Genomic DNA, 56,715 nt, shown 5'->3' on the forward strand with positions numbered 1-56,715 from the left:
GCCGGCCCCGGCCCCCGCGCCCTCCCCCGCCCCGATCCCCTCGCCCTCCCCGGCCCCGTTGCCCGCTCCCGCTCCCGAGCGGCGCCCGCTGCCGCCGCGCAGCGTGGAGGACGGCGCGAACCGCCCGACCCTGCAGGACCTGCAGACCTCGACCGCGAAGCGGACGCGGGTCAAGGCCACCAAGGGCTTCCCGGGCTTCGTGACCAAGCTGACCGGCGGGGCGATCTCGCCGCGCCCCGGCCGCGCCGAGCGCCGGGAGAACGAGCGGATGGACCGGATCCGTCGGCCGCTCGACGGGCCGCGGAACATCGCCGTCGTGAACCTCAAGGGCGGCGCCCACAAGACCACAGCCTCGCTGATGATCGCCGCCTCCCTCGGCGTGACCCGCGGCGGCAACGTGCTGGCCTGGGACAACAACGAGACCCGCGGCACCCTGGGCTGGCGCGGTCTGCCTACCGATCATCACCGCACCGTGGTGGACCTGCTGCGGGGCATCGACCGCCTGCAGGCGCCGACGGCCACCAACGCGGACCTCGACCCGTACGTGCGCCCCCAGGGCGAGATGCGCTTCGACATCCTCGCCTCGGACGAGGACCCGGGCTCGATGGCCTCGATCGACGAGCGCGCCTTCGCCGAGCTCGACGAGACCCTCTCACGCTTCTACCGCATCAAGGTCATCGACACCGGCAACAACGTGCGCGCCTCGAACTGGCTCGCGGCCGTGCGCAGCGCCGACCAGCTGGTCATCATCTCGACCGTGCGCGAGGACACCTTCAACGCCGCCGCCTGGATGATCGACGAGCTGCGGGCCACGGGCCTCGCGAGCCAGGTCGACAACGCGGTGACGATCCTGTCCCACTCGGCCAAGGGCAAGTTCGACCCGTCCCTGCGCAGCCGCCTGCTCGCGCACTTCGGGGCGCATACCCGCGCCGTCACCGAGGTGCCCTACGAGAAGCAGTTCGTGGACGGCACCCACCTCGACTGGGGCCGGATCCACCCGCGCACCAAGGACGCGTGGCTCGACGCGACCGCGCTCATCATCGACGGGCTCTGAGCCCCGCGAGCATGCCGCTGCGCCGCCTGCACCTGGTGCTGGACCCGGATCTCGGGCCCGCCCTGTGGGTGCGCGAGCAGACCGGTCCGGGCCGTTCGCGCGCGCTCGAGGACCTCTCCGCCCTGCGCGAGGGGCCGCTCGCGGGCGTCCTCGAGCACGCCCCCGATCGGCTCCGGCACCGGGTGCGGACCGGCGAGCGCCGCGTGCCCGCCCTGCCGCTCGAACCCGCCGCCCTGCTGGCCCTCGTCGGCGCCGTCGCCCACGCGCTGCGGGAGCGGCTCGGCGAGGGGTTCGCGGACCGGCTCCCCGATCTCGTCGCAGACCACACCGCCGCCCGGCTCGGCGAGGAGCTCGTGGCCATGCCCGAGCTGCTCGGCGCCGTGCTGCTGGACGACCGCGCCCGGGAAGCGGTCGCGGCCCGCGCGCTGCGGGTCCGCACCGAGGAGCGCTTCGGCCGGCCCGTGCTGCGCTGGCGGGCGCTCGACCCGGACGCCTCCGAGCTCGAGCACGCCCTGGTCGACGCCCGGGCCCGCACCGCCTTCCTCGAGCACCTGCGGGCCGCCCCCGCCCCGGCGGAGGATCGGCACGGCGTGCTGTGGGCCCTCGCCGAGGACGCCGAGCTGCAGGGCGCCGACGTCCCTGCCCAGCGCCGCATCACCGCCGCCTTCGACGCCTTCGTCGATTCCGCCCGGCCCGGGGTACGCCTCGGCTCCTCGGAGTCGGAGCTGGTGGTGCGCCTGTTCCAGCCGCCGCTCGGGGCGGCCTGGCCGCTGCAGACCTGCCTGCGGGAGCCCGACGGGACGGTGCATCCCGTCGCCGATCTCCGCGCCGTCGGCGACCTGAGCGCGGCGGGCGCGGCGGAGGCCTCCGCCGAAGTGCTGCGCCTCGCCCCGACGGTGCGGGACGCCGCCGTCGACGAGACCGGCGTGGACTGGCTGCTGACCACCGCGCAGGCCGGGGCCTTCCTCGCCGCGGACACCCCCGCCCTCGAGCAGGCCGGGGTCACGGTGCTGCTGCCGCGGGACTGGACCCGCCAGCGCACGGTGGTGCGGGCCACCGCCGAGGAGGGCGACCAGCAGCAGAAGGCGTCGGGCTCCGGGGTCGGGCTCTCCTCGATGGCGACCTTCCGCTGGCGGGTCGCGGTGGGCGACATGGAGCTCACCGAGGAGGAGATGCAGCAGATCCGCGAGGCGCAGTCCGAGCTGGTCGCCCTGCGCGGCCAGTGGGTGCGCCTGGATCCGACCACGCTGCGCGCCGCCGAGCGCTTCCTCGAGGCCTTCGCGCGCCGGGGCACGGCGCCGCCGCCGCAGTTCGTGCGCGCGGCGCCGACAGGTGAGGCATCGGCGGAGACGCCCTTCGAGGTGGTGGGCGAAGCGCGCTGGACCGACCTCTTCGCGCAGCTGCTCTCCCCCGAGGCGGCCGAGCTCGACGCCGGCATCGATCGACTCCTCCGCTCCCCCGGCGCCGGGCTGCTGGATCTGCTGCCCGGCGGCCCCGGCGCCCCGAGCCTCCCGCCGCCCACCACCCTCGACGCGACCCTGCGCCCCTACCAGCAGGACGGCCTCGACTGGCTGTGGGCCCTGGACCGGCTCGGCCTCGGCGGGATCCTCGCCGACGACATGGGCCTCGGCAAGACGATGCAGGTCCTGTCGCTGCTGTGCCGGGAACGGGAGGAGGGTTTCGGAACCGCGCAGGTCGGCCCCACTCTGCTGGTGTGCCCCATGTCGGTGGTCGGGGCGTGGCAGCGGGAGGCCGCGCGCTTCGCCCCGCACCTCGCGGTCCACGTTCACCACGGCGGGGACCGGGTGCGGGACGAGTCCTTCATCGCCGGCGCCGCGGACCTCGACGTCGTGATCACCACCTACTCGCTGCTGGCCCGCGACCTGCCGGTGCTCTCCGCGGTGCCCTGGCACCGGATCGTGCTCGACGAGGCGCAGCACGTGAAGACCCCCGGCACCCAGGTCACCCGGGCGGCCCGGTCGCTGCGGGCGACGCACCGGCTCGCCCTGACCGGCACCCCGGTCGAGAACCGCCTCGGCGACCTGCACTCGCTCATGGAGGTCGTGAACCCGGGGCTGCTGGGCCCCGCCGTCGCCTTCCGCGAGCTGATCGCGACCCCCATCGAGGAGGAGGGCGACGAGAGCGCGCTCGCCCGGCTCAAGCTCGTCACCGGCCCCTTCGTGCTGCGCCGCGTCAAGACCGACCGCGCGATCATCCAGGACCTGCCCGAGAAGGTCGAGCTGACCCAGGTGGTCAACCTGACCCCGGAGCAGGCCGGCCTCTATCAGGCCCTGGTCGACGAGCTGATGACGGAGATCCGCAGTGCGGCGGCGCAGGGGTCCTCCGGCTCCTCCGGGTCCTCCGGGTCCTCGGACGCCGCGCGCCGGGCGAAGGTGGTCTCGACGATCACCCGCCTCAAGCAGGTGTGCAACCACCCCGCCCACTACCTCGACGACGGCTCGGCGCTGCTGCGCGAGGGCGAGCACCGCTCGGGAAAGCTCGAGCTGGTCGACGACGTGCTCGGCGCGGCCCTCGCCGAGGGCGAGAAGGTGCTCGTGTTCACCCAGTTCACGAGCTTCGGACGGCTCCTCGTGCCCTACTGGGAGGAGCGCTTCGCCGAGCACTCCCTGAGCGTCCCCTTCCTGCACGGCGGGGTGAGCAAACGGGACCGCGACGCGATGGTCGCCGAGTTCCAGGCGCAGCGGGACCGGCCCGGGGTGATGCTGCTGAGCCTGCGCGCGGGCGGCACGGGGCTCACCCTCACCGCCGCGAACCACGTGATCCACCTCGACCGCTGGTGGAACCCCGCGGTCGAGAACCAGGCCACCGACCGGGCCTTCCGCATCGGCCAGCGTCGCGACGTGACCGTGCACAAGCTGGTCAGCGCCGGCACCGTCGAGGAGCGCATCGACGCCGTCCTCGCCGACAAGCAGGCCCTCGCCGACCGGTCGGTGTCCACGAGCGGCGAGGACTGGCTCGCGGACCTCGACCCCCGCTCCCTCGAGCGCCTGCTGTCCCTGTCCGAGGAGGAGCGCCCATGAGCATCCGCCTGATCTCCCGCCGCGGCGCGATCGGCACCGCCTGGCAGGCCGTCGCCCTGCGGGAGGCGGCCGAGGCGCTGCTGGGCCTCGGCCGGGCCGGCGCCGGGAAGGCCGACGCCCGCGCCGGGAAGGTGCAGTGGCTGGACGTCTCCCCCGGCGCGGTCCGCGGGAACGTGCTGGACGCCGACGGCGCGCTCTACCAGGCGCGGCTCGACGTGCCGGTGCTGCCGGGCCCGGACCGCGAGGCGCTGCTGGCCGTGGCGCGCGCCCACCCGGAGCTGCCCGCCCGGCTCGCCGCGGGCGAGTACCCGCAGCAGATCGAGAAGGAGCTCGCGGAGCACGAGGTGTCCCTGCTCCCCCGCGGCGCCTCCGAGCTGAGCCACGACTGCTCCTGCCTCGACTGGCCCGGACCGTGCCGCCATGTCGCCGCCCTGCTCTACGTGCTCGTGGAGGCGGTCGACGCCCGGCCCGCGGAGCTGCTGACCCTGCGCGGCCTCGCGCTCGAGGAGCTCGTGGCCCCCGCCCCGTCGGCCGAGCCCGCCCCGGAGCGCCCGCTGGACCCCGCGCGCGCGGACCCGGCCGTGCTCGCCGCGGCGATCGGGGAGGGTCCGGCCGCGGTGATCGCCGCCTTCTACCGGGCATAGGCTCGGAACATGCTCGAGAACGCCGTCGCCGCCCTGTCCGCCCTCGTCGAGGAGGCCGTCGCCGAGTCACGCACCGCGGGGGTGAGCTGGGCGCTGATCGGCGGCCATGCCCACGAGGAGGCGGTGCTGGCCCACGGCGCCGCCGGGCATCGCGAGCTGCGCGGGGGCGCGCCCGCCCCGGGCTCGGCCCCCATGGACCGCGGCACGGTCTCCCGCATCGCCTCGATGACGAAGTCCTTCACCGCCGCGACCGTCCTCGCCCTGCGCGACGAGGGTTCCCTGCGGCTCGACGATCCCGTCGCCCTGCACGTGCCCGAGGCCGCCGGCGCCTTCGAGCAGGTCCCCGGGGATCCGGAGATCACGCTGCGGCTGCTGCTCACCATGAGCGCGGGCCTGGTCACCGACAACCCCTGGGGCGATCGCCAGGAGTCCCTCACCCGCGAGCAGTTCGCGGCCGCGCTCGCCGGCGGGCTCGGCGCCGCCCACCGCCCCGGCACCGCCTTCGAGTACTCCAACACCGGCTACGCCCTGCTGGGCCGGGTGATCGACGAGGTCACCGGCTCGGACTACACCGCGGAGATCCGTCGTCGCTTCCTGGACCCGCTGGGGCTCACCGACACGGGGTGGTCCGCCGCGGAGATCGACGGCTCGCGCCTCGCGACGGGGCACCGCGTCGCCGATCGCGCCGACGCGAGCCGCTTCGAGCCCGTGCCGCTGGACTCCCCCGGCGTGTACGGGGCGATGGCCGGGCTGTTCTCGACCGTCGACGACGTGGCCGCCTGGGTGCGCTTCCTCGCCGCCGCGGAGGAGGGCGGTCCGCTGTCCCTCGCCTCCCGCCGCGAGATGCAGCAGATCCACCGCCACCAGTCGCTGCCCGCGCGGGACGGCGGCTTCGACCGGGTCCGCGGCTACGGCTTCGGGCTGGTCATCGAGCAGTTCCCGGACCTGGGCACGGTGATCTCCCATTCGGGCGGCTACCCCGGCTACGGATCGTTCATGGTGTGGCACCGCGACTCCGGAGTGGGCGTGACCATGCTCGCGAACTCGAAGTACGCCCCCGCCACCGCGCTGTCGATGCAGGCCCTGCGCCTGCTGCACGCCGAGGTCCCGCAGCTGCTCGCCCCGCGGGTCCCCGTGCCCGCGCCGCGCACGGCGCAGGCGGCCACGGCGATGCTCGATTGGCTCGCGGGCGGCCCCGAGGAGCAGGCCGAGCGCTGGTTCGCCGACACCATGGATCTCGACGCCCCGCGGGACGAGCGGCGCCGCCGAGCCGCCGCCGCTCTCGAACGGACCGGCCTGAGCGCCGCGGACCTGCGCTCGCTGCAGGTCGGGGACGCCGAGGTGCTGACGCCCGCGCAGCTGCGCTGGAGCGTGCCAGGCGCGGTCGAGGGGACCGCGCTGCGCATCGATCTGCTCATGGACCCGCGCCGCGAGGCGCTCGTGCAGCAGCTCGAGACCACCGCGGTCGCGGCGCCGACGCCCGGGGCTCAGCCGAAGGCGTAGCCGCCGTCGGTGGCGGTCTCGCTGGCCTCACACGAGAGGTACTCGCCCTCGGCGGTCAGGCCGATCACCCCGAGGTCCTCCGCCGTGCACGGCTGCCCCGCCTCGACCTGGGCGAAGGCGGAGTCGATGTCGCTGGTCGCTCCGCCCCCAGGGCCTGCGGCGGAGCCGGGCGGGAAGATCACCAGCAGGGAGACCGCCACGATGATGCCGAGCACCACGGCCGCGACGACGCCGAGGCCGACGGCCATGTAGGTCGAGCGGCGGCCGGGTGCGCCCGGACCCGTGACCGTGCCGGGTCCCGACTGGGTATAGGACTGGGTGTAGGTGGGGGCGAAGTGCTGCGGCCCGGGCTGCCCGGGCTGCACGGGCTGTGCCCACTGCGGCCCCGTCTGCGGGGAGGCGGATCCCGAGGAGAAGCCCTGCTGCACCTGGCCCGCACGGATCGCCTCGAGGGAGGCGGGGTGGACGGTCGGGGCGGGACGCTCGGGGCGGCGGGCGCCTGGGGCGTCCGCAGGCAGGGGGTCGAGGGTGTCGGTGAGTTCCAGCGGCGCGCCGTCCGCATGGGTGAGCGGATAGGTCGGGGGCACGCGCGGCAGGTCCCGGCGCACGGCGTTCGCGTCCTGGTAGCGGTCCTCCGGCTGCGGGGCGAGCAGGCGCCGGATCACGGCCGACAGCTTCGGGGTCACCCCGCGCAGGTACTGGTTCAGCTCATCGGGCCGGAAGGCGCCGTCATGCAGCTTGATCGGACCGTTGAGGGCGACCAGCGCGACCACGCCCGCCGCGTACAGATCGTGCGAGGGCGCGGGCTCCGCCATGGAGAACAGCTCGGGAGCCATGTAGCCGGGCGTGCCGTTGACCATGCCGACGTGGGTGAAGCGCACATCGCTCTCGTGCACGGCGATCCCGAAGTCCGCCAGGCGGGAGACCGGGCGGGCGCGCCCGCGGGCCTCGAACATGATGTTCGCGGGCTTCACGTCGCGGTGGATCCAGCCCTCGGCGTGCACATGGGCAAGGCCGTCGAGGAGCTGGTCGAGGATGACCACGGTCGCGGGCTCGCCGAGCTTCCCGCGCCGCTTGACCACGGACTCGAGGGTGCCGCCGGAGACCAGCGGCATGGCGATCACGACGTGCTCGTCCTCCGCGCCCCAGCCGTAGGGGGTCAGGAGGTGGGGATGGTCGAAGCTGACGCCCTTCTCGCGCACGAAGCGCATGAGGTCCGCCGAGTCCCGCTGCCGCAGCACCTTCGCGGCGCAGATCTCCTGGGTCTTCTGATCCCAGGCTCGCCAGACGGACCCGGATCCCCCCTTGGCGATCAGGTCCACCAGCGCGAAGCGCCCGACAATAACGTCAGCCATAGCGTGATCAGCATAACCGGAGCGGACGCCCTCGTTATGCTGGTGTGGATCGTGCAGGGGCACGGCACGGGCCGACGGAGCGAGAGGGGACCCGATGGCACCGCTCGAGGGCGACGCGTTCTGGGACCCCGTCCCCGGCTCCTGGGTGGTGATGGGCATCCTGCTGGCGGTGCTGGTCGTCCTCACGATCGGCTTCCTGGTGTGGACGGCTATCCAGCGGGACTCCCCCGACCATTCGACGAAGGACCTGGTGGATCGGGCGGTGCGCCGGGACCGCGAGCGGGCCACCTCGATCCGTCGGCGCCTCGACGCGGACTCCGGCCGAGCCGACACCACCGAGCCCGACCTGCGATGACCGCGGCCCGCGGCCCGCGGCGGCGGGACCTGGGCGCCCTCCTCGCGCTGGGCGCCCTCGGCCCCGGCCTGCTGGCGGGCTGCTCCCCCGGGCGCGTCGCGACCTCCCCCGAGGTGCCCCGTGACCCTCTCGCCGAGCTCGAGGTGGAGCTGTGGGACTCGCGCTCGGCCGCCGATCTCCTGGCGCAGGACGTCGAGGGCGCCGACGATCTCGATCTGACGGCCGCGCGCGAGGAGCTGGTGCGCTTCGTCGAGGCGGCTTACCTCTCCCCCGAGACCCTGCGCACCCTCCCGGACGCCGAGGCCTACGAGCACATCCGCGCCGCGACCCCCTCGTACTGGGAGGACAACCTGCAGGTCGCCTGGGACGCGTCCGAGCGGTTGTACTACGCCCACAGTCCCGCCGAGGGGTTCCGCACCGTCGGCAGCCCCGCGATCAGCTCCTCCTGGTTCCGTCGCGAGGCCGAGGGCATCCCGCTGCTGCTCCTCGGGGCGACGATCGCCTGGACGGCGGTCGAGACCGCGAGCCGTCGGGTCGGGGTCTGCGCTTTCCGGGTGGGGATCCGCGCGGAGCTGGACGCCGACGGCGCCATCCCCACCGCGTCCCTCCGGGTCACGCTGCACGGGATGGACCTGTGCGCCATGCAGGAAAGCCACGGGCTGACGATCACCGCCCTGGGGGACGACGAGGCGCACGTCTCCGCCCGTGAGGAGACGGAACGGCTGGTGCTCACCTCCCCCCGCCTCGGCGCGGAGGACCTCGCCGACGAGGAGTCCGCGGCGCTCGAGGGCGACGAGTCCACGAACGTCCTCTGCGGCTGAGCACGCGCTGTTCACCTCGACGTGGCCGCGCGCTCACTTTCGCCACGCCCTGCGGACAGCCGTCCTGCCTAGTGTGCGATGACCACGCACGACGACGAGGGGAGGCACCATGCGACCGGGCCGTACCCTGCTGCTCGCCATCGACGGCGCGAGCGGCGCGGAGCTCTCCCCTCTCCTGGACGGCGCCACCCCCCTGGAGCTGCGCCCCGGCGGCCCGTCGGAGCCCGCACCCGCGCTGACCAGCCTGATCACGGGGGCCTCGGTGGCCCGCACCGGGATCGCCACCGAGCACCCCTTCCGGCCCGACCGCCCCGCCGAGCGCCCCACCTGGTACGCCCGCTCCCTCACCGCCCCCACCCTCTTCGACGCGGTCGCCGCCGCGGGGGGATCCGCCGCCGCGCTGCAATGGCCCGCGACCGCAGGCGCCGAGATCGCCCTCTGCCTCCCGCTCGTCGAGGACCTGCGCCACTTCCGCAACCGCTGGGAGATGACCGAGCGCACGAGCAGCGAGCGGATGGTGCACGACCACCTCGCGCCGCGCCGCGCGGCCGGGGTGCACCTCTCCCAGGTCCCGCACGACGCCCTGGTCGTCGAGATCACCGAGGAGACCTGCGCCCGGGAGCAGGTCGACCTGCTCGCGGTGCGCCTGACCGGTCTCGGGACGCAGCGGCGCGAGGACGGCCCCGAGTCCCGCGCGGCCGTCCGGGCCCTCGGCGACACCCTCGAGAGCGCGCAGCGGGTGCTCGCGGCCTTCGCCCCCGCCGCCGAGGACCGCGTGCTGCTGCTCCCCGGTCGCCCCCTGGTGCCACCGTGCCTGCTGGTCCACCCCAACGCGGTCCTCGCCGCGAAGGGACTGGTGCGCACCGAGGGAACGCACCTGGAGACCTTCCGGGCGCTGGTCTGGCCCGACGGTCCGCGCGGCGTGGTCCACGTGCCGCGGGAGGAGGGCTCCGCCGTGCGGATCGCCGCTCTCGAGGAGCTGTCGGGCCTGGTCGAGTCGGCCGCGCGGGACGGCCGCTCCCGGATCACGCTGCGCACCGTCGAGGACGGTGTCGGCGCGACCGCGCGCACCGATGTGATCGCGGTGCTCGAGGGATCACCGGGCACCGTGTTCGGCCTCTCGGCGACCCATCGGCCGCTGGTCGACGGGGACGACCCGTACTACGCGGGCCCGCGGGCCGTGAGCGACCCGTCGGCCGCCACCACCGCCCTCGCCGGCGGGCCCGGGCTCGCGGGCGCCCCGGCCACCGGGTCATGGGCCGATCTCGGGGTCACCCTCGCCCGGGCGATGGGCCTGGTGCTCGACGGGGCGAGCGCCGCCGGGATGGTTGCCGCGAGTTCGGGGTAGAAGCAGGGCGCGCAGGGAGCGCCGTGCGCTCAGCCGCGGCCCAGCCGCTCCCGGACCGTGTCGACCAGGCGGGCCAGCACTCCCTGCCGCGGGGCGGCGAGCCGGTCGCGGAGGTCCTCCAGGCCGGGGGCGTCCTGCGCGATGTGGTAGGCCCCGCCGTGCAGGGCGGGATGGCGCGGATCCGCCTCGATCTCCGCAGGCGTCACCTCGCACTCGAGCACCACCAGCACGCGGACCTCACCATCGGCGTCCACCACCAGCTCGAGGCTGTCGGGCTCCGTCCCGAGATCCGCGGTGACGTCGGCCCGCAGCACGTCGAGCATCGCGTCGAGCCCGGCCGGGCCCGCGGTGCCCTCGCGCAGCATGTCGCGGACGTGGAGGGCCACCAGGTTCCCGCCGACGTCGAGGACCAGGTCAATCAGCTCGTGACGGCCGACCTCCGACCCCTGCTCCTGCAGGCGCAGCTGCTGGATGACGAGGCGCAGCGCCCCGTCGACCGGAGCGTGGGACAGCAACCGACGGGCTTCGGCGCGGGCCGCGGAACGCCCGTCCCACAGCACGGGACGCGCGCTCATGCCACGGCGGGCGCGGTCAGCGCGCGGCGCACCGCCTCGATCTGGGACCGGCGGGCCTCCTGGGAGGCCGGCCCGCGCCCGGAGATCGCAGGGAGGTGTCCCTCGCCGGGCAGCACCGTCTCCTCGAGCGGGACCCCCGCGCCGCGCAGCCGGGCCGCGAGCTCGCGCGACTCCCCGCCCAGCTCGCGATCCTGCCCGCCGGTGACCAGGTGCACGGGCGGGAGCCCCGCGAGCTCGCCCTGCAGGGGGCTGAGCCGCGGGGAGTCGACGGGGACGGCACCCGCGTAGAGACGGACCGCCGTGCCGAGGTCGGTCTCGTCGTCCAGATGCGCGGCGAGGTCGACCCAGGGCGATTCGAGCAGCAGCAGGGCGGGCTCGTCGCCGCCCTGAGCGGCGAGGGACTGGGCGACCGCGAGTGCGAGGCCGCCGCCGGAGCTGTCGCCCGAGAGGACCCAGCGACCGGGACGGAGGCGCGCGGCCGCGCCTAGCCCGTCGAGCGCGTGCAGCACGTCGTCGATCGCGGCGGGATACGGGAACCGGGGGGCGAGGCGGTAGTGGACCATCGCGACCGCGGCGCCCGCACGGCGCCCCACCTCCTCGAGCCACTCCCAGTGCTCGCGGGACTCCCCGAGCACGAAGGCTCCGCCGTGCAGGTGCACGAGGACCCCGCGCTCCGCGAGGTGCTCGTTGATCCAGGTGACCGGCACCGACTCGTACCGGTGCCGGGTCACGCGATCCGGGGAGGCCACGGCCCGCGGCGGACGGGTCGGGCGCTGGGAGGCCAGGACGCTCAGCGCGCGCAGGAAACTCATGGGCGCATCATCCCACGGAGGTCGTGGAGGCGGCCGGGACGATCTCGTCGTCGACCATCCGGGGCAGCGCCGCGCGGAAACCGGCCACGGCCAGCCCGAGCCCGGTCAGCGCGAGGAACCCGAGCACGACCGGGACCGAGTCGGTCATGTCCAGCAGGGCCCCGGCCAGGATCGGGCCGATCGCGGCGAGGATGTAGCCGAGCGGCTGGACCATGCCCGAGAGCCGGGCGGTGACGAGGGCGGAGCGGGAGCGCGCGGGGATCAGCGCGATCGCCGTGGGGAAGGCGAAGCCGCCGACGCCCAGCACGCAGGCCCACACCAGCGGGGAGACCCCGGGCAGGAGCCACAGTCCCAGGTAGCCGGCCGCCGTGAGCACCCCGAAGGCGCCGACGATCCAGGGCAGCCCCGGGGCGCGGGCGATGACGGCGGGCATGATCAGACCGGCCAGGATCCCCCAGGCGGAGATCAGGGCGACCGTGAGGCCGGCGTGGGCAGGGCTCACCCCGCTCTCGGTGAGGATCTGCGGGAGCATCCCGAACTGGGTGTAGGCGTTGGTGGCCTGCAGGGCGAACATGACCGCGAGGGAGATCGCGGTGGGCGAGCGGAGCAGGGAGCCGCGCAGCGCCCCCTCGGGAGGGGCGGGCGGGAAGTCGTGCCCGGTGCGGCGCAGCACGAGCGCCCACACCACCACCGGTACGGCGACGAGCATCCCCCACAGCTGCATGGACACCCGCCAGCCGTCCGCCCCGTCCCCCGCGAGCGGGACGGCCAGGCCGGCTCCGGCCGTGCCGCCGACGGCGAGCACCACCGAGTAGAGGGTCATCAGCAGAACGACGCGGCGGCCGCCGTGGAGCTTGATCCAGGCGGGGACCAGCACGTTGCCGAGGGCGGGGCCCAGCAGGGCGAGCATCGACAGGGCGAGGAAGAGCGCGAAGGAGCCGACCGTCGGACGCAGCAGCAGCCCGATCCCGACCAGCACGAAGGAGGCGAGCACGGTGCCGGTGAGGCCCACGCGGCGCGAGATCGGGACCGCGGCGATGCCGAGCACGCCGAAGGCGAGGCAGGGCAGCGCGGTGAGCAGGCCCGCCGCGGCCGCGCCCTGACCGTAGGCGCCGACGACCTGCTCCATGAGCGGTCCCACGGAGGTCGCCCCGGGGCGCAGGTTCACGGCCAGCACCAGCACCGCGAGGATCGCCAGTCCTCCGCCGACGGCGGCCGCGCGGGCGGGAGCGGTCGGGGAGGCGGCGGGCTCGGGCGCCGCGACGGGGGCGTCGGGCCGGGAGGGAGGAGTGCTCACCCGTCCCTTCTACGCCTCCGCGCCGCGGACGGCCAGCCCGTCCCGCCCGCTGACGCCGATCTCACCCCGGCCTCAGCCGCTGAAGCCGCCCGCCCCGGCCATGTCGCGGAAGCGTGAGTACTGGCCCTCGAAGGAGACGGAGACCGTGGCGGTCGCGCCGTTGCGGTGCTTGGCGACGATGAGATCCGCCTCGCCCGCGCGGGCGGACTCCTTCTCGTAGTAGTCCTCGCGGTGGATCAGCACGATGAGGTCGGCGTCCTGCTCGATCGAGCCCGATTCGCGCAGGTCGGACATCATCGGGGTCTTGTCCTGGCGCTGCTCGCTGCCACGGTTCAGCTGGGAGATCGCGATCACCGGCACCTCGATCTCCTTGGCGAGGAGCTTCAGGGCGCGGGAGAACTCGGAGACCTCCTGCTGGCGGGACTCGACCTTCTTGCCCGAGCTCATCAGCTGCAGGTAGTCGATGACCACGAGCTTGAGGTCGTGCTTCTGCTTGAGCCGGCGGCACTTCGCGCGGATCTCCATGAGCGACATGTTCGCGGAGTCGTCCATGAACAGCGGGGCGTCGGCGATGCGGCCCATCGCGCGCGCCATCGCCTGCCAGTCGCGGTCGTCCATCGACCCGTCGCGCATGCGGTGCATCGGCACCTGCGACTCGGCCGAGAGCAGGCGCATCGTGATCTCGGTCTTGTCCATCTCGAGGGAGAAGATCACCGAGGCCATGCCGTTGTGGATCGAGGCGGAGCGCAGCACGTCCATGCCGAGCGTCGTCTTGCCCATCGCGGGACGGCCGGCGAAGATGATCATCTGCCCCGAGTGGAGGCCCTGGGTGAGCTCGTCGAACTGGGCGAAACCGGTGGGGACACCCGTGACCTGGCCGCCGCGGTTCTGGGTCGCCTCGATCTGGTTGAGGGTCTCGTCGATCACCTCGCCGAGGGCCACGAAGTCCTCCGAGGAGCCGCGCTCGGTGACCGCGTACACCTGGGCCTGGGCCTCGTTGATGACCTCGTCGACCTCGCCGCCGTCGGCCGCATAGCCGAGCTGGACGATGCGGGTGCCCGCCTCGACGAGGCGCCGCAGCGTCGCCCGCTCGACGACGATCTCGGCGTAGAAGCCGGCGTTCGCCGCGGTGGGGACCATGTCGATGAGGTCGGCGAGATAGGCGCCGCCGCCCACGCGCTGCAGCTCGCCGCGCTTGGAGAGCTCGTCGGAGACGGTCACCAGGTCCGCCGGCTCGCCGCGGCCGTAGAGGTCGATGATCGCCTCGTAGATCATCTCGTGCGCAGGTCGGTAGAAGTCGTTGCCTCGCACGGTCTCGACCACGTCGGCGATCGCATCCTTGGAGAGCATCATGCCGCCGAGCACGCCCCGCTCCGCGGCGAGGTCCTGCGGCGGGGTGCGCTCCAGACCGCGGTCGGATCCGGCTTCGAAGGCTTCGGTGGAGGTCACCAGACCAGTGTAGGAAGCTCCGCCGACGGTCGGGGACGCGGAGCCCCCGCTGTGGACTCAGCGCAGCTCCGGCATCCCCAGCAGGTAGGCGGCCTGGGCGAGGTGCTGGATGGCGTCGTCGAGGATGCTCACCAGGCGCGCCCCGCGGGTGACGGGCGGCTCCCACTGGTCGTCGACGATCTCGTCCAGCGCCTCGGGCGCGAGGCCGTCGAGCGCTGAGTCGACGGCGTCGAAGCACGCGGTGAGGTAGTCGAGCAGCGGCCCGGCGCCGTCCACGCGGATGCGGCGCGCCTCGGCATCGCTGTGGCCGTAGCCGATGCCGGCCCCGAGGGCCCCGAGCCCGGTCCGCTCCGCGAACCCGCCGCTCTCCCACACCTCGTCCGCGCCGGTGAGGGCGGCGAGCTGCGCGTCGATCTCCCGCCCGGTGTGCCAGATCAGCCAGGCGACGGAGTTCGGATGGTTCCCCGGGTGGGCGTTCAGCGTCGCCGGGTCCAGCTGGTCGGCGAGGGTGGAGGCGGCGTGGCGGGGTCGGGCTGCGAGGTCGCGGAGCAGATCGAGGGCGTCCATCCCCGCAGGCTAGCCCTCTCCCGGGCATCGCCTGCCGTTCACCTCACATACATCGACGACAGGGCGGACATAGGCGATGCATAGGTGCGGGCCGGAGGGTTGCTCCCATCATCACCCACCCCCGAGGAGCACCCCATGTCCGTCTATCTCCTGTACGCCCTCGACCTCGCCGCCGTCCTCGCCCTGACCCTCGGCGTGTACTGGCCGCGCCACCGCCGCCGCGACCTCGTCGTCGCCTTCCTCGGCATCAACGTGGGCGTGCTCGCCGTCGCCGCGCTGCTCGCCGGCTCCGCGGTCTCCGCAGGCCTGGGCCTGGGCCTGTTCGGGGTTCTCTCGATCATCCGCCTGCGCTCGGACGAGCTGGCCCAGCACGAGATCGCCTACTACTTCGCGGTGCTCGCCCTGGGCCTCGTCGCCGGGCTCTCCACCACCCCGAGCGCCCTCGCGATCGGCTTCATGGTCCTGATCGTGGCGACCATGGCGATCGTCGACCATCCCGCGCTGCTGGGAGCCCACCGCCGTCAGGTGGTGGTCGTCGACCGGGCGATCGCCGACGAGCCGACGCTGCGCGCCCACCTCGAGGAGACGCTCGCCGCCGACGTCACCACCCTGAGCGTGCAGCGCCTGGACACCGTGTCCGACACGACCGTGGTCGACGTCCGTTACCGGGTCCGCCAGGGGCGCCGCACCGCACCGCTCGAGGCGGCCCCGATCGTGCGTACCGCGGCCGAGATCTCCGTGCAGGGCAGCCCGGCGGAGGCGATGAGCCGATGAGCGTCCTCGACACACTGCCCGCGGTGTCCCTCGAGGAGATCACCGAGCGCGCCGCCCTCCTGACCCGCACCGACCGCAAGTACCTCGTGCCCCGCGAGGAGGTTGAGGAGCTGCTCGCCGCCTCCCCCGCCGCCCTGCGGGCCCTCGAGATCGACGGCCGCCGCCGCCAGGCCTACCTGTCCCTCTACTACGACACCGTCGACCTCGCCTCTTACCGGGCCGCGGCCACCGGCCGGCGCCGCCGCTGGAAGGTGCGCCGCCGGGTCTACGTGGACTCCGGAGCGTCCTTCCTCGAGGTGAAGACCCGCACCGGCCGCGGCGAGTCCGCCAAGGTGCGGATCGCCCTCGACCCCGGCCGGGACGATGCGGACCCGCTCACCGATCCGCTGGACGGCCCCGCCCTCGATGAGGTGCGCCACCTGCTCGCCGCAGCGGACTGCCCGGTCCCTGTCGGCCGCCTGCACCCCGTGCTCACTACCACCTACGACCGCGCGACCGTGCTGCTGGAGGCGGAGGATGCTCGCCTCACCCTCGACGAGGACCTCGTGTGGACCGGCCCCGAGGGGCAGACGCGCCGCCTCGCCGGCCAGGTGGTCGTGGAGACCAAGGCGGGCACCCGCCCCTCGAGCTTCGACCGCGCCCTGTGGCGCCGCGGCCACCGCCCCCAGCGCCTGTCCAAGTTCGCCACCGGCCTCGCCCTGCTCGACCCCGCGCTGCCCGCGAACCGCTGGCACCGCACCACCGGCCGGCTCCACCCGGCCGCCTGAGATCCGCCCCTCTCGAAAGGATCCCGCCATGACCTCCACCCGCACCCCGAAGCGCCGATCCCTGCGCCGCCTGAGCGCGACCCTCGCCGCCGGTGCGGCGACCCTCGCCCTGGCCGCCTGCGGCGCGGCAACCGCCGTCACCGGCACCACCGATACCGCGACCTCGACCGCCGAGGCGACCACCGTGACCGCAGCCGCCGACCTGACCAGCCTCGACACCCACGTCGACGAGGACGACCTCACCTGGGACGCCGCGGAGGAGCAGACGATCGAGCTCACCGGCGAGAGCGTGACGATCACCGAGGGCGGCGTGTACCGCGTCTCGGGCACGCTCGAGGACGGCCAGCTGATCATCGCGGCCGGCGACGACGAGACCGTCACGATCATCCTCGACGGCGCCTCGATCACCTCGAGCACCGGTCCCGGTATCGCCGTGACCAGCGCCGACGAGGTCACCCTCGCCCTCGAGGAGGGGAGCTCGAACAGCGTCACCGACGGCTCCGGCTACGAGGTCACCGACGACTCGACCCCCGTCGCGGCGATCGCCTCGGCCGCGGACCTCACGATCGCCGGCCCGGGCGCGCTGACCGTCACCGGCAGCACCAACGACGGCATCTCGTCCTCGGACGGCCTCGCGATCCTCTCCGGGGACCTGACCGTGACCGCGGTCGACGACGCGGTGCGCGGCAAGGACTACGTGACCATCTCCGGCGGCAGCCTCGACCTGACCAGCGGCGGCGACGCCGTGAAGTCCGACAATGCCGAGGACGCCGACCGCGGCTGGGTGCTGATCACCGCGGGCACCCTCGCGATCGACGCCGGCGACGATGGCATCGATGCGGAGAAGGCCGTGGAGATCCTCGACGGAGCGGTCACCATCGCGCAGTCCGTCGAGGGCGTCGAGGCGCAGGACATCCTGATCAGCGGCGGGACGCTCGACATCACCGCCTCCGACGACGGCCTGAACGCGACCGCCGCGGACAGCGCGGACTCGACGGACGGGAACGGCGCCGGCGCCGATCAGAGCCGCGAGGCGGACGACGGATCGTCGCTGTCGATCACCGGCGGCACCGTCACCGTCGACGCCGATTTCGACGGCCTCGACTCCAACGGCTCGATCTCGCTGACCGGCGGCGAGGTGGCGATCACCAGCGCGGACAACGGCGGCGACTCGGCCGTGGACGCGAACGGGGAGGTGACCCTCGACGGCACGACCCTCACCGCCAACGGGACGGAGGTCACCTCCGCCGAGGAGCTGTCCGCGGGCGGCATGGGCGGCGGGATGGGCGGCGGGCCCCGCGGCTGACCAACCAGGTCGGTCAGTCGGGGATGACCACCCCGGCGGCCTGCTCCGGGTGGCGCTGCAGCCAGCTCTCCACGAAGGGGCAGATGACGACGACGGACAGGCGGGCCGCGCGCGCCTCGGCGAGCGCGGTCCGCACCAGCACGGAGGCGACGCCCTCCCCGCGGTGGGCGGGGTCGGTGACGGTGTGGACCAGCTCGATGCGACGTCGGCGCCGCTCGTAGATCATGATGCCGACGGTCTGATCCTCACGGATCGCCTCATAGCGGCTGGCCACGGCGTTGTCCCGCACCCCGATCCGGGCGCGGGGGTCATGGGTGTGGGTCTCGGGGTCCTCGAGGCTCTCGGCGGGGTCCGTGGTCATGGCGGGGCTCCTTCCGGCCGCTGCCTCCACGGTACGGGGATCACCCCTCGGCGCGCATCACGCGCACGTCCCCCTTGCCGGTGCGGGCCTCGACCTCGAGGGTGCGCTCGGCGTCGCCCGCGCCCTCCACGGGGGTCAGGCGCACGTCCCGCTCCCCGAAGCCGGTGGCGAGGTCGAGCCGCGCCGCGGTGCCGGGGGCGACGGAGATCTCCACGTCCCCGAGGCCGCTGCGGGCGGTGAGGCGGCCCTGGACGGCGCGGCGCACGCGGACGCCGCCCGCGCCGGTGCTGAGGGAGGCCTCCCCCGAAAGCTCGCCCACCTGCAGATCGCCGGTGCCGCTGCTCAGCCGGGTGCGCTCCTCGGCGCCGCGCTCGACGCGAATGTCCCCCGCACCGGTACGGGCCTCGAGGCGGCCGAGCACCCCGTGCACCGCGATCTCGCCCGCGCCGTCGTCGAGCACGGCGCGGGACCCGGCGGGGACCACGACGGTGACGTCGAGCTGGCCGGTGAGCCCCTCGGCGGAGCGGACCATCGAGCGCACGGACTCGGCGATCCGGTCGGAGAGAGGGGCACCGTCCTCGCCGGCCGGGCGGAACAGGCCGCTGAGACCGCCGCCGAGGCTGCGGGCCTCGTCGGCCGGGGCGTCGACGCGCAGCCGGCCGTCCTCGCAGCGGATCCGCATCCGCTCGGCGAGGGCGCGGGCGGCCTCGCCGTGCGGGGTCAGCTCGACCCGCGCGACGGTGCCGTGCTCGGCGCGCAGGACGAGGGCGCCGCGAATGTTCTGGACGGTGACGTCGATCGGGCCGTCGACGGAAAACTCATGGACGAGGGGGCTGGTCATGGCGGGGATCCGATCTGCTGGGGCGACGAGGGCGCGGCGCTCAGAGGAACCAGCCGCTGGTGCGGCCGTGGCTGCGGGAGGTGGACGGGCCGGTCGCGCCGGAGGCTCCGCCGCCGTCGAGATGGGCGGTGAGGGCCCGCACGAGGAAGGTGTTCAAGCTCAGCCCCTCCCCCGCGGCGGCCTGCTCGAGCCGGTCCTTGAGGTGCTGGGGCGGGCGGAAGGCGACCCGGGCGGTGGCGCCGTCGACCTCCGGGGGCGCGGGGGGCACGGGCGGGGCCGGCGGGACGGGCGGCACGGGGGCCGACGGCGGCTCCGGGGCATGGACGTGCACGTCGAGCTCGCCGCCGCGGAGGGCGAGGTCCACGCGGCCGGGGGCGATCTCCGCGGAGATCTCCCCGGCGAGCTGGGAGAGGGCGTCCTGCAGGGCGAGCCGCAGCGCGGGCTCGACGGAGACGGCGAGCAGCTCGGCGGCGCGGCGAGTGGGCTCGTCGCCGACGGCGGCGGTCGCGGTGAGCTGGTCCTGGACGGTGCGGGTGAGCGCGCGGAGTTCCATGACCCCATGCTGACGCCATAGTGGCACCACGTCAAGGGTCGGGCTCAGTGGGCAGGGTCCTCCGGGCCGAGAGCCGTGAGGAGCTGCTCGAGGCGGGCCACGTCCTCATCACGCCCGAGATGCGCCCAGCCGTCGCGGGCGCGCCGCGCCGCCCGTCGGGCGCGCCCCGCCTCGCCGCGCTCGGCGAGCAGGTGGGCGTGACGGTCCTCGAGGTACGCGCCCCAGTACCGGGCCCGGGCGTCGTGCCCCGCCGGCATCGCGTCCAGGGCCCGGAGCGCCTCCTGCCGGCGCTCTTCGTAGGCGGTGGCGTCGGCGGCGTCCTCCCCCTCCGGTCCGCTCTCCGCGAGGGAGCGACCGGAGGCGAGGAAGAGTCCCACCCGGGCATCGACCACGTGGTCCCAGAGCAGCTCGGGGCGCAGCAGATGACCGCCCCCGCCCTCCCGGGCGCGGCGCAGCACGCCCGCCGCCGCGATCTCGACCTGGGTCCGATCGCCGAGGTCGAGGGCGCGGCGCAGGGCGAGGGCGTTGGCGGACAGCTCCGTCTCCAGCAGCGGGACGCGCTCCGCGGCGGGGGTGCCGAGGTCGTCGGCCAGCCAGCGCGCCTCGGACGCGAGGCGCCGCAGTTCCCGCAGGGACGCCGCATGCTCGCCGGTGCGCTCGTGGATGCTCGCCGCGAGCCGCGCCACCTCCAGCGCGGCGCGGTGGTCGCGGCACTCGCGGGCGATGCGGCGCACCTGCTCGAGGGGCACCCGCGCCGCGTCGTAGCGCTCGGCCTGCACCCGCTGGGCCGCGACTGCGAGCAACGGTCCGGTGCGCAGGGCGTCCGAGGGGAGGGTCCGCTGCAGCGAGGCCAGGCGCCCCGCCGTGAAGGAGGCCTGCGCCGTCGCGCCCGCCGCCATCAGGGCGACCAGCAGGTCGGTGATCAGCCCGATGCGCAGCGGCGGGTCGTCGACCTCCTCCATCAGCCGCAGGGCGCCGAGGGAGTGCGCGGCGGCGAGCAGCGGGCGCTCGGTGCCGAGGGTGCGGGCGAGCACGGCGTGCGCGGAGGGCACGATCCGCAGCGGGTCCGCGGGCTCTTCCCCCGTCGGCCCCGCCTCGAGCAGCTCGAGCAGGTCCAGCGCCTCGGTCGTCGCGGCCCGGTGGTCGCCCGCGCCGGCGAGGGTCTGCGCGAGGCGGAGGCGGAGCTCGGGCTCGGGATCGCCGAGCAGCTGGTCGCGCGCCGCGGGCAGGGCGCGCAGGGCGGCGCGGAGTCGGGCGAGGGCACGACGGGGGTCGCCGCCCTCCGGCAGACCCTGCGGAGCGAGAGAGGTCAGCTCGAGGCCGCGGACCACCGCGAGCACCGGCGCGGGGATCTCGGCCCGCTCGCCGCGGTGACGCCCCGCGGCCGGAGCAGAGCGGGCCTCAGGACGGGCCGGTCCCCGCTCGAGCAGCACCTCGACCGTCGCCGCGGCCTGGGCGGGGCGGCCGCTGCGGCGCAGCAGGGAGACGATCTCCGCGGCGTCCTGCCGCACGCGCTCCGCGGAGCCGGCGATCTGCGCCGCACGCAGGGCCACCCGCAGCAGCAGGAGCCGGGTCTCGGGCGGGGCCGAGCGCCGCCGGAAGCGCTCGATCAGCGCCTCCGCCTCCTCGCGCCGCTCGGCATGCAGCAGGTCGTGGGCGCGCGAGGCCGCGCCGAGCACCCCGTCGGGGGTCGGCAGCGGCAGCGACGGCGGCCGCAGCGCGAGGCGCAGCGCGTCCAGCGACGGCGGCTCGTCCCGCTCCCCGCCCCCCGGCGGGAGCGAGGCGGCGTCCGAGAGATTCACGAAGGCAACCTACCAAGCACCCGCTGGACATCCGGTGGCCGGATTCCTCTCAGCTCCCGGTGACTCGGGCTCCGTACACTAGGCGCGGCACCGGCATCGTCCCCCGGGCCGTGAAAGGCGCGCAGTGACCCTCGGATCGACCCTGCGGTCGGGCCGGCCCCCTCAGGAGGCGGCTCCCTTCGGCGACTCCTCCCCCGGGATCCGCGCCGGCCACCTCCACCTCGATGCATCGATCATCCCGGTGGTGCGCACCGGTTTCGACGTCGACGCCTTCACCCGCCGGGGCACCGAGCGACTCCCGGTGGACGCCGCGGCGATCGCCGCGGCCCCGGCCCTTCCGGCGGAGGTGCGCACCGCGCTCGGGGTGCTGCAGCGCCTCGAGGCCTCCGCCCTCGCCGAGTCGCGGGCGATGCTCGCGACCGCGACCGCCCGCGAGCCCCGCATCACCGCCTTCCTCGCCACCTGGATGGTCGACCGCTTCTGGCAGGCGAGGGCGCTGCGCGATCTGCTCGACGCCGAGTTCCGCGAGGCTGGTCTCCGCGACCCCGCCCCCGCGAGCGGTCGCGCCGCGGACCCGGAGGAGCACCACTCCCGTCGGCCGCTGCACGTGCTGCGCAGGATCCACGTGGACCGGGTGCAGCCGCTGCTCGGCCCGCTGTGGACAGCGCTGGTCGCCGAGGAGGTGCCCGCGGGCCACATGGCCCGGCTCGCGATCCAGGAGGCCTCGCTGCAGGGCGCCCTCCGCGCCGTCGCCCGCCGGCTCGACGGCGAGGCGCTGCGCGTCGTCGCGACCGTCGCCGACCGGCACGAGGAGTCCGTCGCCTTCTTCACCGCCGAGGCCCGCACCCGCGTGCTCCGCTCCCGGCGCGAGGCCGTCGTGGCCCGTCTCGTGCTCTCCCTCGACTCGCCGCTCGACGGCGGCGGCATCGTCGACCGGGATCTCGCCGCCGCGATCGCCGTGATCGGCGTCGATGTCCGCGATCGCGCCGCCCTGCGCACCGCCCGACGGGAGATCACCCGTCTCCTGCCGGGCCCCGACCTGCCGGATCCTCGGCTCCACGACCTGCCCCGACCCGGAGAGTGACATGGCCTTCGACCTGGACCAGTTCGCCGAGACCTCCGTCCCCGTGAAGTACGAGGACCTCGACTTCGACACCTTCGACTCCCAGCCGCTGGACGCGCAGACCCTCCGCTCCCTGCGCTACATGTGCGATGTCGAGTTCCACACCTCGTGCTTCCTGCGCGACCTGCTGGTGACCCCTTCGCACCGCGAGGAGTCCGCCGGCGGCTTCATGACCATGTGGAACCGCGAGGAGTTCTGGCACGGCGAGGCGCTCGCCGCGGTCCTCGCCCGGCACGGCATCGTCGTGGACTACGACGAGCTGAAGGCCAAGCGGGTCAAGCTCGGCTGGCAGGGCGCGATCGAGCCGCTCAAGCAGTCGGCGCTGAGCAACCTCGTGGGCACCGACTTCGTGGCCGTGCACATGGTGTGGGGCGCCGCCAACGAGCTCTCCGCGGTCGCCGCCTACCGCCGGCTCTCCGCCCTCACCGACCACCCGGCGCTCTCCCCGCTGCTGCAGCGCATCGCCCAGCAGGAGACGCGGCACGTCGCCTTCTACACCACGCAGGGGCGGGAGAAGCTCGAGGCCTCGACGGGGGCGCAGCGCCTGGTGCGCCTGGTGCTCTCGAAGGTGTGGCGCCCCGTGGGCAGCGGCATGATGGACGAGTCCGAGGTCAAGCACGTCATGAGCCACCTCTTCGCCGGTCAGTCCGGGGAACTGGACAAGCTCGACAAGCGGGTGCAGAAGCTTCCCGGGCTCGAGGGGCTGACCATCTTCCGGAGTGCCTTCGCGCGACTCGGCATCGCCTGAGGGGGCCGCGCTGCTCCGCGGCGCGGCCCGTCACTCCTCCCCGTCCTCGTCCCGGTCCGCTGCGGAGCGGCCGCCGACGCCGACGGTCTGCCGCGCGGAGGCGTCCAGGCGGGGCAGCCGGTGCTCGCGAGCACCCAGCCGCGCGGCGAGGGCCTGCGAGGACACCATCACCACCGCGCCCGGGTAGTCGGCCAGGACCCGCTCGAGCATGGCCCGACCGGCGTCGTCGAGATCGCCCTCGAGGCCGTCGATCACGAGCAGCGGCGGCGCCCCGTAGACGGCGCGGGCGAGCGCGAGCCGGGCGCGGTCCGCGCGGCCCAGCGGCTCGCCGCCGCTGCGCAGCTTCGTCCGCATCCCCTCGGGCAGTGTGCCTGGGTCCAGCCCGACGAGCGCGAGGACCTCGCGGTCGTGGGCGGCGTCGAGGTCGGGCCGACGGTAGTGCAGGGCCCGGCGCACCGTGCCCCGCTCGAAGACGGTGCCGGAGCTCGCGCCGCCCACCAGCACCCGGGCCCGCTTCGCGGAGACCTGGCGCAGGTTCTCGCCGCCGACCCACACGGCGTCGGGCTCGTCGGAGTCCGGTCCGGGGGACAGCTCGAACAGGCGCCGCACGAGCTCGTGCGGGGAGTCCGGGTCCTCGGAGACCAGGCGGATCCGGTCGCGGGAGCGGGCGCGCAGCGGCTCTCCCGGCGCGGTCAGGCCGGGCAGATCGAGGTGGACCAGCACCTCGCCGTCCGCGCCCGGGTGGGGGGCCGGGAGCTCCGCGGAGGCCCGACGGCGGCGCTCGGCCCGCTCGCGTCGCGCCTGCGCTCCGGCGAGCGCGGGGCCCAGCACCATGCGCGCCGCCCGGTAGGTCTGGCGGTACTCGACGATGCGGCCCAGCTCGAGCACGGGGGTGGAGGCGAGACCGGCCACGGCCATCGCCGCCATCGTCACGCCCGGCGCGAGGCCGAGATAGGTGCCGGTCGCGGCGACCAGCAGGGTGGTCAGGGTGGAGGCGACGATGCCGCCCGCACGGATGGTGCCGACGGTCTCGGCGCGGTCCACCGCGATCTCCACCAGGTTCCCGGAGGCCTCCCGCAGGTTGCGCAGCTCGCGCTTGGTCCCGCCTGCGGCGAGGATCCCGTCGGAGGCGGTGACGGTGTCGGCGATGCGGGTCGCGAGCTTCCCGCGGGTGCGGCGCATCTGCCGGGTCTTGACCAGGGCGGTGCGCGCCCACGGCAGCATCAGCACACCGAGGACCACCAGCGGCAGGCCCATGGCGAGGGACAGCGCCGGGTGCAGCACCGCGAGGGTGGCGAGGCCGCCGCCGATCAGCGGGACGGCCACGACCAGCGGCGCGATGCCCTGAGACACCCAGTTGCGGACGCCCGAGAGGTCGTTGGTGGTGCGGGCGACGGTCACGCCGAGCGACGTGGAATGGCCCGGGGTGAGCGCGTCGCCGACCAGGGTCAGCCGCAGCTGGTGGACGTAGTCCTGACCCAGCTTCTCGGCCACCACCCGCTCGTGCACCTTGAGCGCGCCGACGGCGAGGGCGACGGCCACGAGCAGCAGCAGGGCGCGCAGCAGCAGCGGGGAGCCGCCGACGGGGGCCGCCTGCATCCGCACCAGCGCCCAGGCGCTCGTCGCCCCCAGGGCCGCCTGCCCGAGGCCCAGCAGGACCAGCACCGCGAGCCAGCGCCGTCGCGCCCCGCACAGCAGCGGGGGCAGCGGCGGGGCGTGGCGCAGCAGGCCGTTGGGGAGCCGCTCGGGCGTCCGCTCGCGGTCACGACGCACGGACACCGGCTCCCTCCAGGACGTCGGCGAGCAGGGCCCGGGCCACGTCGGCGCGGCCCAGGTCGAAGGTCGCCGTCACGGGCACGTCGAGGGCGCGGCGGGCCTCGGCCGTCGCGAGCGGCGAGCTGGTCACCACGCCCGAGACGGCGACGGGTGTGTGGCCCAGCGAGGAGAGGACGGAGGCCCCGCCGACGGCCCCCAGGGCGTCACCCGCGGCGAACACGATGCCGTCGACGACCCGGTCCATCTCGGGATCGGCGAGGAGGCGGGAGGTCTCGCCCTGGTACAGGCCGTCGGCGATCTCGAGGAGCACCACGTCGGGGCGCTCGGCACCGCCCGCGAGCTCGTCGGCGAGGGAGAACACCAGGTCGCGCACCTCGTCGAAGGGGACGTCGAAGGTCGAGGGGTAGCCGAAGTCGGTGAAGTCCAGGACACGGTGCGCCCCGGCGTCGAGGAAGAGGTTGTAGTCGTTGCCCGCACCGGTGCCGGTGGCCTTCGCGGCAGCGACCCGCAGGCCCGCGGCGGCGAGGCCGTGGGCCAGCTCGGCGAGCACCGTCGACTTGCCGGAGTTCATCGAGGTGCCGAGCACGGCGAGCACGGGCACGTGGTGCGCGGGGCGGTCGACGCGGTCGGTCACCTGGCGGACGGGACGGTGGGCGGAGACCCGGGCGAGGGTGATCGGCCCATCGGCGTCGGCGAGCACGCCGACCGGCTCGATCTCGGTGGCCGCGCCGATCCTCGCGTGCTGCTCGACGACGCGGGAGGCGAGGCCGCCCGCGGCCGCGAGATGCGCGGGGCCGAGATCGCCGGGGACGAGCGCCAGGAACTGGTCGGCGGCGTACCGGCTGCCGTAGGCGACGACGATCTCGTCGCCCTCGAAGAGCACCGCGCGCCGGGAGGCCGGCGTCTCGATCCGCTTGTGGTGGCCGAGGGAGGTGACCCGGGCGAGGACCACCTCGCCGGCCTGCGGCACGTGGTCGCCCGTGAGCAGGTGCAGCCCCTCCGCGGAGCGCACGTGCGAGGCGACGGCGCGGGTCGAGAAGGCGTGCTTGGCCCGCTCCAGACGAGCCCGCAGCTCCGGGGCGGAGACGACGGTCTCGACCGGGGCGGGGGTCTGGGCGGTGGTGTGCTCGAGGAGGGTCATGGCGTGCTCCTGGTGAGGTCTGGGGAACGGACATGAGCAGTGAAGCGGGGGGCGATGAACCGCCGATGAAGCGCGGATGAGAGGCCTCTCAGGCGCGCTTCCCGCCCACTTCCCCGCCCGCCGCCGCCCGACTCCGCGCGGTTCCCGGCCGCGCCACGGGTTACGGCGCCTGAGGGAGCGTGTTTCGCCCCCCCCCCCCCCCCCCCCCCCCCCGCTACTGGTGGGTCACCGGAGGTGGAGTGGGGATGGGGGCGGGTCGAGGTGGGTCGGGGCTGGGCGGGTGGTGGCTGGGTCGTCGGTGGCGGGACGATCAGTCGTCGTCATCGTCGTCATCGTCATCGCCGCCGCCGCCGTCGTCGTCATCGTCGTCGCACTCCCAGCCGTCGTCGCCCCACTCGCAGGCGCTGCTGGGGGCGGCAGGGCGCGAGGGGGCGCGGGGCGTCGAGGACGAGGGAGACGAGGAGCCGGAGGAACGGGAACCGCCCGAGCTGCTGGAACCGCCGAATCCCCCGGAGTCCCCCGAGCTGGACGAGCTCGACGAGCTGGAGCCGCCAGAGCCGCCGGAGCCGGAGCCGTCCGAGGACCCGGAGCTCGTCGGCGCGGGGGCGGGAGCAGGGGCCGGCGACGGCGACGGCGAGGGCTCGTACTGCATGCCCTGGGAGCCGAGCGGGACGGTGCGGGAGGAGGATCCGGCGGCCGCGGTGGGCAGGGCGACCGACGTCCCGTCCCCGTCGGCCGTGCCTGCCGCAGCACCATCGGCGTCACCCGCCGCAGCGCCGGAGCCGTCGGCCGTCGCCGCAGCGCCCGCGCTCGAACCCTCGGGTGCGCCGCCCGCTCCCCCGGCGTCGGAGGCGTCCGGGTACTCGAGCGAGTCCTCGCCCACCATGATCCCGGGCCGCTCCGCCGGCGCCGGCTCGACCGCGGGCAGCACGGCGAGCCCCACGGCGGCGAGGGCGACGGCGACGAGGATCGCGAGGGTGCGCAGCGACTTCATGGTCGCGAGCATGGACGGGGGCGATGAAGCGCCCGTGAGCGGTTCATGAGAGGTCTCTCATGGGCGTCGCGCCCCTGGTCAGGCGGCGGGGTCGACCATCTTGTAGCCCGCCCCGCGGACGGTCACGATCCGGGCCGCGCCGAGCTTGCCGCGGAGGTAGCCGACGTACACGTCGACCACGTTGGAGGCGCCGTCGTAGTCGTAGCCCCACACCTTCGAGAGCAGCAGGTCGCGGGTGAGCACCTGCCCCGGGTTCTCCAGGAACACGCGAGCCATCGTGAACTCGCGCGAGGAGAGCTCGACGGAGCGCGGCTCGCCGTCCGCGGCGTGGCTCGCGACGCGGGTGCGCAGGTCGAGGGTGAGATCCCCGAGGCCGAGCACGTCGGCGCTCGCCGTCGCCGCCCCCGCGGCCGCCTCCCGGGCCCGCAGCTTGACCCGGGCGAGCAGCTCCTCGAAGCGGAAGGGCTTGGCGATGTAGTCGTTGGCGCCGCCCTCGAGGCCCTGCACCGTGTCGTCCACGCCGGTGCGGGCGGTGACCATGAGGATCGGGAGCTGCACGTCCATGCCGCGCAGGGCCTTCAGCACCTGGAAGCCGTCCATGCGCGGCAGCCCCACGTCGAGGATCAGCAGGTCGAAGTCGCCGCTCGTGGCGAGATCGAGGGCGCTGATGCCGTCCTCCACCACCGTCGAGGCGTAGCCGTTGGCCTTCAGCCCCCGCTCGATGAACCGGGCGATGCGCGCCTCGTCCTCGGCGATCAGGATCCTCATCGACTGCTCCCTCCGGGCCTCTCGGTCGGGCCCTCGCTCACGGCGCTCTCGTCCCCAGTATCGCCGTCCGCCGGGGTGCGCCAGGGCAGGACCAGGGTGAACGTGGAGCCCTCACCGAGCGTCGACTCGACGCGCACCTCGCCGTCGTGCCCCTCGGCGATGGCGCGCACGATCGGCAGCCCGAGGCCGGAGCCCGAGCCGGGAGCGCCCTCGACCCGGGTGAAGCGCTCGAAGATGCGCTCCTGGTCCGCAGCGGCGATGCCGATCCCCTGGTCGCGCACGGCGACGTGGAGCTCGGGTCCGGCGGGGCCCGCCACCCGGTCCGCGATCACGGCGATGCGGGTCCCGGGCTCGCTGTAGCGCACCGCGTTGGCGGCGAGCTGCACCAGCGCCTGGGTGAGGCGTTGCTGGTCCAGCAGCACCGCCCCCTCGGCGGTGCGCTCGAGCACCCACTCGCGCTCCCCGATGTGGGGCAGGCGGGAGAAGGCCGAGCGGACGGCGTCCCCGAGATCCGTCCTCCGCGGCCGTACGAAGTCGGGGCGGGAGGAAGCGGCCAGCTCGGACAGGTCCCCGACCACGCGGCCCATGCGATCCAGCTCGTCGATCGCGATCTCGTGGGCCTCGCGGACGTCCGCCGGATCACCGGGATCGGTGGTCTCGAGGGTGCCGCGCACGATGGTCAGCGGGGTGCGCAGCTCGTGGCCGACGTCGCTCATGAACCGGCGCTGCTCGACGAAACCGGCCTGGATGCGGGCGAGCATCCGGTTGAAGTTGCGGGCGAGCGCGGCGATGTCGTCCCGACCCTCGGGCACGGGGACGCGCCGCTCGAGGTCGTCGACCGTGATCTGCTCGGTCGCCTCGCGGAGCGACTCGAGAGGACGCAGCATCCGCCCGGTCACCAGGTAGGCGAGGACCGCCGCGACCAGGAGCGCGAGCAGCGACATGACCGTGAAGGTCGCCACGGAGCGCCACAGTTCCGCCTGGGGCGGGCCGACATCGGCGGCGACCACGAAGATCCCCTCGGCGTCGTCCCCGGCGACCCGGACCGAGGCGATCAGCATCCGCAGATCGCGTCCCTCGTGCTGGACGGTCGTGGTGACGGTGCGTCCCGGCACGTGGAGCCGCTCGATCTCCGCGAGCATCTCCGCGGAGCCGGGGACCCCCTCCCCCACCAGCTCGAAGTCCTGCTGGAAGGGCTTGTAGGCGGGTTCGCCGTCGATCAGGGCGAGCACCGTCTCGTTGTCCGAGGGGACCGCCGAGGTGGTCGCGGCATGGAGCACCTCGTCGACGCTCTCGTGCTGGTACTCGCCGTCCTCGTCGGTGTCCTTCGCGATCAGCTCGAGCTCCCTCAGCTCCTGCTCGAGCTCGCTCTGCAGCCGCTCCTCGAGCACCCGGAACTGGGCCGCGTAGGTGAGCACCCCGGTCACCGCGAGCCCCATCGCCATGAACAGCACGACGGTGGAGAGCACCCGGGTGCGCACCGACCAGCCGCGCGCCGAGAGGGGGCGCGGGAGGCGGCGCGGGGTCGTCTCGGGCATACGGGGATCGTAGGGGACGGCCGACGGGGCGGGTCAGCGCCTCCGTCGGGCGCGGAGGATCCCGAGGATCCCGCCGCGCTCCCGGAGCGACACCCGGCGGCCGCGGTGCGATCCGGCCGACGGTCGGGCCGGGCCCTCGGCGGGCGCGGCGGGGATCGACCCGGTGACGGTGCGGCGGTCCGAGGCGGCTCCGGCGGCTCGCACGGCGGCGTCCCGCTCGGCCTGCTGCTGCGCGAGGCGCTGGGCCTCGGCGGCCTCGCGCCCGCGGCGCAGACCCTCCTGACGCTCCACCTCGCGCAGCCGTCGGCGCTCCCCCGGGCCCTCCGCGATCCGGTACAGCACCGGGACGATGACCAGGGTGAGCAGGGTCGAGGAGATCAGGCCGCCGATCACCACGACCGCGAGCGGCTGCGCGATGAAGCCGCCGTTGCCGGTGATGCCGAGCGCCATCGGCACGAGCGCGAAGATCGTCGCCGCCGCGGTCATGAGGATCGGGCGCAGTCGCTTGGCGGCGCCCAGGTGCAGCGCCTCGTCGAGGCCCATGCCGGCGCGGCGGTACTGGTTGACCAGGTCGATGAGCACGATCGCGTTGGTGACCACGATGCCCACCAGCATCAGCAGGCCGATCATGGAAGGCAGGCCGAGAGGGACTCGGGTGATGACCAGCAGGCCCAGAGCGCCGGTCGCCGCGAAGGGGATGGAGACCAGCAGGATCAGCGGCTGGATCAGCGACTTGAAGATCCACACCAGCAGCACGTACACCAGCAGAATCGCGGCGAGCATGGCGATGCCGAGCTGGCCGAAGGTCTCGTCGATGTCCGCGGCGGTGCCGCCCACGGTCGCCTCCACGCCCTCCGGGAGGTCCGCCGCCTCGATCGCGTCCTGCGCGGCGACGGTCGCCTCGCTGACGTCCTCGCCGGAGGGGGCGAGGGAGACGGTGACGGTCTCGAGGGTGTCGCGGGTGTCGATCGCGGGCCGCGAGGCGACCTCCTCGACGCTCGCCACGTCGGTCAGCGGGATCGACCCCATCAGCTCGATGTCGCGCAGCTGCTGGAGGGTGTCGACGCTCTCGCCGCGCTCGACGTAGATGTCGAGCTCGGTGTCCTCGAGGGTGATGCTGCCGATCGCGCCGGGGAACATCTGCTGCGCGACGAGTCCGACGACGGCCTCCTCGGTCAGCCCGCGCTGCGCGGCGGCCTCGCGGTCCACGGTCACGACGGCGGTGGGCTGGTCCGCCTGGAGGTCGCTCGTGACCTCGGCGACGCCCGCGGGCAGCGGGTCGAGCTCGGCGAGCAGGGCGTCGTTGGCGGCTTGGCGGTCCGCGGCGGTGGGGCCGGTGATGAGGATGTCGACCGAGCTCGAGCCGGTGGGCGAGGCGATGTCGGCCGCCTCGACGGTGCCCGGCTCGGGCAGCGCCTCGAGGGCGCTGACCATCTCGTCCAGGAGTTCCTTCTGGTCGGCCTCAGCGTCGGTGGTGATGGAGAAGCTGATCTCGTTGCTGCCCGAGCCGCCGAGGCTGAAGCCGCCTCCGCCGATCGTGGTCTGCACGGTCTCGACCCCGTCGATCCCGAGCAGGGCGTCCTCGGAGGCGGTGGCCTTCTCGGAGGACTGCTCGAGGCTGGTCCCGGCGGGGAGGGTCTGGGTGAGGGAGGCGATGTTCTGCCCCGTGTCACCCAGGAAGTTGATGTTGACCAGCTGGAACAGGGGCACCGTGGCGATCAGCACGACGATCGCGGCGCCGACGGTGAGCAGGCGCCGGGTCAGCGTGTCGACCGTGCCGCGCAGCACCGCCGCATAGCCGCGGTGCAGCCAGCCGCCCTCCTCCTTCTCCTCGGAGGCCGCACGGATCCGGGCCACGGCCTCCTCGTCCTCGGGGTCGAGGTCCTCGTGGCCCTTCGGGGCCTTGAGGAACCAGTACGCGAGCACCGGCACGATCGTCAGGGCGACCAGCAGCGACGAGAGCATCGCGATGCCGACGGTGAGGGCGAAGGGCCGGAACAGCTCCCCGGCCATGCCGCCCACGATCGCGATCGGCAGGAAGACCACCACCGTCGCGAGAGTCGAGGCGGTGATCGCGCCCGCGACCTCTCCCACGGCGTCGAGGATCGCCCGCAGCTTGGCCTTGCCGTAGGTCATGTGGCGCTGGATGTTCTCGATGACCACGATCGAGTCGTCGACCACGCGGCCGATGGAGATGGTGAGCGCCGCGAGGGTCAGCATGTTCAGCGTGTAGCCGGTGACCAGCATCCCGATGAACGCGATGAGCAGCGAGGTGGGGATCGAGATCGCGGTGACGATCGTGGGCCGCACGCGCCGCAGGAACAGCAGGATCACGCCGACCGCGAAGAGCAGGCCCAGCAGGCCCTCCTCGGCGAGGGCGAGGATCGACTCCTGGATGAACGGCGCCTGGTCGAAGACGACGTCGGCCTGCGCGTCCCCGCCCACGCCGGGCAGGGTGTCGGCGAGCACGTCCTCGACGCCCGAGGAGATGTCCACGACGTTGCCGTCGGCGGTCGCGGTCACCATGACCACGAGCGACTCGCGGCCGTTCGTGCGGGAGATCGAGGTGGGGTCCTGGACGGTCTGCTCGACGGTCGCGACCTCCCCGAGGGCGACGGGCTGGGCGGGGGCGGTCTGCTCGGTGCCCTCCTCGCCGCCGGCGCCCAGCTCGCCGTCGGCCGGGGCCTCCTCGGCCGGGGTCTCCTGGGAGGGCATGAGCATGATGCCCTCGAGGCTCTCGATGCTGTCGACGCGCTGGCCGAGGACCACGTCGAGGGTGCGGTCGCCGTCGACCACCTCGCCGCCCGGCAGGGACAGCCCGGAGGCGTCGAGGGCGGTGGCGATGTCGTCCTCGACGAGGCCGTGCTCGGCGAGCGCCGCCTCGTCGGGCGTGATGCGCACCATCTGCTCGGGGGCGCCGATCACGGCGACGGAGGAGACGCCGTCGACGCGTTCGAGCTCCTGCGTGACGGAGGCGTCGAGACGGCCCGCGAGCTCGGAGGGGTCGAGGTCCGAGGAGATCGACAGCACCACGGCGGGCAGATCGCTCGTGCCGCCGGCGACGACCTGCGGCTCGGCGTCCTCCGGCAGCTGGCCGTCGAGACGGGACAGCGCGGCGTCGACCTGGTTGGCGGCGCGGGCGGTGTCGGTGCCGTAGGTCAGCTCGACCGTGACCATCGACATGCCGGCCTGCGAGGTCGAGGAGGTGCTCTCGACGTTCTCGAGCCCTCCTAGGGACTGCTCGATCGGGCGGGTGAGCCGGTCGCGGACCTGCTCCGAGGAGGAACCGGGGGCGGTGGTGACCACCTGGATCTGCGGCAGGGAGACGGAGGGGATGAGCTCCTGGCGCATCGTGGTCATGGCGAAGACGCCGATGATGGACGCGGCGAGACAGACCAGGGCGATGAACGACCTGTTGCTGAGGCTCAGACGGGCGAGGCGGTTCATCGTGCTCCTCGGGGGCGCGGCGGCTGACGGCACGGTGCGACCCCGCGCCCGGAGGCGACGTCGGACCCTCCGGTGGCACTCTGGCACACCTCCCTGGAGGCGGGTATCCGACGGAGGTCGGTGCTGCCGCGTCCGTCCGTCAGCGGTCGACGCCGGGGCGGAGCGACGGGGCGGAGCAATGGCGCGGAGCGGAAACCAACGGCGAGAAGCGGAGAGAATGAGACCCGTGCCCGCGTCGCCCCGACCCCCAGATCCCGCCTCGCCCGAGGAGCCGTCCTCGCCCCGTGCCGCGCGCCGCGCCGTCGACCGGGACATCCTCCGCCTCGCGGTGCCGAGCCTCGGGGCGCTCATCGCGGAGCCGCTGTTCGTGCTGGTCGACTCGGCGTTCATCGCCCGGGTCTCGACGACCTCCCTCGCCGGGCTGGGGGTCGCCTCGACGGTGCTAACCACGGTGGTGGGGCTGTCGGTGTTCCTCGCCTACTCGACCACGGCCGCGGTCTCGCGGGCGCTCGGCGCGGGCCGGCGGCGCGAGGCGATCTCCCGCGGCGTCGACGCCTCGTGGCTCGCGCTGATGATCGGCGCGGCGTGCCTGCTGCTCCTCGTGCCGGCCGGGCCGTGGCTGCTGGGGCTGTTCGGGGCGAGTCCGGCGGTGACCGCCGAGGCGATCGTCTACCTGCGGATCTCGGCGCTCGGACTGCCGGCGATGCTCGCGGTGCAGGCGACGACGGGGTTGGTGCGCGGGATGCAGGACGCCCGCCTGCCGCTCGTGGTCGCCGTCGGCGGCGCGCTGCTGAACGTGCCGCTCAACGCCGCGCTGATCTTCGGTCTGGACCTCGGTATCGCGGGCAGCGCCCTGGGCACGGTTGTCTGCCAGTGGCTGATGGCGCTGGTGCTGCTCGGGACCGTCCGGCGCTATGCCCGCGGTGCGCAGATCTCGCTCCGACCGGATCTGCGGGCGGTCGCCGTGACCGGCCGCGAGGCGGTGCCGATGCTGGTGCGCACCCTCAGCCTGCGCGTGGTCTCCATCGTGACGGTGCTCGTCGCGGCCCGGCTGGGGGACGTGCAGCTCGCCGCCCACCAGCTCGCGAGCACCGTGTTCCTGCTGCTCAGCCTCGCCCTGGACGCCCTCGCGATCGCGGGCCAGGCGCTCACCGGCCGCTACCTGGGTGCCGCCGACACCACGACGGTGCATGCGGTGACGCGGCGGCTGACCCGCTGGGGCGTGGGCGGCGGCGCGGTCGTGGGGGTGCTGCTGCTCGCGGCGAGCTACGTGGTGCCGGAGGTGTTCAGCCCCGATCCGCTGGTGCAGGAGAACCTGCGCGCTGCCCTGTGGGTGCTGGTCCTCGCGCAGCCCGTCGCGGGCTACGTGTTCGTGCTCGACGGGGTGCTGATGGGCGCGGGCGACGCGCCGTACCTGGCGCGGGCGGGGATCGTCGCGGCGGCGGCGGTGATGCCCGGGGCGATCGCCGTCGGTGTGCTGACGCCGGCGGGGCCGCTGGGCACGGCGGCGCTGTGGATCGCGACGAACCTGCTGTACATGATCGCCCGCGCGGCGACGCTGGGCTGGCGGGTGCGGGGCGAGGCCTGGATGCGGACGGGGGCGTGAGGGGTCAGCCGCGGCCCCTCCCTCAGCGCCGCCAGAGCTCGCGAGGGTCGTTCCCGGGCCGGAATCCGGCGGCCTCCGCGAGGAGCATCGCCTCGGGGAAGTTCGCCGCGAGAGCGGGGGCCGTATGGGAGTCGCTGCCGAAGCTCACGGCGCGCCCGCCCTCCTCCGCCCACCACTGCGTGATCCAGGGACGCAGCCGCCGGGTGTTGATCTCGAGCGCCCGTCCGCTCGCCGCGATCGCCCGCATCGCCGTGCGGAACTCCTCCTCGAAGCACCGCGGGTCGAAGGGTCCCTCCGCCTCCTCGGGCCAGTACCTCGCCGCGTAGTCGAGGTGGGTGACGACCTCGAAGGGTTCATCGCCCGCGACCAGGGCGGGGACCTCGGCGAGATAGCGGCGGATCACCTCGTCGGCCGGGAGCCGACGGAACAGCGTGTTCGGCTCGCAGCGCGCGTCCCCGTGCGCCACCGTGTGCAGGGAGCCGATGATCCGGTCGAAGAGTCCCAGGTCCAGGAGCGCCCGGGCGGCGGTGGTGCGCAGATGCGGCTGACCGAACTCGAGGCCGGTGCCGATGCGCAGCTGCGGGAAGCGGACCCGGCAGCGCTCGATGCTCTCGAGATAGCCGTCGACGTCGAAGGGCGGCACGGCGACCAAACCGTCGGCGCCGACGAGGTGCTTCTCGTGCTCGGCGAAGTCCTCGGGGTCCGTCAGCCAGGCGTCCTCGAGATCGAGGTGCTCGGTGAAGAAGACCGCAGGCAGACCCAGGTGCACGGCCCGCTCGCAGGTCGCCTCCATGGTGCCGCGTGCGGCCGAGCGGGGGCCGCCGGTGTCCCAGGAGAACTCGCTGTGCACGTGGCTGTCGGCGGTCAGACGCATGGGCACAGCTTTCCACAGCGCTCAGGACGCGGAGAGGAAACGCTCCCCGTCGCGCAGCACCACCAGGTCCGCACCGTGCGCGTCCTCGAGGAGCGAGGCGAGCAGCCGCTCGGAGGCCCGCCGGCTGAGCGCCGTGGCGATCCACAGCTGGCTCCCGTCGGCCAGGCGCACCGGGCGGGAGCGGGCGCCGACGGGGAGGTCGTCGGCCGCGCTGATCGCCCCGTCCCGCAGCACTCCGTCGGGCCCCGAGCGCTCGGCGAGGATCCGGGCGACCTCGCGCACCGCCCGCTGGGCGGGGATCCGCAGGGCGCGCACCGACGCGGGGCAGTCCGCGCCGAAGAGCTGGTAGCGCACGCTGCGACGGCCGAGGGTGACCTTGCCGCGCAGCCGGTCGTAGCGCCAGCGCAGCTGGTTGCCGCGGCGCGTGGAGCGGCCGATGTCCTCGGTGTCGGCGATGTACTCCTCGCCGTAGAGCGCGAGGAGCTCGTCGTCGAGCCGCCGGACGCGAGTGACCGGGGTCTTCACGTCCATGAGGCGGCGCACCTGGTCGCTGTCGACCGCGGAGAGCTCCCGCTCGAGCAGGCCCCGGCGGGTGATCCCCGCGGTCCGCAGCAGGTCCACGGCGAAGTCGACCCCGGCGGCGCTGCCCGCGGTGTCCTCGGGGAAGCGTTCGGCCAGCAGGGTGCGCAGGGAGGGGGCGTCGAGCAGGTCCTCGGAGAGGTGCTCGGATCCGTCGGCAGGATCCGCGGCCTGCTCCTGGCCGTCCCCGGACTCCGTCTCGTCCTCGCCGTCCTCGGCGCGCAGCTCGAGGGAGGAGGGCGGGGCGGCGAGCACCTCCTCGATGCGCACGAAGGCGGCGTCGAGCGCGGCGCGGGCGTCGGCGGCGAGGCCGAACAGGCGGTCGACCTCCTCGCGGTCCGCCGCGGAGATCGCCTCGTAGGCGGCGCTCTTGTAGCGGCGGGCGTGTTCGAACTCCGCCCAGGCGTGCGCGGCGATGGTGCGGATCTGGATCTCCAGGCCGCCGAAGTCCGCGAAGTAGCGGGTCAGGGCGCCGCCGGGGAGCAACCAGTCGTGCTCCTGGCCCGGCCTCTCGCCGGTGATCACCAGGTGCGCGCTCTCGTAGCCCCGGTGGGAGTCGGGCTTGTGCTGGGCGGGCTCGGGCTCCTCGCTCACCGAGAAGCGCTCGCGGACCAGCTCCGCGGCCCGGTCCAGGTCGGTGCGGGAGTACATGATCAGCCGCACGGCGACGGTGTCGGTGACCTGACGGGGAGGGTCGGTGTAGCCCTTGCGCAGCACCTTCTCCTGGAAGGAGGCGATGGACTTGGGGCGCGCGACCACCGAGTGCTCGGTGATGGAGGCCTCCGCGAGCAGCCGCTCGAGGTAGTCGTGGATCTCCTCCGCGGCGCGGGGCAGCCAGTCCCAGGCCGTGTAGTCGATCTCCGGCCGCGCGCTGTCCGTGCGGCGTTCGCTGCCTGCCATGCCCAGCTCCCCTCCTCGTCCCCCGGCGCGCCCGGGCCGCGCCGCCCCCACTGTAGGGGGCGGCACGGACGGGCGGGGATCCGCAGGCGACTCAGGCACTCACGACGGGAACCTCCGCCCGGACCGCGTGGGCGGCGGCGACGAGATGGCGCAGCGAGGCCTCGGTCTCCGCGTAGCCGCGGGTCTTCAGGCCGCAGTCGGGGTTGACCCAGAGCCGCTCGGCGCGGACGACGCCCCGCGCCCGGCGCAGCTGCTCGGCGATCTCCTCGGCGCTCGGGACGCGCGGGGAGTGGATGTCCCACACGCCCGGGCCGATGCCGCGGGGGAAGGCGTCGGGGTCCACCGCCTCGAGGATCTCGCCGCGCGAGCGGGCGGACTCGATCGAGGTGACGTCCGCGTCGAGGGCGTCGATCGCCCCGACCACCACGTTGAACTCGCTGTAGCAGAGGTGGGTGTGGATCTGGGTCTCCTCGCGCACCCCGGAGGTGGCGAGACGGAAGGAGCGCACGGACCAGTCGAGATAGGCCTCGTGATCCGCGGCGCGCAGCGGGAGCAGCTCGCGCAGCGCGGGCTCGTCGACCTGGACGATCCCGATCCCGGCCGCCTCGAGGTCGGCGACCTCGTCGCGCAGCGCGAGGCCCACCTGGGCGGCGGTCTCCCCCAGCGGCTGGTCGTCGCGCACGAAGGACCAGGCCAGGATCGTCACGGGGCCGGTGAGCATGCCCTTGACGGGGCGGGGGGTGAGGGACTGGGCGTAGGTCGCCCAGCCCACCGTGATCGGGGCGGGTCGGTGCACGTCGCCGAAGAGGATCGAGGGGCGTGTGCAGCGGGAGCCGTAGGACTGCACCCAGCCGTGCTCGGTCGTCGCGAAGCCCGCGAGGTTCTCCGCGAAGTACTGCACCATGTCGTTGCGCTCGGGCTCTCCGTGGACCAGGACGTCGAGCCCCAGCTCCTCCTGGAGGGCGATCACGCGGGCGATCTCCTCGCGCATGGCCCGCTCGTAACCGGCCGCATCGAGCTCGCCGCGACGGTGGGCCGCGCGGGCCGCCCGCACCTCCCCCACCTGCGGGAAGGAGCCGATGGTGGTCGTGGGCAGGGCGGGCAGGCCGAGGGCGGCCTGCTGCGCCTCGGCGCGCCGGGCGTAGTCGGTGCGGACGGCGTCGGCGGCGGTGACGGCCGCGGCCCGCTCCCGCACCGCCTCGTGCCGCACCCCGGCGAAGGTGCGCGGCACGGAGCGGGGACCGTCCACGTCCCCGGTCCGGACCTCGCCGCCGGCGAGGGAGATCAGCTCGGTGATCTTCTCGTCGGCGAAGGCGAGGGTCGCGGCGAGCTCGGCGGGCAGGGACCCCTCGCGCTCGAGGGTGTGGGGCACGTGCTGGAGCGACACCGAGGTGGAGGCGACCACGGCCGCGGGGTCGCCGCCGGCCTCGGCGACGCGGGCGCGCAGCAGCTCGAGCCGGGCCGCGGCGGTGGGCAGCTCGGTGCGCCACACGGAGCGGCCCTCGACGAGGCCCGCGACGAGCTGCACCCCGGCGACCCCGGCGAGCTGGGCGGCGGTGGGGATCTCGCCCCGGGTGAGGTCGAGGTGGACGGCCTCGGCGCCCGTCGCGAGCAGGGACGGCAGCAGATCGCCGATCCCGCCGTAAGGGGTGGTCACGAGCAGGCGGGGACGGTCCGAGGCGGCGGCGAGGCGGCCGATCGAGCGCTCGAGCAGCACGGCGAGCGCGGCGCCATCCACGCGCTGGTCGGCGGCGAGGGCGGGCTCGTCGAGCTGCACCCAGGGGGCGCCGGCGGCCGCGAGGCGGGAGAGCAGCTCGGCGTACACGGCGACCGCGTCGTCGAGGCGGTCCAGCGGGTCGAAGCCTTCGGGGGCGCCGTCCTGCGCCTTCGCGAGCAGCAGCAGGGTGAGGGGGCCGACGAGCACGGGCCGGGTACCTGCGCCGTCCTCGAGGGACTCGGTGAACAGATCGATCACGCGGGTCGAGGCGAGGTGCAGGTCGGTGTCCGGGCCGATCTCGGGCACCAGGTAGTGGTAGTTGGTGTCGAACCACTTGGTCATCTCGAGCGGGGGCTGCTCGGCCGTGCCGCGGGCGAGGGCGAAGAGGCCGTCGTCGTCGACCCTCCCGTCGGCGTCGAGCACCGCGGCGAAGCGGTCGGGGATCACGCCGATCGCGAGCGCGGCGTCGAGCACCTGGTCGTACAGGGAGAAGGACTCGGGCGCGGCGGCGGAGGCGGTCAGTCCGAGATCGGCGAGCCGACGACGGGTCGCGCCGCGCAGGGCGCGCGTGCGCCGGTCCAGCTCGGCACGGTCGATGCGACCGGCCCAGTAGGCCTCCTCGGCCTTCTTCAGCTCGCGGTCGGGGCCGATGCGGGGGTAACCGATCGGGAGCGCGGGCGGCAGGGCGGCGGGGCTGGGGGTGCTCTGGTGGCTCATCGGGGGTCTCCAGGGGTCGGGGTGGACCAGCGGTCCAGGTCGAGGGACTCGAGGACGTCGAGGGCGTCGGCATGGGAGTTGAAGGTGAACAGGTGCAGTCCGGGGGCCCCGTCGTCCAGGACCCGGGCGGCGAGCTCGGCGGTGTGGCGGACGCCGATCCGTCGTCGGGTGGTGTCATCGGGGGCCGCGGCGAGCGCCTCGAGCAGGCTGCGGGGCGGCTCGACCCCGCTGAGCGCCGCGAGGCGGGCGAGCCGCTTCGGGTCGGTGGCCGGGACGAAGCCGGGGATGATCGGCAGGGTGAGGCCCGCGGCGCGCGCCCGACGCACCAGGGAGCAGTAGGCGGACGGGTCGAAGAACACCTGCGTGATCGCGAAGTCGGCGCCCGAGCGCTCCTTGGCGAGCAGCACCTCGAGGTCGTGCTGGGCGGTCGGCGACTCGGGGTGGCGGTGCGGATAGGCGGCGACGCCCACGCTCACGCGCCCCGCCGCGAGGGCCGCGGTGCGCTCGCGCTCCACGGCGCGGATCAGCTCGACCAGCGGGCGGGCGAAGGGGATCTCGTCGGCGTCCGGATCATGGCCTTCGGGCTGGTCGCCGCGCAGGGCGAGGATCCCGCGCACGCCGCGGTCCAGCAGCGCGCCGACGATCGCGGTGAGCTGCTCCCGGGTGGAGCCGATCGCGGTGAGGTGCACGAGCGGGCGCAGCGAGGTCTCGCCGAGCACGTGGTCGGCGAGCTCGAGGACGCGGTCGAGGTTGCCGTGACCCGTGCGGGAGGTCACCGAGACGTAGTCCGGCGCGGTCGCCTCGAGCTGCGCGATGGTGTCGCGCAGGCGCTCGAAGGACAGGTCGGAGCGGGCGGGGAACAGCTCGTAGCTGAGCGCCGGACGGGTGCGCGCAGCGGCGCGGCCGAGAGCGGCGAGCGGGGCTGTGGAGACGGACATGGCCGAGAACCTAGGAGCGGGCCCGCCGCCCGGGGAAGGTTTGTGAGGGTCTATGAGGTAGGGAGTCGAAGGTGGCGGGATGCGTCGGCGGATGACGGCTGAGGTCGTCGCGGTCGTACGGAACAGCACGACGCGCCGACCCCCGAGGGGGCCGACGCGTCGTCGGAGCGAGGGCGGGCGGCTCTGCGCGGCCGCCGCCGGATCAGCCGTTGAGGAAGGTCTGCAGCGCCTTCACGGTCGCATAGCTGGTGCGGAAGTCCCAGACCCCGTTGTCGCCCTGGCCGATCGCGGCGCGGAGCTTGCGGGTGGTCTCGGCGCCGATCTTGCCGTCCGGCTCGGCGCCGATCTTCGTCTGCAGCGCCTTGATGTCCGCGGTGGACAGCGAGCCGTCCTGGCCGACGCCGATCCAGGCCTCGAGGGCGCGGGTGGACTTCGGACCGAACTTCCCGTCGACCACCAGGTCGCCGGTGCTCGAAGAGCTCGAGGAGGAAGCCTTCGACGAGGAGCTCGACGAGGAGGAGCTGCTCTTGGCGGGGGCGGCGGCGCCGGTGTTGAGGTAGCTCTGCAGCGCCCGCACCGTCGAGGAATCGGTGCGGAAGTTCCGGGCGCCGTTGTCGCCCTGGCCGATCGCGGCGCGGAGCTTGCGCGTGGTCTCGGGCCCGATCTTCCCGTCGGCCTCCGCACCGATCCGCGACTGCAGCACCTTGATGTCGGAGCTGGACAGCGAGCCGTCCTGGCTCACTCCGATCCACTTCTGCAGGGCGCGGGTGGTGGCCGGGCCGAACTTGCCGTCGACCGCGAGGCCGCGCGAGGACTCGGAGCGGGAGGGGGTGCTCTCCGCAGGGCGCGCGGAGGTGCCGGACGGCTGGGCGTTCGCGTCGGCGCCGCCGTTGGACCGGGTGAGGCCGGCCCGCTTGCCGCAGGTGGGCCAGGCGCCGGGCCCCTGCTTCTCCAGGGTGCGCTGGGCGACGGCGATCTGCTCGGACTTCGTGGCCTTGTCCGCCGTCGAGGCGTACTCGGTGCCGCCGAAGGCGCGCCAGGTGGACTTCGAGAACTGGAGTCCGCCGTAGTAGCCATTGCCGGTGTTGATGGACCAGTTGCCGCCCGACTCGCACTGGGCGACCTTGTCCCACACGGAGCCGTCGGCCTGGGCGACGCCCGCGCCGGTCATCCCGAGGCCCGCGGCGATCACCGCACCGCCCGTGGCGGCGGCGACCTTCGGGGCGACGCGGACACCGCGGAAGTACTGCGCAGGGCCGTCGGCGCGATGGGTGCGGAGGCGGGGGGTCATGGGGACTCCTGGGGAAGAAGAGGAAGGGATGGCCGGCCCGATCGGCCACGGCCCGGGGGTCGCGGCCGCGCGCGAGCTCCGCGCACGGATCGACTATGCATTCCCGAAACCGACCGGGGACACCTGGGAAACCGAACCCGAATCTTGGCTTTGCCGATTCTTTACCGCCCGTGCGAATCGCTCGCCGCTTTTCGAGAATGACATCGGTGTGATTCTCGGGCACTCCTCACGCCCCGTCGGCGGGCCGCGCGTGCCCCGAGAGCCCTCCGCCCTCGGTGAACGGTGACGCGTCCCTCCCGATAAGCACTGTCGGTCCGACAGGAAGCGGACCTAGTCTTCTCGGGTGCAGAACACCCCGGCCCCCGCGCACGCCCCCGCCTCCCCCGCACTCGCCCGACGCGATCGCCACGTCATCATGCTGCTGCTGTTCAGCGCGTTCGTGGTGATCCTCAACGAGACCGTGCTCTCGGTGGCCCTGCCCCCGATCATGGACGACCTCGGCCTGGTCGAGACCACCGCCCAGTGGCTGACCACCGGGTTCATGCTGACCATGGCGGTGGTCATCCCGATCACCGGCTACCTCATGGGCCGTTTCTCGACCCGTCAGGTCTTCGCGATCGCGATGAGCGCCTTCACCGTCGGCACCCTGATCTGCGCGATCTCGCCCGCCTTCCTGCCCCTGCTGTTGGGCCGCATCGTGCAGGCCTCCGGCACGGCGATCATGATGCCGCTGCTGATGACCACGGTGCTGAACCTGGTCCCGCCCTCGCGGCACGGCCTGGTCATGGGCAACATCTCGATCGTCATCTCGGTCGCCCCGGCGCTCGGCCCGACCATATCGGGCCTGGTCCTCTCGGTCGCCCCGTGGCGCTTCCTCTTCGTGCTGGTGCTGCCGATCGCGCTGCTCGCGATGGGCCTGGGACTGCGCTGGATCCAGAACGTCCAGGAGGGCGAGCCCAAGCCCGCCGATCCGCTCTCCGTCGTGCTCTCCGGCGTCGGCTTCGGCGCCCTCGTCTACGGCCTCACCGGCATCTCCGGCGGCGGCCACGGGGGCGACGCCCCGTCGGGCCCCCCGATGGCCGCTCTCATCGCCCTCATCGTGGGCGTCGCGGCGCTCGTGCTCTTCGTCTGGCGCCAGCTGATCCTGCAGAAGGTCGAGCGGGCGCTGCTGGACCTGCGCACCTTCGCCTCGCGCAACTTCTCCGTGGCCGTCGCGCTGATGGTGGTGATGATGGGTGCCATGTTCGGCACCGTCGTGCTGCTGCCGATCTTCCTGCAGCGCGTGCTCGAGCTGTCCACCCTCACCGTGGGCCTGATGATGCTGCCCGGCGGTCTGGCGATGGGCCTCCTGGCCCCGCTGGTCGGGCGGCTGTTCGACCGGGTCGGGCCGCGGCCGCTGCTCGTGCCGGGCCTGGCCGCCGTCGTGCTCGGCATCGCGATCATGTCCCGCGTGCCCGAGCAGGCGTGGCTGATCGTCGTCGGCCACGTGATCATGTCCCTCGGCCTGGCGTTCGTGTTCACGCCGCTCATGACCACCGCGATGGGCTCGCTCCCGCGCCGCCTCTACCCGTACGGCTCGGCGATCGTCGGCACCGTGCAGCAGGTCGCGGGTGCCGCGGGCGCCGCGCTCATGGTCTCGATCATGTCGCGCATCGCGGCGGGCGTCGCGGCCGACGGCGGCTCCGCCGCGGCGGGCACTTCCGCCGGCACCTCGGTCGCCTTCACCATCTCTGCCGCGCTCGGCGCCATCACCGTCGTGATCGCGCTGTTCATCCGCCGCAATCCGCTGGACGCCGGGGACGCCCCCGTCGGCGGCGAACCCGCGGAGCCGGCGACCGAGGAGCAGGTGCGCGCCGCCTGAGCACCCCGCTCCCCCGTCGGCCCCCGGCCCGCCCTGTCCCTCAGAGCGCTCCGGGGGCCGACCTCTCCCGGGCCCGGTCGGCGAAGCCGACGCCCATCGCGACCAGGGTCAGCGCCATGATGATGACCATCGCGATGGTGAAGGCTTCGAGCCACGAGTGCCCGCCCTCGGTGAGGGAGAAGATGATGCCGGGGATCATGGCGGTGCCGACCGCGGCGCCGGTGCGCTGACCGAGCTGCAAGATCCCGCCCGCGACCCCGCCGAAGCGCGGATCGACCGAGTTCAAGGTGAGGGTCTGGTTCGGCGAGATGGTCAGTCCCTGGCTGAGGCCCATGAGGGTCAGCGGCACCGCGAGCCACCAGAAGGCCACCCATCCGGCATCGACGAAGCCCGCGAGGATCGTGGTGCACAGGAGGCCCACGAAGGCGATGCCGAAGCCGACGATCACCATCTTGCGGCCGAGCCGCAGCACGTGCCGCCCGCCCAACTGGGAGGAGAAGGCCGCGGCGATCGAGGACGGCAGGCCCATCAGCGACGCCTCGAGGGCGGTGTGCCCGAGGTGCATCTGCAGGAAGAGAGGGACGATGATCCAGATGCTGGTGGCGCCGAGGAAGTACACCGAGATGATCACGATCCCGTTGCGGAACGCCTGCTGGGAGAAGATCGCGGTATCCACCATCGGCGGTCGCCCGGCGCGCTTGTAGCGCTGCTCCCAGGCCCACCACAGGCCCAGGACGATCAGCCCCGCCGGCAGGGACAGCCACACCAGCACGCTCGCGCCCCGCTCGAGGAAGGGCAGCATGATGCCGAGGATCGCGAGGGTCAGCAGCCCTGCGCCGACGGGGTCCAGATCGGGGCGGGTGCGGGTGCGCACGCGGTCGTCGGGGATCAGCTTGAACGCGCCGACGATCGCGGCGATGCCGATCGGGACGTTCATCAGGAACATCCACCGCCAGCCCAGCTCGGGACCGAGCAGCTGGATGAGCAACCCGCCGATCACGGGGCCGACGGCGGTCGCGACCGCGACGGTGGTGGCGAGCGCCGCGAAGGCGCGGGCGCGCGCCTGCCCGCGGAAGTGCTGCTGGATCAGGCCCACCGACTGAGGGTTCAGCAGCCCGGAGCCGACGCCCTGCAGGATGCGAGAGACGTTGAGGACCTCGACGTTCGGGGCGAGACCCGAGAGCAGCGAGCCGAGCGTGAAGATTCCGATGCCGATGATGAGCACGCGGCGCCGGCCGGTGGCATCGCCGATCCGACCGGCGGGAACCAGCAGCACGCCGAAGGCGAGGGCGTAGCCGGAGAGGACCCACTGCAGCCCGCTCGAGTCCGCCCCGAGTCCCTCACCGATGGCGGTGAGGGCGACGTTGATCACGCTCACGGCGATGAGGGCCATGAACAGCGGGGCGAGGAGGACGGCGAGGAGCGGCTTGCGGCGCACCGTGGGGGCGGGGGCGCTGGGGTCGGGGATCACCCCGACACCTTATGCAGTCACTGCAGGATTCGGGGGGTCGGGGTGATGGGCGGGACACCGGGCGAGGCGCGGACGACGGCCGCTGAACGCCGACGACGGCGACGGAGGAGGAGGACGCCGACGGCGGCGGAGCCGGGTGGCTCCGCCGCCGACGGCGCGGTGCGGGCGTCAGCCCTGCGGGGCGTCAGCCCTGCGGGGGCATCGGCGGCTGCCCGCCGCCGGGACCGTAGGGGCCGGTCTGCGGGGCGACCGTGGCCTTCGAGCCGCGGGCGTCGTCCGCATAGGGACCGGCCGGGATCACGTAGCCCGTGCGGGGCGAGATCTGCGGGGCGGCGGTCTGCATCTCGCGGGCGGCGGGCCGATCCGAGTAGTCCACCCCGGGGAAGCGGCCGAACTGGCCGGAAGCCCCGGCGGGACGCTCGCGGTCCGCGGCGTCCAGCATCGCCAGCGCATCGCCCGGCGACGGATAGCGGCTGGACCACACGTGCCCGGGAGGCAGCGGCGAGGTGTACAGCGCGCCCTTGGGGCGGATCATGAGCGAGCCCGGCTTCGAGCGGTCGCGCAGGGCATGGGCGCGCCAGGTGGTGATCGGGTGCGAGGAGGACCAGTTCACCCAGTGCACGAAGAAGCTCGGGTCGGTCGCGGCACGGTCCGCGACCTCGTTGACGTTCACCTCGGCGTTCAGGTACTTGCCGCCGGCGAGCACTCCGATCACGCCGGGCGCCCCGCCGGGAGCGAAGGCGTACCCGAAGTTGTCCGCGGTGTACTCCTGCGAGCGGGAGAAGGCCGGGCCGAGGAACGGGATCATGCCGATCACCACGGTGAACAGGTGACGGAAGTAGGAGACGTGACCTGCGGCGAGGTGGCCCACCTCGTGGCCGACCACGAAGCGCAGCGCCTCGGGGTCGCGGGTCGCCCCGCCGATCTCGAACATGTCCGAGTGCAGCACCACGTAGCGGCGGAAACCGTGGCCGGAGGCGAAGGCGTTGATCACGCCGTTGCCGAGCAGGACGTAGGCGTCCGGGACCTTGCGCATCCCGAACTTCTCGGCGGCCTCCACGACCATGCGGTAGCCCTCGGGGAACTGCGTGGGGCTCATGCGCACGGCCCGGGCTCGCATCTGGGCGTAGTAGATCGCGCGGCCCCAGAAGATGAGGAACGGGGCCAGGGGGAGGATCAGCGCCAGCTGGATGAGGAACGGGGCGATGCTGATCCAGCGCCACAGCTCGTCCACCGAGGCCTGCCCCTCGGCGATGCGCAGGTACACCGTGGAGAACATCAGGATGGTCCACAGCAGGTACGACAGCACCGTGAGGGAGACGCCCACCCACAGCAGGGGGAGCTCCGCGGGATGGCGGATGGCCTTCTGGCCCATCACACCATGGGTGGTCGCACCGTTGATCAGCGTCGGGCCGTCGGGGCGGGAGGGCCCCGGGGGCGGCGGGGTCGGCGAACCGCCGAAGGGACCACCGCCGGGGCTGCCCGGGCCGCCGCCGAAGGGGCCGCCGCCCCCGGGACCGGTGCCGGAGCCTCCGCCGAAGGATCCCCCGGCGGCGGAACTCCCGGCACCGCCGGACGCCGAGGGGGAGCCGAAGGAGCCGGGCATGCCCGGAACCGGGGCCGAAGGGGAGCCGAAGGAGTTGCCGCCGGGGCCCGGGGCCGAGGGCTGACCGACGGGGCCGCTCGAGGTGGGGCCCGGGGCCGCGGGCTGGCCGTACTGGCTGCTGTAGGGGCCGCCGTACCCGCCGCCGGCGGGCCGGCCCGCGGGGTCACCGGAGCCCTGAGGCGGGGGTCCGGGCGGGCCTGCAGGGGGCTGGGACATGGCGATGTGCTCCTTCGATCCGGCAGGCGATGACGACTGCTGGAGCGAGGCTATCGTCGTCCGCCCCGCCACCGCGCGCCCGGGAGCCGAATGTGGACGGAGGTCTGGGGGTCTCGCGACGACGGTCGCCCCGTCAGCGCGCGCTGTCCTCCGTTCGGCGGACCGGGGTCGGCCGCGCGATGCAGGATGCCCACTCCCCGATGCGAGGATGCGGGGCCCGGGGTCCGCGAAACCCCCGCACTTCTGGGGGAATAGAGCCCTCATAACCCCAAGTCTGCGGAGGTTTCGGGGATGCGCCGGAGGTTTCGGGGATGGGCCGGAGGTTTCGGGGCATAGAGGGGGCTCCGGGGATGGGGCGGGGCGTTCCGGGGCCCCGGCCTCCCCTACCCCATCACCCGTCGGAGCAAGGCGCGCGCCGCTCGGCCGTAGGGCGGTTGGACCAGGCGCAGGGTGTCGGGGCGGAGCGGCTTGCGGGCGACGGGCTTGAGGTGGCTGAACGCCTCGAAGCCGGCGCGGCCGTGATAGGCGCCCGTCCCGGACTCCCCCACCCCGCCGAAGGGCAGGTCGGGGCTCGAGATGTGGGCGAGCGCGACGTTCACGGCGAGGGAGCCGGAGCTGGTGCCCTCGACGAACATCTCCTCCACCGCGGCGGAGCCGGTGAAGACGTACGCGGTCAGGGGCTTGTCCCCGGCGGCGATGCGGGCGACGGCCTCGGCAGGGCCGTCGACGGCCAGCAGCGGGAGCACCGGTCCGAAGATCTCCTCCTGCATGACGGGGTCGGACCAGTCGGCACCGGCGAGGATCGTCGGCGGGAGGTAGCGGGACGCGCGATCGACCCCGTCGGCCCCACCGAGCACCACTTTCTCGTCATCGATCAGTCCGAGCAGCCGGTCGAGGTGCCGCTCGTTCACGATCCGACCGTAGTCGCGGCTGCGGGACGGGTCCTTCCCGTACAGGGCGCGGACGGCGCGGATCAGGTGCGGCACCAGCGCGGTGAGGGTTTCGGGACGGGCCATGACGTAGTCGGGGGCGATACAGGTCTGACCGGCGTTGGTGAACTTCCCCCACACGATCCGGCGCGCGACCACGCGCAGGTCCACGTCGCCATCGACGAACACGGGCGACTTCCCGCCGAGCTCGAGCAGGGTGGGGGTGAGGTGCTCCGCGGCGGCGCGGGCGACAACCCGGCCCACGCGGCCGTTTCCGGTGTACATGATCAGGTCCCAGCGCTGCTCGAGCAGGAGGGTGGTCTCCGGGACCCCGCCCTCGACGACCCGCACCCAGGCGGGATCGAGATGCTCGCGCACCAGACGGGCGAGTGCGGCGGAGGTGTGCGGGGCGAGTTCGCTGGGCTTCAGCAGCACCGTGTTCCCGGCGGCGATCGCCGCGACCAGCGGGCCGAGGGTGAGGTTCACCGGGTAATTCCACGGGGCGATGATCAGCACCGTCCCGAGCGGCTCGGGGTGCAGCCGCCCGCTCGCGGGGGCCAGCAGGGCGCCCATCGGGATCGCGCGGGGCCGCGCCCAGGAGCGGAGGTTCGAGGTCGCGTGGTCGATCTCGGAAAGGGTCGGGCCGATCTCGGTGATCAGCACTTCGGTCTCGCTCTTGCCGAGATCCTGCGCGAGGGTGCGGACGATCCGGTCCTGCTCGCGGCGGATCCCGCGGCGCAGCGCGGCGAGCTGCTCGAGCCGCGCCTCGACGGGTTGCGCATGGCCGAGGGCGGCGGACTCCCGCAGCGCCTCGACGTCGGCCAGGATCCGCTCGGCGACGACAGCGGGAACGGCGTCGGGCGGGGCGTCGTGATCGGCCGCAGGGCTCTGGTCGGTGTCGGATGCGCTCATGGATTCCACGATAGGCGGACTACCTGCGCCGCCACAGGACCTCGCCCGCCGCGATAATGGACGACGATCATGGCGCCCGGCACCGGCGCGCGGAGGCGAGGAGTGGATCCGATGAGCATCCTGATGGCGGCCCCGATCCTGCAGAGCATGGCGCTGCTGGTCTCGGGCATCGCGAAGCTCGGCGACCGGCGCGGCACCCAGGATGCGATGGTCTCGCTGCGGCTCCCGCTGCGCCGCGTCCACCCGCTGATCGCCTCCGTGCTCCCCGGTCTCGAGATCGTGCTGGCGCTGATGGTGTGGGTGCCGCTGGTGCCGCTGCAGGTGGTGCTCGGGGGGATCGCGCTGCTGCTCATGCTCGCGTACCTGGTGATCATCGCGCGGGCCCTGACCTTCGAGGAGACGGTGTCCTGCTCCTGCTTCGGATCGCTCAGCGCACCCACGGTCTCGAAGGCGACGCTCGCCCGCAACGTGCTGCTGAGCGCGCTCGCGGCGCTGACCCTGGTCGCGGCCGCGACCGGCACGATGTCGGAGACGCTCGTGCGCACCCCCCTGCTCTTGCTCGTCCAGGTGCTCGTACTTTCGGGGACGATCCTGCTGACCGTCCTCGTGGTCGCGGGGACGCAGAGCGAGGACGACGAAGAAGAGGCGGAGGCCGTCGCGCGGTCGCGGTCCACGGGTCCCGCCGCTCCCGCGGCTCCCGCCGGTCCGTCGGCCGACGGCGGGCACGCCGCCGGTCCCGGCACCGTCCTCGATGCCGACGACGAGCTGCTCGACTACGAGCGCACGCCGATCCCGCCCGCGGTGCTGCAGCGGGCCGACGGCTCGCTCGTGACCCTGCAGAGGCTCACTGCGGATCGTGCGGCACTGCTGGTCTTCGTCTCCGAGGGCTGCGGGCCGTGCGAGCGGGCACTGGACCGGATGCCCGGCTGGATCTCCGAGCTGGGCCCGTTCCTGCAGGTCCTCGCCGTGGTGAAGCGGCCGATCGGGCAGCTCTTCCCCGGCACCCTGGAGCGGATCGGCGAGCAGGTGCTGCACGACCCGGACTTCATCGCCCGCACCGCCCTCGACGCGCACGGCACCCCCAGCGCGGTCCTGCTCGGCGCCGACGGCCTGCTCGCGGGCGGTCCGGTGCGCGGCGGCGACGAGGTCATCCAGTTCGTCGAGGAGATCCTCGAGCAGATCCGGGAGGCTCAGGCGGACGGGGAGCTGGCATCCCCGTCGATCTGACGTGGGTGTGGAAACAGACAACGTGTCACGAGCTCCGCGACGCTCCAGTCCCGCTGCTCGTCGGCCGTCATCAGCTCGATCGCGAGGGCGCCCGCGCCGCCGCCGAGGCGGAGGATCGGGCCGTCCGGCAGCGCGCCGAGCCATAGGTCGCGCCCGTCCCACTCGCTGACCATCGGGGGCCGTCGGAAGCGGGTCACGGGACGCTCGCCTGGACGAAGCGGCCCGCACCGCCTGCGTGGAGGTGGCCGGCGTCGGCCGGGACGAACAGCGCCCGCCCGGCGGTGAGCACGTGGCGGCCCGCGTCGGACTGGAGGAGCACCTCGCCCTCGAGGCCGAGAAGGGTGCGGGGGCCGCTGCCGGGAACGCGATGGCTCGCGCGATATGTGCCGGGCGGGTCCTCGAGCGTGGTCAGGGACAGCTCGAAGTCGTCGACCGGCGCGTAGTAGGCGACCGAGGTCGCGTTCTGCCGCTCCGGGGCGACCCGCAGGGGCGGCGCGGCGGCGACGCTGACGCACTGCAGCATCTCGTCGGCGTCGACGCGCTTCGGGGTCAGGCCCGCGCGCAGCACGTTGTCGCTCGCGGCCATGATCTCGAGCCCCACCCCGTGGAGATAGGCGTGGAGGGTGCCGGCGGGGACGAAGATCGCTTCCCCGGGGCGGAGCGTGACCGGGTTCAGCAGCAGGGCGGCGACCACGCCGGGATCGCCCGGATGGTGCTCGGCGAGCAGCGCGACAGTGCGGTCGATGCGCGGGGACGGTGAGCGGCCGGCCGCGGCGCGCGCCGCGCATGCCGCGACGACCTCCTGCACCGTGTCCGGAGCGGGCCGCATCGACGCGGAGATCAGCATGCGGAGGGCGGCGCGCATCCCGTGCGCCGTGGGCTGGCGGGTGAGCAGTCCGTGCAGGCGGTCGGTCAGGTCCGTGCCGATGCCTTCGAGGATCGTCACGGCGCGCCGCGGGGTGCGGAAGCCGCACAGCGCCGTGAAGCGGGTCAGGGCGATCAGCATCTCCGGCTTGTGGTTGTCGTCGCGGTAGTTGCGCAGCGGCGAGTCGAGCGGGAGCCCGGCGGCGGTCTCCGCGGCGTACGACTCCGCTGCATGCTCCCGATCCGGGTGGACCTGCAGCGACAGCGGCTTCTCCGGGGCGATGACCTTCAGCAGGTACGGCAGGCGGGCGCCGAAGGCGCGATGCACGCCGTCTCCGAGTAGCCGGCGCGGGTCCGCCCCGATGAGGGCGTCCAACCCGGTGCCGGACTGCGATCCGCCGACGAGCGGGGACGGCGCGAGCGGATGCGCGCCGTACCAGGCCTCCGCCCAGGGAGTGCCGTCCCCGTCACGGCCGAGGAACTCCGGGATCGCCGTGGTGGAGCCCCAGGCGTAATGCTGGATGCGGCTATCGAGCTCCCACATGCCCGGCGGTCCTCCCCTGTGCTGTCGTGCGGTCCTGCCTCGTCCCTGCCCGTCCGGGGCGCGCCCGCCCCCTCGTGCCCCACTCAGCGCGGCATGTTGCGCAGGTTCGCGGAGGCCATGTCGAGCATCTTGCCCACGCCGCCGGCGAGCACGATCTTCGTCGACGCCGTCGCGAAGCCGCGGATCTGCTGCGGGCTGATCTTGGGCGGCATCGACAGCGCCGCCGGGTCCGTGACCACGTCGATGAGCACGGGGCCTGGGATCGCGAGCGCCTTCTCCATCTCCTTGCGCAGCTTCTTGGGGTCGGTGATCCGCACCGAGGTGATGCCGGCGCCCGCCGCGATCGCCGCGAAGTCGACGCCCTCGTGGTCGGTGCCGTAGTCCGGCAGGCCCTCGACGAGCATCTCGAGCTTGACCATGCCGAGGCTCGAGTTGTTGAAGACGACGATCTTCGTGTCCAGCTGGTGCAGCTTCACGGTGAGCAGCTCCCCCATGAGCATGCCGAGGCCGCCGTCGCCGCTCATGGAGACGACCTGCCGGCCGGGGAACGCCTTCGAGGCGCCGATCGCCTGCGGGAGCGCGTTCGCCATCGTGCCGTGGTGCCAGGAGCCGAACAGGCGGCGCTTCCCGTTGGGGGTGATGTAGCGGGCGCCCCACACGTTGCACATGCCGGTGTCCACGGTGAACACGGCGTCCTCGTCGGCGAGGTCGTCGAGGGTCGCCGCGACGAACTCGGGATGGATCGGCGTCATCCGCTCGACGTTCTTCGTGTACGCGGCGACGACGCCCTGCAGTGCCTTGTGGTGCGTCTTGAGCATCTTCTGCAGGAACTTCGCGTCCTTCCTCCCCTGCAGCAGCGGCAGGACGGCCTGCAGGGTGAGCGCGACGTCGCCGTGCAGCGCGAGATCGAGCGGCACGCGGCGGCCCAGGCGGGAGGCGTCCGCGTCGATCTGGACGATCCTCGCCTTCTCGTTCTGCGGGAGGAACTCGCTGTAGGGGAAGTCCGTACCGAGCAGGATCACGAGATCTGCCTCGTGCATCGCGTCGTAGCAGGCGCCGTAGCCCAGCAGCCCGCTCATGCCGACGTCGTACGGGTTCTCGTACTGGATCCACTGCTTGCCACCGAACGCGTGCCCCACCGGCGCCTTCGTCGCCTCGGCGAGCGCGAGCACCTCCTCGCGGGCGCCCTCCACGCCGGCCCCGGCGAAGAGCATCACGGAGCGGGCCTCGTCGATCATCTCGGCGAGCCGGCCGACGGGACCCGCGGCCGGCAGCACGGCGCCGAGCTCGACGGCGAGGTCCTTCGTGAGCGGGCCGTCGACCTCCTGGTCCGCGACGTCGCCGGGGATCACGAGCACGGAGACGCCGCGCTTCGCGATCGCCGTCTGGATCGCGATGTGCAGCAGCGTCGCGCCGTGCGGGCCGGAGTTCACCATCTCGCAGAAGTGCGAGCACTCCTGGAACAGGATCTCCGGGTGGGTCTCCTGGAAGAAGCCGGTGCCGATCTTCTCCGAGGGGATGTGGGAGGCGAGGGCGAGCACGGGGGCGCCGTCGCGGTGCGCGTCGAAGAGCCCCTGGATCAGGTGCGTGTTACCCGGGCCGCACGAGCCGGCGCACACGGCGAGCTTCCCGGTCAGGCGGGCCTCGGCGCCGGCGGCGAAGGCCGCGGCCTCCTCGTTGCGCACGTGCACCCACTCGATGCCCTCGGTGGTGCGGACCGCGTCGACGACGGGGTTCAGCGAGTCGCCGACCACCCCGTAGATACGCTCGACGCCGAGGTCGCGCAGCTGGGTGACGAGGAGGCGGGCAAGACTGGTGCGGGCCATGGTTTCTCCTGGGATCGACGACGGAGCGGCCCGCGTCCTGCAGGCCGCGATGGGATCGAGCCTAGCCCTCCTCGCCCGGCTCCTCCGGGGTCGGGGTCTCGTTCCTCACGAATCGAACGGTCTGCACGCGGCGCTCGTCGACCTCGGTGACCTCGAGGCGGCCGCCGTCGATCTCGACCGCGTCGCCGACCTCGGGGATCCGGCCGAGGCTCGCCATGACGTAGCCGCCCACGGTCTCGTAGCCGCCCGCGTCGGGCAGCTCGATGCCGGTCGCGTCCCGGAACTCCTGCAGGATGAGACCGCCCTCGAGGCGGCCGTCGGCGTCGAGGATCCGCTCGGGGCCGCCCGAGCCGGGCCAGCCCTCGGCGTCGAACTCGTCGTAGATCTCTCCCACGAGCTCCTCGAGCAGGTCCTCGAGGGTGACGATGCCGTCGGTGCCGCCGTACTCGTCGACGACCACCGCGATCTGCAGGGCCCCGGCGCGCATCCGGTTGATCGCGGAGAGCACCTGGACGGTGCCGGGGATGTGCTCGATGGGCCGGGCGAGGTCGGCGAGCCGGGTGGTGGCGGGGTCGTCGGCGAGCATCAGGTCGCGCACGTGCGCGAAACCGATCACGTCGTCGACGTCCTCCCCGGTGACGGGATAGCGGGAGAAGCCGGTGTCGCGGATCTGGTCCCGCACGGCGGCGACGGTGTCGCTCCCGTCGAGGAATCGGACCTGGTGGCGGGGCCGCATGACCTCGACGACGGTCCGCTCGGACGCGTCGAAGACGTCCGCGAGCACCCGCGACTCGGCCTGGTCGAGGGCGTCGGAGTCGCGCACCATCGCCTTGATCTCCTCGGCGGAGACCGCCTCGCGGTTGGCATTCGGGTCACCGCCGAGCAGGCGCACCACCAGGTTCGTCGAGGCCGACAGCAGCCAGATGACCGGGCGCATCGCCTGCCCGAAGAGCTGCAGCGGCGGACCGACGATGCGCGTCATCGCCATCGCGTTCTGCATCGCGAGCCGCTTGGGCGCGAGCTCGCCCAGGACGAGGGAGAGATACGCGATGACCAGGGTCATCGCGATCAGCGCGACAGTGCCCGCGGTCCCCTCGGACAGTCCGAGGTTCGTCAGCACGGGCACGAGGGAGGGGGCGATCGTGGAGGCCCCGTACGCCGAGGAGAAGAACCCGGCGACGGTCACACCGATCTGCACGGCGGAGAGGAACTGGTTGGGGTCGCGCACCATCGCGGCGGTGCGCGCGCCGCGCTCCCCCGACTCCTCGAGCTGGTCGATCTGCGACTCCCGCAGGTTCACGATCGCCATCTCGGTGCCGGCGAAGATACCGCCGACGAGGACGAACAGCAGAACCAGCAGGATGTTCACGAGCACGGAGGGGTCCATGGGGCCACGCTAGTGCCCCGGGATGCTCCCCGCCCACCGCAGCGGCGCCCGAGCGCTCACAGCAGCGGAAGCAGCTCCTCCCACACGGCGCGGAGGATCTCGGAGCTGCCCCGGCCCTCAAGGTGCGAGGTGACCGTCAGGACCGCCTCCCGATCGGGCATGACCAGCAGGAACTGGCCGTACGCGCCGTCGGCGCGCCAGTGCCCCTCGGGGGTGCTGGCCCAGACGGCGTAGCCGTAGCGGGTGTTCTCCGGCTCGGCATCCCCGGTCGCGACCCAGGTCCCCTCGGCGTGGAGCGCGTCGATCCACTCCCCGGGGACCAGCTGCCGGCCCTCCCACGCGCCGCGCTCCAGCAGCAGCCGGCCGATGCGGGCGAGCTGGAAGGGCTTGAGGTGGAGGCCCGTCGCACCCCAGGTGTGGCCGCCGCGGGCCGTGTGCCACTGCGGGTTCACGAGGCCGAGCGGCGCGAACATCCGCGGCATCAGCCAGTCGCGCAGGATCTCCCCCGACTCGTGCTCGATGATCCGCGAGAGCAGGAAGATCGAGCCGTTGGAGTACTCCCACCGCTCCCCCGCGGGCCTGGCGAGCGGGGTGGAGAGGAGCAGCGCGGTGAGGTCCGGGTGATCCCGCTCCGGGTCCTCGAAGCCGAGCACCGGGGAGCCGGAGGTCATCGTGAGCAGGTGTCGGATGCGCACGTCCTCCCAGCCGGCGGCGGCCCCGCCCGCAGGGACGGGCAGGTGCTCGAGCACCGGATCCTCCACGTCCAGCAGCCCCTCGGCCTGCGCGATGCCGATCGCGAGGGCGGTGACGGTCTTCGAGACCGAGTAGACGTTCTCCACCGTCGGATCGGCGAAGAGATGGGCGACGTCCTCGTGCCCGCGACGGTGCAGGTGGAGCGATCGCACCCCGAGCTGCCGCTCGAGGATCCGCTGGCGCAGGGGCAGCAGGAGGAGGTGGTCCGGGAGGGCGACGGCATCATCGGGGCGCATGGGGACGACCCTATGCGGGTCGGCCCACGCGCGGCACCCCCCCAACAGGACCAGCCAGGACCTGCCGGGTCCCGCGCGATTCCGCTCCAGACCGCTCACATCCGCTCGGGTCCGCTCGGGTCCAGGCGGGCCTCTCGAATCCACACGGGCCTCTCGAATCCGCCTCCGGAGGGAGACCGGTACCGACCAAAGTCCGGTGCGGGCCTGCACGTCGCTGGGAAGAATGCCCGGAGCGCCTCCTGCCGCGCCGCCGTCGGCGCGATCGCGATCCGCTCGCCCCGCCCCCTTCCCCCGTCGGCCGACCCGCCGCCGTCCCGACCGAGAGGCACCATGAACGTCCTGCGCCGCTACGTCTTCCCCGTGATCTGGATGCTGATCCTGGGCATCATCGCCCTCGCCCTCGCGAAGATGGCCTTCTTCCCCAGCGGCCAGGAGCAGGCGGAGGACCCGCTCACCCCGAGCGCCGAGTTCGACCAGTTCGCGCTGGTCCCCGTCACGCGGGGCGACATCTCCTCGGAGCTGGTGCTCGACGCGCTGGTCCAGCCCGACCCCGGCACCGCCCTCACGGCGACCGCCGCCGGGGAGATCACCAAGATCTGGGCCGACGAGGGCGACGCCGTCTCCGAGGGCGACCGGGTGCTGCAGGTGCGGGTGCCGGTCGAGCCGGACCCGATCGAGATGCCCGTCGTGCCGCCCTCGACCGAGGACGGCGGGGAGCCCGTCGAGGAGCAGGCGGCGCCCGTCGCCTCCGGCTCGGGCGAGCAGGAGTACCGCTACGTGAACCTGCGCGCGACGGCCGACGGCGTGCTGCGCGACATGGACCTCGAGGAGTGGGACGGCCTGGAGCTGAAGCAGGAGGTCGCCACGATCTCCCCCGGCACCTACTCGATCGTCGCCGACCTCACCCCCGAGCAGCAGCTGTCCCTGCTCGACGTGGACATCGCCGCCACCGCGACCCTGTCCAGCAGCGTCGACCCGATCACCTGCGAGACCCCCGCGATCGACGAGGACTCCGAGGTCGAGGAGCCCGGCCAGCCGCAGATCGACCCGATGACCGGCGAGGAGATCCCCGCCGAGGTCTCCGCGGCCCGCCTGGAGTGCGCGGTCCCCGAGGGCACCCGCATCGTCGCCGGGCTCGAGGGAGAGATCCGCGTGGACCTCGGCTCCCGCGCCGGCGTGCTGACCGTCCCCACCACCGCCGTCCAGGGCGAGGCGGAGGCCGGCACCGTGTACGTCCTCGACGAGGCGACCGGCGAGCCGACGCCGGTCACCGTCGGCCTCGGCCTGCGCGGGGACGGGATCGTGGAAGTGACCGAGGGCCTCGAGGAGGGCCAGGAGATCCTCCAGTTCGTGCCCGGCGTCGACGCCCCCGAGGACGAGATGGTGGAGATGTGGTGACCGCTCCCCTGCTCGAGCTGCGCGATCTTCGCCGCTCGGTCCGCCTGCCCGGCGGCGAGGACCTCCACATCCTGCGCGGCATCGACCTGGTCGTCGAGGAGGG

At 73.8% G+C, this 56,715-nt stretch carries 46 protein-coding genes (2 of these 46 cut by a window edge); 17 read left to right on the forward strand and 29 right to left on the reverse strand.

Annotated elements, in window-relative coordinates:
- The 4 genes in view from ACZCAH_RS05365 to ACZCAH_RS05380 are tightly spaced (at most 9 nt apart) and all read left to right on the forward strand, a layout consistent with a single transcriptional unit that may run on beyond the window.
- Positions 1-1,054 carry the 3' portion of a MinD/ParA family ATP-binding protein gene (locus tag ACZCAH_RS05365; RefSeq protein WP_464340087.1) on the forward strand. 416 nt of this gene lie to the left of the window's left edge, so 1,054 of the gene's 1,470 nt are visible here — the last part of the coding sequence; its start codon lies beyond the left edge, outside the window; its stop codon occupies positions 1,052-1,054.
- Entirely contained in the window at positions 1,015-4,095 is a 3,081-nt protein-coding gene (locus ACZCAH_RS05370; RefSeq protein WP_464340088.1) for a DEAD/DEAH box helicase, read from the forward strand. Before ACZCAH_RS05365 ends, ACZCAH_RS05370 begins: the two co-directional genes overlap by 40 nt.
- On the forward strand, positions 4,092-4,739 hold the full coding sequence (locus ACZCAH_RS05375; RefSeq protein WP_464340089.1) for an SWIM zinc finger family protein: 648 nt from the start codon (positions 4,092-4,094) through the stop codon (positions 4,737-4,739). The genes ACZCAH_RS05370 and ACZCAH_RS05375 overlap by 4 nt, the downstream gene beginning before the upstream one ends.
- A 9-nt stretch (positions 4,740-4,748) precedes the next feature.
- On the forward strand, positions 4,749-6,242 hold the full coding sequence (locus ACZCAH_RS05380; protein ID WP_464340090.1) for a serine hydrolase domain-containing protein: 1,494 nt from the start codon (positions 4,749-4,751) through the stop codon (positions 6,240-6,242).
- Here the strand turns inward: ACZCAH_RS05380 and ACZCAH_RS05385 are convergent.
- Positions 6,227-7,597, reverse strand: a complete 1,371-nt coding sequence (locus tag ACZCAH_RS05385; protein ID WP_464340091.1) for a serine/threonine-protein kinase — start codon at positions 7,595-7,597, stop codon at positions 6,227-6,229. The two genes, ACZCAH_RS05380 and ACZCAH_RS05385, sit on opposite strands and share 16 nt — an antisense overlap.
- Before the next feature lie 94 nt (positions 7,598-7,691).
- On the opposite strand from ACZCAH_RS05385, the gene ACZCAH_RS05390 reads away from it, so the two are divergent.
- The 3 genes from ACZCAH_RS05390 (at position 7,692) to ACZCAH_RS05400 (ending at position 10,121) form a co-directional block, all read left to right on the forward strand.
- Positions 7,692-7,952, forward strand: a complete 261-nt coding sequence (locus ACZCAH_RS05390; RefSeq protein WP_464340092.1) for a hypothetical protein — start codon at positions 7,692-7,694, stop codon at positions 7,950-7,952.
- Complete coding sequence (locus tag ACZCAH_RS05395; protein WP_464340093.1) at positions 7,949-8,773, forward strand: hypothetical protein; 825 nt, start codon at positions 7,949-7,951, stop codon at positions 8,771-8,773. The genes ACZCAH_RS05390 and ACZCAH_RS05395 overlap by 4 nt, the downstream gene beginning before the upstream one ends.
- A gap of 109 nt (positions 8,774-8,882) precedes the next feature.
- A complete protein-coding gene (locus ACZCAH_RS05400; protein ID WP_464340094.1) occupies positions 8,883-10,121 on the forward strand; it encodes an alkaline phosphatase family protein in 1,239 nt (412 codons plus the stop codon).
- Between the two features lie 29 nt (positions 10,122-10,150).
- Here ACZCAH_RS05400 and ACZCAH_RS05405 read toward each other — a convergent pair whose 3' ends face one another.
- The 5 genes from ACZCAH_RS05405 to ACZCAH_RS05425 form a co-directional block, all read right to left on the reverse strand.
- Positions 10,151-10,696 carry a hypothetical protein gene (locus ACZCAH_RS05405; protein ID WP_464340095.1) on the reverse strand — a complete coding sequence of 182 codons (546 nt, stop codon included), beginning with the start codon at positions 10,694-10,696 and terminating at the stop codon, positions 10,151-10,153.
- Complete coding sequence (locus ACZCAH_RS05410) at positions 10,693-11,508, reverse strand: alpha/beta hydrolase (RefSeq protein ID WP_464340096.1); 816 nt, start codon at positions 11,506-11,508, stop codon at positions 10,693-10,695. The genes ACZCAH_RS05405 and ACZCAH_RS05410 overlap by 4 nt, the downstream gene beginning before the upstream one ends.
- A gap of 7 nt (positions 11,509-11,515) precedes the next feature.
- Positions 11,516-12,805, reverse strand: a complete 1,290-nt coding sequence (locus ACZCAH_RS05415; protein WP_464340097.1) for an MFS transporter — start codon at positions 12,803-12,805, stop codon at positions 11,516-11,518.
- Positions 12,806-12,877: 72 nt separating this feature from the next.
- Complete coding sequence (gene dnaB, locus ACZCAH_RS05420; protein ID WP_464340098.1) at positions 12,878-14,254, reverse strand: replicative DNA helicase; 1,377 nt, start codon at positions 14,252-14,254, stop codon at positions 12,878-12,880.
- A 57-nt stretch (positions 14,255-14,311) separates the two neighbouring features.
- Positions 14,312-14,821, reverse strand: coding sequence for a mycothiol transferase (locus tag ACZCAH_RS05425; RefSeq protein ID WP_464340099.1), 510 nt, complete (start codon positions 14,819-14,821; stop codon positions 14,312-14,314).
- A gap of 135 nt (positions 14,822-14,956) precedes the next feature.
- Here ACZCAH_RS05425 and ACZCAH_RS05430 point away from each other — a divergent pair, with 135 nt between their 5' ends.
- The 3 genes from ACZCAH_RS05430 to ACZCAH_RS05440 are packed head-to-tail and all read left to right on the forward strand — an operon-like array spanning position 14,957 to position 17,668.
- On the forward strand, positions 14,957-15,595 hold the full coding sequence (locus tag ACZCAH_RS05430; protein ID WP_464340100.1) for a DUF4956 domain-containing protein: 639 nt from the start codon (positions 14,957-14,959) through the stop codon (positions 15,593-15,595).
- A complete protein-coding gene (locus ACZCAH_RS05435) occupies positions 15,592-16,362 on the forward strand; it encodes a polyphosphate polymerase domain-containing protein (protein ID WP_464340101.1) in 771 nt (256 codons plus the stop codon). Before ACZCAH_RS05430 ends, ACZCAH_RS05435 begins: the two co-directional genes overlap by 4 nt.
- Before the next feature lie 28 nt (positions 16,363-16,390).
- Positions 16,391-17,668: a carbohydrate-binding domain-containing protein gene (locus ACZCAH_RS05440; protein ID WP_464340102.1), complete on the forward strand. Its 1,278-nt coding sequence runs from the start codon at positions 16,391-16,393 to the stop codon at positions 17,666-17,668.
- A 13-nt stretch (positions 17,669-17,681) separates the two neighbouring features.
- Here the strand turns inward: ACZCAH_RS05440 and ACZCAH_RS05445 are convergent, their stop codons facing one another.
- The 4 genes from ACZCAH_RS05445 to ACZCAH_RS05460 are packed head-to-tail and all read right to left on the reverse strand — an operon-like array spanning position 17,682 to position 21,225.
- A complete protein-coding gene (locus ACZCAH_RS05445; RefSeq protein ID WP_464340103.1) occupies positions 17,682-18,029 on the reverse strand; it encodes a GNAT family N-acetyltransferase in 348 nt (115 codons plus the stop codon).
- Between the two features lie 40 nt (positions 18,030-18,069).
- Positions 18,070-18,870 carry a DUF4097 family beta strand repeat-containing protein gene (locus ACZCAH_RS05450; protein WP_464340104.1) on the reverse strand — a complete coding sequence of 267 codons (801 nt, stop codon included), beginning with the start codon at positions 18,868-18,870 and terminating at the stop codon, positions 18,070-18,072.
- Positions 18,871-18,910: 40 nt separating this feature from the next.
- On the reverse strand, positions 18,911-19,423 hold the full coding sequence (locus ACZCAH_RS05455; RefSeq protein ID WP_464340105.1) for a histidine kinase: 513 nt from the start codon (positions 19,421-19,423) through the stop codon (positions 18,911-18,913).
- Positions 19,424-19,467: 44 nt separating this feature from the next.
- Positions 19,468-21,225 carry a hypothetical protein gene (locus ACZCAH_RS05460; RefSeq protein ID WP_464340106.1) on the reverse strand — a complete coding sequence of 586 codons (1,758 nt, stop codon included), beginning with the start codon at positions 21,223-21,225 and terminating at the stop codon, positions 19,468-19,470.
- Positions 21,226-21,349: 124 nt separating this feature from the next.
- Here ACZCAH_RS05460 and ACZCAH_RS05465 point away from each other — a divergent pair, with 124 nt between their 5' ends.
- Positions 21,350-22,309: a serine/threonine-protein kinase gene (locus ACZCAH_RS05465; protein WP_464340107.1), complete on the forward strand. Its 960-nt coding sequence runs from the start codon at positions 21,350-21,352 to the stop codon at positions 22,307-22,309.
- A gap of 1 nt (position 22,310) precedes the next feature.
- Positions 22,311-23,096, forward strand: a complete 786-nt coding sequence (locus ACZCAH_RS05470; protein ID WP_329745651.1) for a ferritin-like domain-containing protein — start codon at positions 22,311-22,313, stop codon at positions 23,094-23,096.
- A gap of 30 nt (positions 23,097-23,126) precedes the next feature.
- On the opposite strand, the gene ACZCAH_RS05475 is transcribed toward ACZCAH_RS05470, so the two are convergent.
- From ACZCAH_RS05475 to ACZCAH_RS05500, 6 genes are all read right to left on the reverse strand, one after another.
- Positions 23,127-24,869 (reverse strand): ABC transporter transmembrane domain-containing protein, encoded by a 1,743-nt coding sequence (locus ACZCAH_RS05475; protein WP_464340108.1) that lies wholly within the window; start codon positions 24,867-24,869, stop codon positions 23,127-23,129.
- Positions 24,859-26,013 carry a DUF1611 domain-containing protein gene (locus ACZCAH_RS05480; RefSeq protein ID WP_464340109.1) on the reverse strand — a complete coding sequence of 385 codons (1,155 nt, stop codon included), beginning with the start codon at positions 26,011-26,013 and terminating at the stop codon, positions 24,859-24,861. The genes ACZCAH_RS05475 and ACZCAH_RS05480 overlap by 11 nt, the downstream gene beginning before the upstream one ends.
- Before the next feature lie 310 nt (positions 26,014-26,323).
- Complete coding sequence (locus ACZCAH_RS05485; RefSeq protein ID WP_464340110.1) at positions 26,324-27,007, reverse strand: hypothetical protein; 684 nt, start codon at positions 27,005-27,007, stop codon at positions 26,324-26,326.
- Between the two features lie 78 nt (positions 27,008-27,085).
- Positions 27,086-27,775 (reverse strand): response regulator transcription factor, encoded by a 690-nt coding sequence (locus ACZCAH_RS05490; RefSeq protein WP_464340111.1) that lies wholly within the window; start codon positions 27,773-27,775, stop codon positions 27,086-27,088.
- Entirely contained in the window at positions 27,772-29,313 is a 1,542-nt protein-coding gene (locus tag ACZCAH_RS05495) for a sensor histidine kinase (RefSeq protein WP_464340112.1), read from the reverse strand. The genes ACZCAH_RS05490 and ACZCAH_RS05495 overlap by 4 nt, the downstream gene beginning before the upstream one ends.
- Positions 29,314-29,346: 33 nt before the next feature.
- Complete coding sequence (locus ACZCAH_RS05500; RefSeq protein ID WP_464340113.1) at positions 29,347-32,760, reverse strand: efflux RND transporter permease subunit; 3,414 nt, start codon at positions 32,758-32,760, stop codon at positions 29,347-29,349.
- 217 nt (positions 32,761-32,977) lie between these two features.
- Between ACZCAH_RS05500 and ACZCAH_RS05505 the strand changes: the two genes are divergently transcribed.
- Positions 32,978-34,366, forward strand: coding sequence for an MATE family efflux transporter (locus tag ACZCAH_RS05505; protein WP_464340114.1), 1,389 nt, complete (start codon positions 32,978-32,980; stop codon positions 34,364-34,366).
- Between the two features lie 22 nt (positions 34,367-34,388).
- On the opposite strand, the gene ACZCAH_RS05510 is transcribed toward ACZCAH_RS05505, so the two are convergent.
- The 5 genes from ACZCAH_RS05510 to ACZCAH_RS05530 form a co-directional block, all read right to left on the reverse strand.
- Entirely contained in the window at positions 34,389-35,240 is an 852-nt protein-coding gene (locus tag ACZCAH_RS05510; protein WP_464340115.1) for a PHP domain-containing protein, read from the reverse strand.
- A 21-nt stretch (positions 35,241-35,261) separates the two neighbouring features.
- A complete protein-coding gene (locus ACZCAH_RS05515; protein ID WP_464340116.1) occupies positions 35,262-36,719 on the reverse strand; it encodes a GTP pyrophosphokinase in 1,458 nt (485 codons plus the stop codon).
- Positions 36,720-36,810: 91 nt separating this feature from the next.
- Positions 36,811-39,153, reverse strand: coding sequence for a 5-methyltetrahydropteroyltriglutamate--homocysteine S-methyltransferase (gene metE / locus ACZCAH_RS05520; protein WP_464340117.1), 2,343 nt, complete (start codon positions 39,151-39,153; stop codon positions 36,811-36,813).
- The gene (locus ACZCAH_RS05525; RefSeq protein ID WP_464340118.1) at positions 39,150-40,091 is read right to left on the reverse strand and encodes a methylenetetrahydrofolate reductase; all 942 of its coding nucleotides are present in this window, start codon (positions 40,089-40,091) and stop codon (positions 39,150-39,152) included. The genes metE and ACZCAH_RS05525 overlap by 4 nt, the downstream gene beginning before the upstream one ends.
- Positions 40,092-40,293: 202 nt before the next feature.
- The gene (locus ACZCAH_RS05530) at positions 40,294-41,382 is read right to left on the reverse strand and encodes a transglycosylase family protein (protein ID WP_464340119.1); all 1,089 of its coding nucleotides are present in this window, start codon (positions 41,380-41,382) and stop codon (positions 40,294-40,296) included.
- Positions 41,383-41,725: 343 nt separating this feature from the next.
- Between ACZCAH_RS05530 and ACZCAH_RS05535 the strand changes: the two genes are divergently transcribed.
- Complete coding sequence (locus tag ACZCAH_RS05535) at positions 41,726-43,243, forward strand: MDR family MFS transporter (RefSeq protein WP_464340120.1); 1,518 nt, start codon at positions 41,726-41,728, stop codon at positions 43,241-43,243.
- Between the two features lie 40 nt (positions 43,244-43,283).
- Here the strand turns inward: ACZCAH_RS05535 and ACZCAH_RS05540 are convergent, their stop codons facing one another.
- The 3 genes from ACZCAH_RS05540 to ACZCAH_RS05550 all read right to left on the reverse strand — a co-directional run bounded on the left by ACZCAH_RS05540 (position 43,284) and on the right by ACZCAH_RS05550 (position 48,377).
- Complete coding sequence (locus ACZCAH_RS05540; RefSeq protein ID WP_464340121.1) at positions 43,284-44,714, reverse strand: MFS transporter; 1,431 nt, start codon at positions 44,712-44,714, stop codon at positions 43,284-43,286.
- A 184-nt stretch (positions 44,715-44,898) separates the two neighbouring features.
- Positions 44,899-46,536 (reverse strand): M48 family metallopeptidase, encoded by a 1,638-nt coding sequence (locus tag ACZCAH_RS05545; protein WP_464340122.1) that lies wholly within the window; start codon positions 46,534-46,536, stop codon positions 44,899-44,901.
- Positions 46,537-46,919: 383 nt separating this feature from the next.
- Complete coding sequence (locus ACZCAH_RS05550) at positions 46,920-48,377, reverse strand: aldehyde dehydrogenase family protein (protein WP_464340123.1); 1,458 nt, start codon at positions 48,375-48,377, stop codon at positions 46,920-46,922.
- A gap of 111 nt (positions 48,378-48,488) precedes the next feature.
- Between ACZCAH_RS05550 and ACZCAH_RS05555 the strand changes: the two genes are divergently transcribed.
- On the forward strand, positions 48,489-49,604 hold the full coding sequence (locus tag ACZCAH_RS05555; RefSeq protein WP_464340124.1) for a TlpA family protein disulfide reductase: 1,116 nt from the start codon (positions 48,489-48,491) through the stop codon (positions 49,602-49,604).
- Here the strand turns inward: ACZCAH_RS05555 and ACZCAH_RS05560 are convergent.
- The 5 genes from ACZCAH_RS05560 to ACZCAH_RS05580 form a co-directional block, all read right to left on the reverse strand.
- Entirely contained in the window at positions 49,568-49,801 is a 234-nt protein-coding gene (locus ACZCAH_RS05560; RefSeq protein WP_464340125.1) for a hypothetical protein, read from the reverse strand. The two genes, ACZCAH_RS05555 and ACZCAH_RS05560, sit on opposite strands and share 37 nt — an antisense overlap.
- The gene (gene manA / locus ACZCAH_RS05565) at positions 49,798-51,012 is read right to left on the reverse strand and encodes a mannose-6-phosphate isomerase, class I (RefSeq protein WP_464340126.1); all 1,215 of its coding nucleotides are present in this window, start codon (positions 51,010-51,012) and stop codon (positions 49,798-49,800) included. Before manA ends, ACZCAH_RS05560 begins: the two co-directional genes overlap by 4 nt.
- Before the next feature lie 83 nt (positions 51,013-51,095).
- Complete coding sequence (locus ACZCAH_RS05570) at positions 51,096-52,838, reverse strand: pyruvate dehydrogenase (RefSeq protein WP_464340127.1); 1,743 nt, start codon at positions 52,836-52,838, stop codon at positions 51,096-51,098.
- A gap of 61 nt (positions 52,839-52,899) precedes the next feature.
- Positions 52,900-54,225 (reverse strand): hemolysin family protein, encoded by a 1,326-nt coding sequence (locus ACZCAH_RS05575; protein ID WP_464340128.1) that lies wholly within the window; start codon positions 54,223-54,225, stop codon positions 52,900-52,902.
- Positions 54,226-54,281: 56 nt separating this feature from the next.
- Entirely contained in the window at positions 54,282-55,214 is a 933-nt protein-coding gene (locus tag ACZCAH_RS05580) for a serine hydrolase domain-containing protein (protein ID WP_464340129.1), read from the reverse strand.
- Between the two features lie 330 nt (positions 55,215-55,544).
- Here ACZCAH_RS05580 and ACZCAH_RS05585 point away from each other — a divergent pair, with 330 nt between their 5' ends.
- Complete coding sequence (locus ACZCAH_RS05585) at positions 55,545-56,612, forward strand: efflux RND transporter periplasmic adaptor subunit (RefSeq protein ID WP_464340130.1); 1,068 nt, start codon at positions 55,545-55,547, stop codon at positions 56,610-56,612.
- On the forward strand, positions 56,609-56,715 hold the 5' portion of the coding sequence (locus ACZCAH_RS05590; RefSeq protein WP_464340131.1) for an ABC transporter ATP-binding protein. 775 nt of this gene lie beyond the right edge of the window; 107 of the gene's 882 nt are visible here — the first part of the coding sequence; the start codon lies at positions 56,609-56,611; the stop codon falls past the right edge of the window. Before ACZCAH_RS05585 ends, ACZCAH_RS05590 begins: the two co-directional genes overlap by 4 nt.

It is taken from the genome of Brachybacterium sp. B718/18 (assembly GCF_055454375.1).

Bases quoted from the DNA above. Each gene is read 5' to 3' on its own strand.
- ACZCAH_RS05430 (WP_464340100.1), top strand. From the start codon at position 14,957: ATGTCCGTCTATCTCCTGTACGCCCTCGACCTCGCCGCCGTCCTCGCC.
- ACZCAH_RS05435 (WP_464340101.1), top strand. From the start codon at position 15,592: ATGAGCGTCCTCGACACACTGCCCGCGGTGTCCCTCGAGGAGATCACC.
- ACZCAH_RS05395 (WP_464340093.1), top strand. From the start codon at position 7,949: ATGACCGCGGCCCGCGGCCCGCGGCGGCGGGACCTGGGCGCCCTCCTC.
- ACZCAH_RS05490 (WP_464340111.1), bottom strand. From the start codon at position 27,775: ATGAGGATCCTGATCGCCGAGGACGAGGCGCGCATCGCCCGGTTCATC.
- ACZCAH_RS05575 (WP_464340128.1), bottom strand. From the start codon at position 54,225: ATGGACCCCTCCGTGCTCGTGAACATCCTGCTGGTTCTGCTGTTCGTC.
- ACZCAH_RS05410 (WP_464340096.1), bottom strand. From the start codon at position 11,508: ATGAGTTTCCTGCGCGCGCTGAGCGTCCTGGCCTCCCAGCGCCCGACC.
- ACZCAH_RS05510 (WP_464340115.1), bottom strand. From the start codon at position 35,240: ATGCGTCTGACCGCCGACAGCCACGTGCACAGCGAGTTCTCCTGGGAC.
- ACZCAH_RS05375 (WP_464340089.1), top strand. From the start codon at position 4,092: ATGAGCATCCGCCTGATCTCCCGCCGCGGCGCGATCGGCACCGCCTGG.
- ACZCAH_RS05550 (WP_464340123.1), bottom strand. From the start codon at position 48,377: ATGAGCGCATCCGACACCGACCAGAGCCCTGCGGCCGATCACGACGCC.
- ACZCAH_RS05500 (WP_464340113.1), bottom strand. From the start codon at position 32,760: ATGAACCGCCTCGCCCGTCTGAGCCTCAGCAACAGGTCGTTCATCGCC.
- ACZCAH_RS05450 (WP_464340104.1), bottom strand. From the start codon at position 18,870: ATGACCAGCCCCCTCGTCCATGAGTTTTCCGTCGACGGCCCGATCGAC.
- ACZCAH_RS05505 (WP_464340114.1), top strand. From the start codon at position 32,978: ATGAGACCCGTGCCCGCGTCGCCCCGACCCCCAGATCCCGCCTCGCCC.
- ACZCAH_RS05585 (WP_464340130.1), top strand. From the start codon at position 55,545: ATGAACGTCCTGCGCCGCTACGTCTTCCCCGTGATCTGGATGCTGATC.
- ACZCAH_RS05495 (WP_464340112.1), bottom strand. From the start codon at position 29,313: ATGCCCGAGACGACCCCGCGCCGCCTCCCGCGCCCCCTCTCGGCGCGC.
- ACZCAH_RS05390 (WP_464340092.1), top strand. From the start codon at position 7,692: ATGGCACCGCTCGAGGGCGACGCGTTCTGGGACCCCGTCCCCGGCTCC.
- manA (WP_464340126.1), bottom strand. From the start codon at position 51,012: ATGTGGGAGCTCGATAGCCGCATCCAGCATTACGCCTGGGGCTCCACC.
- ACZCAH_RS05380 (WP_464340090.1), top strand. From the start codon at position 4,749: ATGCTCGAGAACGCCGTCGCCGCCCTGTCCGCCCTCGTCGAGGAGGCC.
- ACZCAH_RS05470 (WP_329745651.1), top strand. From the start codon at position 22,311: ATGGCCTTCGACCTGGACCAGTTCGCCGAGACCTCCGTCCCCGTGAAG.
- ACZCAH_RS05580 (WP_464340129.1), bottom strand. From the start codon at position 55,214: ATGCGCCCCGATGATGCCGTCGCCCTCCCGGACCACCTCCTCCTGCTG.
- ACZCAH_RS05485 (WP_464340110.1), bottom strand. From the start codon at position 27,007: ATGAAGTCGCTGCGCACCCTCGCGATCCTCGTCGCCGTCGCCCTCGCC.
- ACZCAH_RS05425 (WP_464340099.1), bottom strand. From the start codon at position 14,821: ATGGACGCCCTCGATCTGCTCCGCGACCTCGCAGCCCGACCCCGCCAC.
- ACZCAH_RS05400 (WP_464340094.1), top strand. From the start codon at position 8,883: ATGCGACCGGGCCGTACCCTGCTGCTCGCCATCGACGGCGCGAGCGGC.
- ACZCAH_RS05525 (WP_464340118.1), bottom strand. From the start codon at position 40,091: ATGTCCGTCTCCACAGCCCCGCTCGCCGCTCTCGGCCGCGCCGCTGCG.
- ACZCAH_RS05455 (WP_464340105.1), bottom strand. From the start codon at position 19,423: ATGGAACTCCGCGCGCTCACCCGCACCGTCCAGGACCAGCTCACCGCG.
- metE (WP_464340117.1), bottom strand. From the start codon at position 39,153: ATGAGCCACCAGAGCACCCCCAGCCCCGCCGCCCTGCCGCCCGCGCTC.
- ACZCAH_RS05555 (WP_464340124.1), top strand. From the start codon at position 48,489: ATGAGCATCCTGATGGCGGCCCCGATCCTGCAGAGCATGGCGCTGCTG.
- ACZCAH_RS05530 (WP_464340119.1), bottom strand. From the start codon at position 41,382: ATGACCCCCCGCCTCCGCACCCATCGCGCCGACGGCCCTGCGCAGTAC.
- ACZCAH_RS05405 (WP_464340095.1), bottom strand. From the start codon at position 10,696: ATGAGCGCGCGTCCCGTGCTGTGGGACGGGCGTTCCGCGGCCCGCGCC.
- ACZCAH_RS05480 (WP_464340109.1), bottom strand. From the start codon at position 26,013: ATGACCCTCCTCGAGCACACCACCGCCCAGACCCCCGCCCCGGTCGAG.
- ACZCAH_RS05570 (WP_464340127.1), bottom strand. From the start codon at position 52,838: ATGGCCCGCACCAGTCTTGCCCGCCTCCTCGTCACCCAGCTGCGCGAC.
- ACZCAH_RS05545 (WP_464340122.1), bottom strand. From the start codon at position 46,536: ATGTCCCAGCCCCCTGCAGGCCCGCCCGGACCCCCGCCTCAGGGCTCC.
- ACZCAH_RS05515 (WP_464340116.1), bottom strand. From the start codon at position 36,719: ATGGCAGGCAGCGAACGCCGCACGGACAGCGCGCGGCCGGAGATCGAC.
- ACZCAH_RS05445 (WP_464340103.1), bottom strand. From the start codon at position 18,029: ATGACCACGGACCCCGCCGAGAGCCTCGAGGACCCCGAGACCCACACC.
- ACZCAH_RS05385 (WP_464340091.1), bottom strand. From the start codon at position 7,597: ATGGCTGACGTTATTGTCGGGCGCTTCGCGCTGGTGGACCTGATCGCC.
- ACZCAH_RS05440 (WP_464340102.1), top strand. From the start codon at position 16,391: ATGACCTCCACCCGCACCCCGAAGCGCCGATCCCTGCGCCGCCTGAGC.